This is a genomic window from Micromonospora marina (assembly GCF_900091565.1).
In the GTDB taxonomy this organism is placed as follows: Bacteria; Actinomycetota; Actinomycetes; order Mycobacteriales; family Micromonosporaceae; genus Micromonospora; species Micromonospora marina.
In genome coordinates this window covers 279,254-335,398 of record NZ_FMCV01000002.1, presented here as the reverse complement: position 1 = coordinate 335,398, position 56,145 = coordinate 279,254, and the positions used below count along the sequence as shown (strand labels likewise).

The window sequence follows — 56,145 nt, the reverse complement described above, 5'->3', positions numbered from 1 at the left end:
CTGGTCGGTCAGCTCGGCCCGGGCGTCCGTCACGGCGAGCGTCTCGACCAGCAGGTCGGCCAGATAGAGCACCTCGACTCCGCGGGACCGCAACGCCGCCGCGAACGCGTCGTGCTCCTCCTGCGCGCGTCCCACCCATGGGATGGCGTCGAACAGGAGGCTGTCGTTGTTGCGTGGGGTGAGGCGGGCCAGTTCCGGTCCCGGACGGTGCAGCAGCACCGTCCCGAGCCGGGCGACTTCGCTGTCCACATAGTGGGTCACCCTCGCAGCCTAGGGCAGGCTTGCGCACCATCTGGAAGAGAAGTGAGGATGAATATGGCATTCATCCGCACTCACTCCGGCGGTCCAACTTGCCGAGCCCCCGGGGGCGCAACGTAGGGTAGTGGAGACATAACTTCGAGAGACCTTTTGCCGGAGGTCGCGATGACTGTCTTTCCCGCTCGTCGAGCCGTACCGGGCAGGGCACTGCCGCCCCGCACGGTGCCGCACTCCCGGGTCGAGCCCACCTCGGTGCTCGAGCCGGCCCGATCGACTCCATTGGAGTGGGCCCGGCGTCGCCGGGCGGAGCGGGGGGCCCGCCGGTTGGAAGCGGCAGGGGCCCGCGCCCTGGGTCAGCTCGACCATCTCGGTCCCGCCTGGCACGTCATCGAGTGGCCCCGGACGGACCCGGCGGACATGCTGCTCGACCGCGGCCGCGACGACCGGGCCGGATTCCTGGCCATCGGCCCGAGCGGTCTGTTCGCGGTCACCATCGCCGACCACGGCCGGGCCCGGGTGCTCGTGGCCGGAGACGTGGTCCAGATCAACGGCAAGCGCCCGCCGTACGTGGCGGAGGCGCGCCGGGACGCCAAGCGGGCCAGCAAGGCCCTCTCCGACGCGGTCGGCCTGCCGATCCCGGTCACCCCGGTGCTGACGTTCGTCGGCTCCGGGGTGATCAGCGTCTACGGCCTGCCGAAGGACTGCCTCATGGCCACCCATCGCGAGCTGGACCGCCTGCTCGTGGCCGGTGGAAACCGGATCAGTCCGGCCACCGCCGAGAAGCTCTCCCGCGTCGCGCAGGCGCCCGCGACGTGGTTCAACGGCACGTACCGTCCAACCGCCGACTACCGGTGGTATGACGAGGGCCGAACGGCCGCTGACAAGCGGGCCGCCCGCCGGTAACGTCTCCGGCGACGCCACGCGGCCCACGGCACCGCCCCCGACTGGTTCCGCCGGTCCGCGCCGTCGCCGGCCGCCCGGCAGCCGATGCTTCCGCCGCACCGACCGGCTAGCGTGGACAGACCGTCGGTGTACATAGGAGGCGCGGTGGCCCACGTCGAACTCTCACTCTCGGAAGTGTTCGCGCCCGCGGCATCCACCGAGCAGGAGTCCGACAACTTCGGGCAGTGGTCCGGCATGGTCTCCCGGGCCGCCGAGCCGTGCCTGCTGATCGACGCCGACACCACTGTCGTGGCGATCTCCTCGTCCGGCTGTGACCTGCTCAGCCTGGGCGCCCCGGAGGACGTGATCGGTCTGCCGCTGCTGGAGGGCGGCCTGCGCCTGGTCGACTTCACGGCGAGCCCGAGCGAGCTGACCGAGCAGGAGACCGACAAGATCCCGCCACTGCTCGCGCTGCACTCGGAACGGCTCGCCCGCGGCCTGCTGCGCGTGCAGGGGCCCGGCTCCGACGCCGGCCGGACGGTCGACGCCATCTCCACACCGGTGCTCACCGACGGCGCGGTGGCCGGCTCGCTCACCTTCCTCTCCGCGGTCTGACCCGCGCCGGACCCGCAACCCTTCACCCGGGCCGGTCGTCCGCCTACGATGGCCTCGGCCCCACCCCAGGACGACATCCCTCGATGCCCGAGGACGCCTCCGTGCCCCGCACCCGACACCCCGGACGCCGCCACCGCCCGCTGGCGCTGCTCACGCTGCTCGCGCTCGCCGCCTGCGGCACCCCGCCCGAGCTGAACACGCCGCCCGTCGCCATCACAACCGTCCCGGACCCGTCGGCGTCCACCACGCCCACCCCGGCCGCCGCACCGGTCACGCCGCCCGCGCCGACGCTCTCCCCGTCCGCGCCGGCCTCGGCGGCACCCTGCCGGGGACGGCCGTCCGGCGACCGGATCGTCGCGCTGCTGCGCGGATCCGCAGGCGTACTGCCCCGCGACGTCCGGGTCACCGTGGCTACCGGTCCGCTCTGCGCCGAGGGCTGGCAGTACACAGTGCTGGCGGTCACCGGGCACGAGGAGTTGCAGGTGGTCACGCGCGACGAGAGCGGCACGCCGAGGCTGGTCACCGCCGGCACGGACGTGTGCGGCGTCGAGGTGCGGACCGTGGCGCCGGTCGGCATCCGCACCCTGGCCTGCGACGGCACGCCGGGTGCGTAGGCTGGTCGGCATGCCGGGAACACCGCCGACCCGCTTCGTCTACCTGGGCCCCGAGGGCACCTTCGCCGAACAGGCCCTGCGAACAGTGCCCGCCGCCGAGCGCGGGGACCGTACACCCGCCCGCAGCGTCGGCGAGGCGCTCGACGCGGTACGCGCCGGGGAGGCGGACGCGGCGCTGGTGCCGCTGGAGAACTCCATCGGCGGCGCGGTCGGGGTGACGCTCGACGAACTGGTCGAGGGCGACCCGCTGGTGATCACCCGAGAGGTGGTCCTGCCGGTGGAGTTCGTGCTGGCCGCCCGCACCGGCACCACACTGACCGACGTGGGCTCCGTCGCGGCCCACCCGCAGGCGTCCACCCAGTGCCGGGGCTGGTTGCGGGAGCACCTGCCCGACGCCACAGTGGTCGACGTGCTCTCCAACGGCGCCGCCGCGGCCGGTGCGGCGAGCGGCGAGTACGACGCCGCCATCTGCGCCCCGATCGGCGCGACCCGGCACCGGCTGGCAGTGCTCGCCGACAAGATCGCCGACCACCCGGACGCGGTGACCCGGTTCGCGCTGGTGTCCCGCCCCGGCCCGCCCCCGCCGCCCACCGGCGACGACCTCACCTCGCTCGCGGTGTGCCTCGCCCACGACCGGGTGGGCGCGCTGCTGGCGGTCCTGATGGAGCTGGCGGTGCGCGGCGTCAACATGACCCGGATCGAGTCCCGCCCGACCGGCGAGGCGCTCGGCCGCTACGTGTTCTTCCTGGACTGCGCCGGGCACGTCGCCGACGTACGCCTCGGCGAGGCGTTGCAGGGGCTGCGCCGGGTCTGCGCGGACGTGCGGTTCCTGGGGTCGTACCCCCGGCACCGCTGGAGCACGGCGGCGGGTGACCAGCAGGCACCGGCGCCGCCCGGCCTGACCGACGCCGACTACGCCGACGCGGCGGCCTGGGTGGCGCGGCTGCGATCCGGCGAGCTGAACTGACCGGCCCGGGACGACCTCGGCGTACGCCCCGGGCACCGGAGGTCTACTGCAGCAGGCCGCCGAGCATGCCGCCCTGCTGCTGGGAGCCGCTGCCGGCCACCGGAGGCTCCTCCGACGGCTGGACCACGACGAAGCCCTGACCGGCGAAGCTCATCGTGAACGCCTCACCGGTGCTACGGCCGAGCAGCGTGCCCAGGCCGAGCTGCTCGGCGCGGTGGTAGCCGGTCTGGAGGTTCGCCGACCAGCAGACCGCCGCCTGCGGGTCCACGTACGTCGGCGCGTCCACGTTGAGCACCACAGGGGTGCCCTTGGTGGTGACGGCGATCCGACCGTGGCCGGTGAAGACGCAGTTGAACAGGCCGGACGAGGACGCGAACCCGGCGCCGCCGACCATCTTGATGTCGTACTGGAGCGTCGAGTCGAACGCCAGCACGCTGGAGCCGTTGATGGACAACGCGTCGCCCGGCTCCAGGTCGATGACGTGCACGTCCTTGGCGAAGTCGGCGAGGAAGACGTCGCCGTGCCCGGAGACCTTCATCAGCGGCACGCCCTCACCGGTGAGCCGCTGCTTGATGAACTTGCCGATGCCGCCGGAGCCGAGGGCCTGGAACTGGACCTGCCCCTGGTAGGCGACCATCGACCCGACCCGGGCCATCGCCTCGCCGTTCAGTTCGATCTTCAGCATCTTGGAGTTCTGCAACCGCATGCCCGGCTGCTGGGACTCCTTCTCAAGGTTCTCCGCGGAGAACAGCGCGCTGCGCATGGGTTTTCCTCCTGCATCAGGTTCTGCCTGATCCGCAGGTTAGGGGACCGGCGCAACCACCGGGATCAGCCGGGTGGGGAGGCGCCGGAGGCCGATCAGCCCCAGCCCAGGGCGTGCAGGCGCTCGTCGTCGATGCCGAAGTGGTGAGCGATCTCGTGCACCACTGTCACCGCCACCTCGTCGACGACGTCGTCGTCGGTGTCGCAGATCGCCAGGATCGGGTTGCGGTAGATCAGGATGCGGTCGGGCAGCACGCCGGAGTAGTCCCAGCCGCGAGAGGTGAGCGCGTGCCCCTCGTACAGGCCGAGCAGGTCCTCACCCGGCGGCGGGTCGTCCTCCACCAGGATGACCACGTTGCTCATCAACCCGAGCAGTTCCTCGGGCACCTCGTCGAGCGCCTCGCCGACCAGTTCCTCGAACCGGTCCCGGCTCATCTCCACGGCCACGCGGCCCGGTCACTTCCTCCCGGTCGGGCACACCGCACGGCGGGGGCGTCCCGCAGGACACCCCCGCCGTGCCGTACGCGATGTCAGGCGAGACGGGCGTCCAGCGTGATCTGGGCGCCCGGCGACAGCAGCCGGGAGATCGGGCAGTTCTCCTTGGCCGCCTCGGCGAGCTTGGTGAACTCGGCCTGGTCGATGCCCGGGACCTGGCCCACGGTCTCCAGGTCGATGCGGGTCACGGTCATGCCGGCGTCGGTCTTGTCGAAGTGCACCTTGGCGGTGGTCTCCACCGCCGTCTCCTGCGCGCCGGCGTCGGCGAGCTGCTTGGAGAGAGCCATCGAGAAGCAGCCGGCGTGCGCGGCGCCGATCAGCTCCTCGGGGTTGGTGCCCTCGCCCTCCTCGAAGCGCGACTTGAAGGAGTAGTTGCCGGACAGGCCGCCCTTGCCGGTGCGGACGGTGCCGGACCCCTCGGTGAGGTTGCCCTGCCAGCGAGCGGATGCGGTACGGATAGGCATGGCACCGACGCTAACCGAAAGCGGGCCGCCCCGCACCGGACCTCGGGTCGCGATCCCGGCCGGCGGAGCGGGCTGTGCCATGATTCGACGCAGGCCCGCGCACGGGAAGGGTGGCCATGTCGCAGGATCTCCCCGTTCCCCGACAGGACAAGCGAATCCCCATGCAGGACAACAGGTCCGACGACACCACGATCGTCGAGTGGGGGGACGCCGAGCCGGAGTCGTCCGGCCGGGCCGCGCGCTCGCTCGCCGCGCTGGGCCGGGACCGTCGCCTGCCGCCGGTGCTCGCCGGGCTGGGCGCGGTGGCCGCGATCGCCTCGCTGATCGGCGAGTGGCTGGCGATCACGGTGCCGGCCGAGAACCGGGGCGACGACGGCCCCACGCAGCTGACCAGCGGGATCTCCGAGATCGGCGGGTTCGGCACGGCGTACCTGGTGGGCCTGCTCGGATTGTCGGTCGTGGTGGGGCTGGCGCTGCGCGGCGCCCCGGCGGTACGGCAGCACGCCCGGCTGGCCGGGCTGGGTCTCGCGGCGGGCGTGCTCGGGGTGCTCGTCGCGACCGCCACCTCCCTCGAACAGCTGGCCCGGCGCATCCTGTTCTTCGTCGGCGAGCAGCGCCTGGAGGTCGCGCACGGACGCGGCCTGGTCAGCGCGTTCGGAGCGGTCGCCCTGCTGGCGGCCGCACTGCACCTGGCCGGACGTTCGGCCGGCGAGTCGCCTGCCGACGGGGAGCCGGACGACGACCGGCCCGAGCGCCGCCGGGCGGACACCGACGACGTGCCGCCGGCCCCGGCGGACCTGACGGTGCGGCCCACGGCGCCGTTCGCCGGCCCCGAACGGTCCTACTGAGCCAGGTCCGGCAGCGCGTCCGGCGGCCACCGGAGCTTCGCCCGCGATTCGCCGGAAAGCCGTGGTTGCCGCCCGTTCCGCGAGATACGGTTGCTGCCCGCCGTCCCATGGTCGCGGCACCGAGGACCTGGTCGGCCGGCGTGACGGCGGCGGGCGAAGGAGGAACCATGACCCGCCCGGGACTGCCCAAGCTGATCGCCACCGACCTCGACGGCACGCTCGTCCGCAGCGACGAGACCGTCTCCGCGTACACCCACCGGGTGCTGGACCGGGTGCGGTCCGCCGGGATTCCGGTGGTCGGCGCGACCGGCCGCGGACCGCGCCTGACCGAACTCACCCGCAACGACATCCGGGCGGCCGACTTCCTGGTGATGGCCGGTGGCGGCCGGGTGGTGGACCAGAGCGACCCGGAGGGGCCCCTGGTGCTGCGGGACGAGCGGCTGCCCGGCGAGGTGCTGGCCCGCATCCTCACCGACCTGGAGGCGGCGGTCGGCCCGCTCACCGTGATGGTGGAGGCATCGGACGAGCACGAGGCGCCGCTCTGGGGCGACTACCACCCCAGCTGGCCCTACCCGGACCGGTTCGAGGCGCGCAGCCGGGTCGAATGCTTGTCCTGCGACGTGATCAAGGCGTTCGCGCGTACCGCCGACCACCACGTGGACGAACTGCTGGCCGCCGCGCGGGCGATCGTGCCGCCGGACGTGGCCACGCTCACCCAGGCCGGGCTCAGCTTCGTCGAGATCTGCCCGCCCCGGACCGACAAGGCCAGCGGGCTGAGCGTCGTCGCCGAGCGGCTCGGCGTCGACCCGGCCGACGTCCTGGTCTTCGGTGACCAGCCGAACGACCTGCCGATGTTCGACTGGGCGGGATGGGCCCGGGTGGCGGTGGCGAACGCCCACCCGGAGGTTCGCGCCGCGGCGGACGAGATCACCTTGCGCAACGACGAGGACGGGGTCGCGGTCTACCTGGACCGGCTACTCTCCCGGTGATGGAAGATCCACCTCGGCTCGTCGCCTCCGACATCGACGGCACGCTGCTGCGCGACGACCGGACGCTCAGCCCGCGTACCGCCGCGGTGCTGGCCCGCATCAACGCCGCCGGCACCCCGGTGGTCCTGGTCACCGGCCGTCCGATCCGCTGGCTCCAGATGGTGTACGAGCAGCTCACCGAGCCGCTGCCGGCGATCTGCGCCAACGGTGCGGTGGTGTACGACCCGGTCACCGACCAGGTGCTGCGCGCCGACCCGCTCGCCCCGGAACTGCTGGCGGAGGTGGCCCGGCGGCTACGCGCCGAGGTGCCCGGGGTGAGCCTCGCGGTGGAGATCGTGGACAGCCGGCAGATGCGGCACGAAGTGCAGTACCCGCTGCGCTGGGACGCCGACCGCGATGCGATCCGGGCGGTCGAGTCGCCCGAGGAACTGCTGGCCGCGCCCGCGGTGAAGCTGCTGGCGCGGGCCGGTGAGCAGGATCCGGACGTCTTCGTGCGAGTGGTGGCGGGCGCGCTGAAGGGGCTGGCCGAGGCGACCCACTCGTCGTACAGCGGGCTGATCGAGATCTCGGCGGCCGGCGTGACCAAGGCGGCCGGCCTCGCCTGGTACGCGGAGCGGCTGGGCGTGCACGAGCGGGACGTGCTGGCCTTCGGTGACATGCCCAACGACGTGCCGATGCTGGCCTGGGCCGGACGTGCGGTGGCAGTCGCCAACGCCCACCCGGCCGTACGGGAGATCGCACACGAGGTCACCGGGCCGAACACCGAGGACGGCGTCGCGGCGTACCTGGAGAAGGTCTTCGAGCTGGACTGACTGTGCGGCCGGGGCGCGTGACGCGCCCCGGCCGGCGGGGTTACAGGTACTGGCCGGGGGCGTGGCCCTCGTTGTTGCCGGGCATCCCCGGCATGCCCGGCATCATCCCGGCCGGGCCGCTCGGCAGCGCTTGGCGGCCGGACCGCATCTGCTCCAGCTGGACCCGGGCGGCCATCTGCTGGGCCACCAGCGCGGCCTGGATGCCGTGGAACAGCCCTTCCAGCCAGCCCACCAGCTGGGCGTGGGCGATGCGCAGCTCGCCCTCGCTCGGCGCCTGCTGCTCGGTGAACGGCAGCGAGATCCGCTCCAGTTCCTCGCGCAGCTCGGGCGCGAGTCCCTCCTTCAGCTCGACGATCGAGCGCTCGTGGATCTCCCGCATCCGGTGCCGGCTCGCGTCGTCGAGCGGCGCCGCCTTCACCTCCTCCAGCAGCTGCTTGATCATGCTGCCGATCCGCATCACCTTGGCCGGCTGCTCGACCAGACGGGTCGGGTCCTCGCCCTTGCCCTCGTCGGTCTGCACCGTGCCGACCGGGCGGCCGTCCGGCCCGACCACCACCACGGTGCCGGGGATGCCATCGTTGGCCTGTTCGTCGTCGTGTGCGGCGGAGTGCGCTTCGGTCATGGCACCCATCTTTACCCACGCCGGCCGCGTGCACGCGGCCGGACCGGGTGACGCTACCGTCGCCGCATGCTCTCCGACCCGCGCGAGGTGCTTACCCGCCCGTCCCCGCCCCCGGACGCCACGGTCTCCTACGGCGACCACCCGGACCAGTGCGCCGACCTGCGCCTTCCGGCCGGCGACGGGCCGCCCCGGCCGCTCGTGGTGGTGGTGCACGGCGGGTTCTGGCGGGTGGAGTACGACCGGACCCACACCGGCCCGATGGCGGCGGCGCTCGCCGCGCTCGGCCACCCGGTCGCGCAGATCGAGTACCGCCGGACCGGCGGGCCGGGCGGAGGCCGGCCGCACACGCTCACCGACGTCCGCGCCGGGATCGCCGCGCTGCCGGGACTCGCCGCCGCCGCGCTGCCCGGCCGGGTGGCACAGGTGCCGCCGATCCTGGTCGGTCACTCCGCGGGCGGGCACCTGGCCCTGTACGTGGCCGCGCACGCCCCGGAGACGGTCGGCGGGGTGCTCGCGCTGGCACCGGTGGCCGACCTCGCGCAGGCGTACCGGCTGGACCTGGACGGTGGGGCGGTGGCCGCGCTCCTCGGCGGCGGCCCGGACGACGTGCCGGACCGGTACGCGGCGACGGATCCATCGGCATTGGTACCCATCCGATCACGCACGGTAGTAATCCACGGAAATCGGGATGCCCAGGTTCCGATCGCGATCAGCCGGTCCTGGGTGGCGGCGGATCGGGCCGCCGGAGGCACCGCCACGCTCGTTGAGCTGCCTGAATGCGAGCATTTCGGGCTGATCGCGCCGGGCTCGGCCGCGTGGCCCCGGGTCGTCGAGGCGTTACTGTCGCTTCACGATGATCTTCCGGGCATTGACGCAGCGTCGCCGAGCAGGTAGAACGCCGAAGGGGTGTGCACCATGGCCACCCTGTCGGGGAGGAAATCGGTGGCACAGATGAACCGCAGGCGGGCGCTGCAACTGCTGGCCGCGCTGGGTACCACCGGACTGGCGGCGGGTTGCGGATCCGGGGACGACTCCGAAGAGCAGACCGGATCCGGCAGCCCGATCAAAGTCGGGCTGATCGTGCCCGGCAGCGGAGCGAACAAGGCCGTCGGCGACGAGATCACCAACGGCTTCCAGCTCTTCCTCGGCATGCGAGGTCAGCAGATCGCCGGCCACCCGGTCACGCTCGTGACCGCCGAAGAGGGCGAGACCGCCGCCACCGGCAAGGCCGCCGTCGACCGGCTGCTCAAGGAGGGCGTGCTCGCGCTCACCGGCGTGGTCAGCCCGACCGTGATGACCGGCATCAAGAACGCGGTCGAGGAGGCCCGGGTGCCCCTGCTGGGCTCCAACGCCTCCCCGTCGACGCTCCAGGGCGTCGTCTACATCTGGCGCACGTCGTACGTGCTGACCGAGCCCGGCGAGGCGCTCGGCGAATACCTGCGCCAGAAGCTGGACGCCTCCAGCCGGATCGCCATGTTCGGCACCCGCGGCCCGGGCAGCCAGGACGTCATCGAAGGGCTGCGGCGCGCGTACGAGCGGGGCCGCCGGCTCACCGAGGACCCGATCTTCACCGAAGACGACCCCAACCCGTCCCGGACGCTCTACTCCGGGCCGATCCGCAAGGCGCTCGAGCGCGAGCCGGACGCGGTGTTCTGCCACTACTCCGGGGCGCAGGCCGTGCAGTTCGTCAAGCAGCTCTACGCCCAGGGCTACCGGGGACCGATCTACGCCCCCGGGTTCCTCACCGAGGGCACCGCGCTCGACCAGCTCGACGACGGGGAGAAGGGCCGCGAGCGCAAGCTGATCCAGTCGTACGGGATCGAGACCGCGCTGAACTACTCGGCCGACCTCAACAACACCGCGAACCGGATCTTCGCCTCGGCGTACCGGAAGACGTTCAACTCGGCGCCCACCACGTACGCGATGGCCTCCTACGACGCCGCGCTGGTGCTGGACAAGGCGATCCGGCTGGCCGGGGCGAACCCCTCACCGCAGCAGGTCAACCTGGCGCTGGGCAAGATCGGTCAGGTGGACAGCCCACGCGGCACCTGGCAGTTCAACCAGACCCGTACCCCGCAGCAGAAGTGGTACCTGCGCCGGGTGCAGACCGACGGCCGGCTGCTCTCCAACGTGGTGATCAACGAGCTGGCGACGCTGGGCTGACCGGCACCGACACACGCGCGAAGGGCGGTCCCCCACCGGGGAGGCCGCCCTTCGCGTCGAGGCGTGGCTCAGTGCCGCAGCTCGGCGATGCAGCACTTCACGCTGCCACCGCCCTTCTTCAGCTCGGCCAGCTCCACCGGGACCGGGTGGTAGCCGGCCGCCTTCAACTTGCCGGCGAGCCGGGTCGCCTCGTTGTTCAGCACCACGTTGAGCCCGTCGCTGACCAGGTTGAGGCCGAACGCCAGCGCGTCCTCGTCGTCGGCGACGATCGCGTCCGGGAACAGCTGGGCCAGCACCTTCTGGCTGGCGGCGGAGAAGGCACCCGGGTAGTAGACGACGTTCTCGTCGTCGATCGAGGCCAACGCGACGTCCAGGTGGTAGAAGCGCGGGTCGACCAGGTGCAGCGAGACCACCGGCCGTCCGAGCGCCTCCTGCGCCTCGGCGTGCGCGGCCGGCTCGGTCCGGAAGCCGTACCCGGCGAGGATCAGACCGCCGTGCGCCTCCGGCAGGTACGCGAAGTCGCCCTCGCCCTCGTTGGTCTCGCTCGGCGCGATGAACCGCCAGCCGTGCTCCTCGTAGAACGCCCGATGCGCGGCGGCCTCGGCCGCCCGCTGCTCGTGCTTGAACCGGGCGCCGTAGACGGTGCCGTCGACCACGAAGGCGCCGTTCGCCGCGTAGACCATGTCCGGCAGGCCCGCCTCGGGGGTGAGCAGGTGCACCTCGTGGCCCAGCGCGACGAGCGTCTCCCGCAGCCGGTCCCACTGCTTGACGGCCAGGCCGGCGTCGACCGGCGTGGTCACGTCCATCCACGGGTTGATCGCGTACTCGACCGTGAAGTGCTCGGGCGAGCACATGAGATATGTCCGCTTTCGCGAGACTCGCTGCTGGTTCACGGTCACCAAGAGTAGGTACGGTACAACTTTGGTAACAGCCACAAGCATTGCTTCCCGGGAGCAGAACGTTGCAGATAGACGCGGTCGACCAGCGAATCATTGCGTTGCTCGTCGCGGATGCTCGCGCCTCGTACGCGGACATCGGCAGCCGGGTGTCACTCTCCGCCCCCGCAGTCAAGCGACGGGTCGACCGCCTCCGATCCGCCGGGGTGATCCGGGGATTCACCGCCGTCGTCGACCCGGCCGCGGTCGGCTGGACCACCGAGGCGTTCGTCGAGCTGTTCTGCGCCGGCCGGACCACCCCGGCGCAGATCGGCGCCGCCGCCCGCCGGCACCCCGAGGTCGTCGGCGCGTACACCGTCTCCGGCGAGGCGGACGCACTCGTGCACCTGCGCGCCGCGGACATCGCCCACCTGGAGGAAGCCCTCGAACGGCTGCGCGCCGAATCGTTCGTCACCTCGTCGCGCAGCACCATCGTGCTCTCCCGGCTGGTCGAGTCCCCCGGCGTCGGCCCGTCAACGCCTTGACCTCAACCCCGCTTCATGTCGTGCACTGACACCGTGACCGGCGAGAGGCGAGGGGGCGGCATGCGTGCGGTGTGGCTGCGGGAGTTCGGCGAACCGGAGATGCTCGTGCCCGGGACGGCGCCCGACCCGGCACCCGGACCGGGCCAGGTGCTCGTCGACGCGGCACACGCGAACATCACGTTCGTCGAGACGATGTTCCGGGCCAGCGGCTTCGGGCCGTTCGGCGCCGAACCGCCGGTGATCGGGCAGCGCTTCCCGCTGGAACGCGCCGCCGACGCGCACGCCGCGATCGAGGCCCGGGAGACAGTCGGCAAGACGCTGCTCGACGTGCGCTGATCCGGCTCAGAGGTACATGCCGGTGCGGTGCTCCTGCGCCCGGGCCGGCTTGTCGCCCTCGCCGAAGAAGCGCTTGCCGCCGAACTCGCCGTGCAGTCGGTCGTCCAGTTCGTCGGCGAGCCCGGTCATCACCTGCACCGCGAGCATCAGGTGGGTGGCCTGAAAGTTGCGGCCGAACACCGGGATCGACGCCCACACCGTGTCGTCGGCGCAGTAGAGCCGGCCGATCGGCATCCGGTTGGTCAGCTCGGAGAGCTTCACGTAGAGGCGCTCGGTCGGCTCGACCTCGGTCAGCACCGGCGAGAAGACGTCCACCAGCGGCGGATTGTCGCGTACCCGGACGAAGACCATGGCCGAACCGGCCCGGATGTTGATGTCACCGTCGGAGTCGACCTGGAGCTGGTCGGACGCGGACTTCAGCATGGTCGACACGACCGTGCGGACCCGCTCCTCCAGGGCCAGCACGTCGTTCTCGCCGGACTGCGCGGCCGCCGCCGCGGCCAGCGCCTCGTCCAGGTCGGCCTCGACGTCCCGGTCCGGGCCGAACTCGCCGCGCGCGGTACCGAGCGGCTCCACCGGCAACGCCTCGCCCTCGGCGTCGTGCACCAGGTAGACGAGGAAGGCCGGGTGCGGGGCGCCGTAGACGTCACGCAGCGTCCGGGACAGCACAGCGGCCAGCCGGGTGGCCTCGTCGGTGCCGCAGTCCAGCCCGAACTGCTCACCCGAGCCCGGCACCACACCCGGCGGCGACCAGCCGAGCGCCACCATGTCGGCCACCGCGGCCCGGTCCAGCCGGTAGCCCTGCGGCAGGGTGGCGTTGCCCACCGCGCGGGCCGAGAGGCGCCCCTCCGCGCCCGCGTCCACGCTCACCGAGTAGACGGCGTCGCCGGTGCCCGAGGCGGTCGGGTCGAGCGTGACCTCCAGGTGCCCGCCGGAGGGCAGCCCGCGCAGCCGGTCGGCGAGCGCCCGGGCGAACTCCCGCCAGGCCTCGGTGACCTTGGCCCGCAGATCAGCAGTGGTCGGCTCGTCGAGCAGGATCGACTCGTGGTGCTCCGGCGCGCTGCCGGTGGCGTGGTGCTCCGGCTTGCCGCCGGCAGGCTTGTCGACCGGCGCCGAGGGGTGGTCTGCCGTCATGATCGCCTCCGTCCGTTCCCGCCACCCTACCCACGCGCGAAGGGGACCGAATCCCGTGCGAGGCGCTAATCCCCAGGTGTGGAACCGCCCAGGTCGACGGGCCAGCAACCGGCCAGGGCGCTGAGCCGCTCGGCCGCCGCGGCCGGGTCCGCGCCGCGCCCCACCGCCAGCCCGAGCAGGTACGCCGTGACCGGCGCACCCGGCCGGACCACCTGGTGGGCCACGTCCCGGGCCACGTCGAGCACCATCGGCACGGGCACCCCCGCCGGGTCCAGGTCCAGTTCGGCGCAGACCGCAGTGACCCAGTCGTCCAGCACCGTCATCTCGTCCACTCCTCCGCCCGGCGTACGTCCTCGTCAGTGTCGCAGTCGAACCACGGTGGCGGCCCCGAGCCGGACCAGGACACCTCCCGTACGACGAGGCCGGCCAGCAGCCCGCGTACCGGCGCGCCGTCGAGCGAGCCGCCCCGCGTCACGGCGAGCCGGTCGAGGGCGGCGCGTAGGTCCGCGAACCGCCAGATCGCGCAGAGGTGCTGGCGGCGCCCGTCCCCGTCCACGTAACAGGCGAGCGCTGCGGTCTCACCCGCCAGCGCCTCCTGCCGGGCGGCGGCCGGAGCGTGTTCCGGCCCGGCCGTCGCGGCCTCCTCCTCCGGTTCGGCGGCGGACGCGTCAGTCGAGCCGTCGTCCGGTCCGGCGGCGGAGGCGTTAGTCGAGCCGTCGTCCGGTCCGGCAGTCGGGGCGGCGAGGGCGCGTCGCAGCCCGGCCACCGCTGCGGTGGTGAGCAGCGGCAGGTCGGCGGCGAGCACTGCGACTGTCGTCGTACCGGGGTCGAGCAACGCCAACCCGGCTGCTGTGGCGGCCACCGGACCGCCGCCGGGCGGCTCCTCCCGGGTCGTCCGGACTCCCTCGGGCACCGGGCCGGACGAGCCGACCACGATCCGCTGGTCCGCGTCGGCCACCGCGCCCAGCACCCGGTGCAGCATCGACCGGCCGCCGACCGCGCGGGCCGGCTTGTCCACGCCGCCCATCCGCCGGGCCGCGCCACCGGCGAGCAGGATCGCCGCGTACCCCGTCACCGCCTCACCCTAGCCACAGCCGCGACCGCCGCGTCCCGGCTCGGACCTCCGCCCGGGGTGGATGGCGGCTTTCCGACGTTGATCCACTGCTCTCCGCCGACGTGGTGGCATCCAGGGCCCTCCGATGCCGCACCTCGCCGAACTGGTGTCGATCATCGGACCTGGGCCGGACGGACCGGGCCGGGGCGGCGAGAGCGGGAAGGTGCGGGGCGAGGTGCGGGCGGCGGAGCGCCCGGGAAGGATGGCGGCATGGGACGGGCGACGGATCGGCGTGGTGTGCTGCGGATCGACCTCGACGCGGCCGCTGACGGACGGGAGCGGATCCGCCGGCAGGACACCCTGGCCGTGGAGGAGCCACTGGAGATCCGCGTCGGCACGGCCGGGCCGGGCCGACGCCGTCCGCTGGCGGTGACCATGCGTACGCCCGGCGACGACCTGGACCTGGCGATCGGATTCCTGCTCACCGAAGGGTTGATCCGGTCGGCGGAGGACGTGCACACGGCGCAGCTCTGCGCCGGGGCGGAGACCCCTAACACCTACAACGTGGTCGACGTGGTGCTCTCGCCCGGTGTGCCGGAGCCCGTGACCGACCCGGCGCGCAACTTCTACACCACCAGTTCGTGCGGCGTATGCGGCAAGGCGAGCATCGAGTCGGTGCGGACCCGCTCGCGGTTCGCGGTGCGGGACGACCCGCTGGTGGTCACCGCCGACCTGCTGGCCGGGCTACCGGACCGGCTGCGCACCGCGCAGCGCGCCTTCGACCGCACGGGCGGCCTGCACGCCGCGGGACTCTTCACCCCCGCCGGGGAGCTGGTCGTGCTCCGCGAGGACGTCGGGCGGCACAACGCGGTGGACAAGGTGCTCGGCTGGGCCACCCGGGAAGGGCGGCTGCCGCTGGCCGGACACGTGCTGCTGGTCTCCGGACGGGCCAGCTTCGAACTCACCCAGAAGGCGTGGATGGCGGGCGTGCCACTGCTCGCGGCGGTGTCCGCACCCAGCACGCTCGCTGTCGAACTGGCCGAGGAGGCCGGGATGACGCTGGTCGGCTTCCTGCGCGGACCGACCATGAACGTCTACACCGGTGCGGCGCGCGTCGGCGGCTGACCGCAGTCCTGGACGGGGCGGATCCGGCAGGCGGGTGAGCGGTCACCGGCGGGACCGGTCCGGCGGACGGGTGAGAGCGGTCACCGGCGGGGCCGACGTCGGCGGCGCCGCAGCACACCCCGCCGTCGCCGGAACCGGGCCGCCCGTCCAGCGCGGACGGCGCGACGCCCCGCCGGAGCGCCTCGTCGAGCAGCACCGCGAGCGAGTAGCCGGGGTGAGCGGACAGCACCCGTTCCAGCGCGACAGCGGCCAGTGCCCCGTGCCCCGAGCGCCACGCGGCAAACGCGAGCAGGCAGCCCGGCGCGGCGATCAGGTCCGGCTCGGCACGTCGCAGCACGTCGGTCCAGAGGCTGATGTCGGCGTCCCGGCCGTCGGTGCGGGACCAGGCGTGATCACGTACCGCCACGTGGGTGAGAAGCACTGTCAGCCAGGCCGCCTCGTCGTCGTCCAGCCGCTCGCCGCGCCGCTGGCGGCGGAAGGCGGCACGCACAGCCGCAGTGCCAGCCGTGCGCACGGCCCGCGGCTCCCCACCCGGCACGAGACCGCCGGCCAGTGCCTGCGCGTCACCGCCCGGCCCGGGATCGACGGCCGGAACCGGAAACTGCCCACCCGGCCCGGAATCGACGGCCGGAACCGGCGACTGCCCACCCGGCCCGGGGCCGTCGGCCGGCGCGCCACCGGCCGGGCTCGCGTCCGACGGAGCGGGCGGCCGTCCGGTGAGCGCGGCCAGGCGGATGCGCGCCCGACCGGTGGCGCGGCGCATGGCGAGCCGGACCGGCCCGTCGAGCGGGGACACCTGCGCCGCGAGTGCGGCCCGATCGGGCAGGGCGACCTGACCGGCGAACACGGCCGCCGCGCTGACCTGGCTGGCGGCCGGGTCGTACGGGGTGCCCTCGGGCGGGCAGCAGGACGGCTCGGTGCACAGGTACGAGAACCAGCGGCCCTCGGTGACCCGCAACGCGTCGAGCACGACCAGGCCGGTGGCGGTCAGCGCGTCGCCGATCGCGTCCACCACACCCGTCACCCGGGCGGCCGGACCGTAGCCGACGACGGTGGCGGCGTCGGCGTCCTGCCGGGCCGCCACCTGAGCCAGGTGCCGGGCCGCCGGGCCGGGGTCGGCACCCGGTGCGGGCAGGTCACCACGGGCGGCGAAGACGACGCGCCGGCCGCGTACCGCGACCACCACGACGCTGTCGGCGGGATGGAAGCCGAGCAGATAGGGCACGGCCGCGACCATGTCGGCCGGCGAACGGACGGAGAGACGCGCTGACTCGGTGGAGTTCATGCCGGGAGCGTCCGCGGTCGCGCCCCGCCGCGTCCGCCCCTGTGTACAACACGCGGTCCATCCACAGATACGGAGCGTATCCGCCCAGTTCAGCGGCGATCGGGGGCGCCGCTCGACAACCGGATGTCCGGGGTAACCGCTACCTTGCGCACATGGACCTGGCGTACCTGCGGGCACACCCGGAGCACCTGCCGACCTTCCTGACCCACCAGCGGATCCGGGAGACCCCGGTCTCCGGCGGTGACATCTGCGCCGCCTCCCGGCTCACCCTCGACGACGGGCACTCGGTGTTCGCCAAGACCTGGCCGGAACGGGCGGCGCGTCCGCTGCCGGAGGGCTTCTTCGCCGCCGAGGCGGCCGGGCTGCGCTGGCTGCGGGAGGCCGGCGCGGCGCCCGTACCGGATGTCCTCGTCGCGTTGCCCGACCTGCTGGCGCTCGACTGGGTGGAGCCCGGCGAGCCGACGCCGGAGGCCGCGGAGGCGTTCGGCCGCGACCTGGCCGGGCTGCACCAGGCCGGGGCACCCGCCTTCGGCGCGGACTGGCAGGGGTTCATCGGCGCGCTGCCGCAGGACAACACGCCCGACCCCGGCCCCTGGCCGGACTGGTTCGCCCGCCGCCGCCTGCTGCCCTACCTGCGCTTGTCGGTCGACGGCGGTGGGCTCGACGCCGCCGGGGCGGCGCTCGTCGAACAGGTCGCCGAGCGGATCGGCGAGTTCGGCGGCGACGAGCCGCCGGCCCGGCTGCACGGTGATCTCTGGCCGGGCAACCTGCTCTGGGGCGCCGACGGCCGGGTCTGGCTGGTCGATCCGGCCGCCCACGGTGGCCACCGCGAGACCGACCTGGCGCAGCTCGCGCTGTTCGGCGGTCCGCCGCACCTGGACCGGATCATGACCGCCTACCGGGAGGCGTGGCCGCTGGCGGACGGGTGGCGGGAACGGGTGCCGCTCCATCAGCTGCATCTGCTGCTCGTGCACACCGCGATCTTCGGCGCGGCGTACGCGGACGCGGTCCGCTCCACCGCCCGTGCCGCCCTCCGGTGGCCCGACCGCGCTACGGTCGACAGATGAGCGCCCCCCGGACGGCCGACGGCGGCCTCGCCGACCGGTACGGCCGTGTCGCCCGGGACCTGCGGGTCTCGCTCACCGACAAGTGCAACCTGCGCTGCACCTACTGCATGCCGGCGGAGGGCCTGCCCTGGCTGGCCGGTCCGAAACTGCTCACCGACGACGAGATCATCCGGCTGGTGGGTCTCGCGGTGGCCCGGCTCGGCATCACCGAGGTGCGCTTCACCGGCGGTGAGCCGCTGATCAGGCCGGGCCTACCGGGCATCGTGGCGGCGGTCGCCGCGCTCACGCCCCGGCCGCGCATCTCGCTGACCACGAACGGCATCGGCCTGGCCCGCATGGCGCCGGCGCTGCGTGCCGTCGGGCTGGACCGCGTCAACGTCTCGCTCGACACGCTGGACCGGGACCGGTTCACCGCGCTGACCCGCCGCGACCGGCTCGCCGAGGTGCTCGCCGGGCTGGCCGGGGCCGCGGAAGCCGGGCTGACCCCGGTGAAGATCAACTCGGTGCTCATGCGCGGCACGAACGACGACGAGGCGCCCGCGCTGCTCCGGTTCGCGCTCGTGCACGGCTACGAGCTGCGGTTCATCGAGCAGATGCCGCTCGACGCCCAGCACGGCTGGGACCGTTCGACAATGGTCACCGCCGACGAGATCCTGGCCTCCCTGCACACCGCGTTCGCGTTGACGCCGGACCCGTCCGAGCGCGGCGCGGCGCCGGCCGAAACGTGGCTGGTGGACGGCGGGCCGGCCCGGGTCGGGGTGATCGCCAGCGTGACCCGGCCGTTCTGCGGCGACTGTGACCGCACCCGGCTCACCGCCGACGGCCAGGTGCGCAACTGCCTGTTCGCCACCGAGGAGTCGGACCTGCGCGGCGCGATGCGCGACGGCGCGGACGACGAGGAGCTGGCCCGCCGCTGGCGCGCCGCGATGTGGGCCAAGCGGGCCGGGCACGGCATCGACGACCCGACGTTCCTCCAGCCCGCACGCTCGATGTCGGCGATCGGAGGCTGAGGGTGGAACTGACGGTTCGCTACTTCGCCGGTGCCCGCGCGGCCGCGGGACGCGCCGAGGAGACCGCATCCGCCGGCCGGTCCCTGGACGAACTCCTCGACGACCTGGCCGCCCGGCACGGCGAGCGCCTCGCGGTGGTGCTGAAGGCGGCGAGTTTCCTGGTCGACGGTGTGGCCTGTCATGATCGACGGGCACTGTTGCCGGCCGGGGCGACGGTGGACGTGCTGCCGCCCTTCGCGGGCGGCTGAGGGGGGCACCCGTGCTGGCCATGGCGACATTCCTGGGCTTCGTCGTGCTCGTGATCGGCCTGATCCACCTCTACCTGTGGAAGCGGCTGGTCCGGGACACCACGCGCCCCGGGCGGTGGCGCCGGGCCGGTGGGGTGGCGATCGTGGCGCTGGCGGTGCTCGTACCGGTGACCATGGCGGGCACGCGCAACGGCTGGTACTGGCTGGCCTGGCCCGGTTACCTCTGGATCGCGCTCATGTTCTACCTGCTGGTGCTGCTGCTGGTGCTGGAGGTACCGACCGCAGTGGCCCGGCTCGTGCTGCGCCGCCGGGCCCGCTCGGCGATCGCCGCCGGCCCGGAGCCCGAGCCCGTGCTCGTCGGCGCGGCTTCGGCGGAGGGTGCGGCGCCGCCGCCGGTCGACCCGGCCGACGCGCCCCCGGCCGGCACCAGCGCGCCGGACCACGACCCCTCCCGGCGGCTGCTGCTCGCCCGCGGGGCGGCGATCTTCGCCGGGCTCACCGCCGTCGGCGTCACCGGGTACGGCGTCCGCACCGCGATGGGTCCGCCGCAGCTCGACCGGGTGCAGATCCCGCTGGCGAAGCTGCCCCGCAGCATGGACGGGCTGCGCATCGCCACCGTCTCCGACATCCACCTCGGGCCGCTGCGCGGCCGGGCGCACACCGAGCGGATCGTCGCGATGATCAACCGGATGGACGCCGACCTGGTCGCCGTGGTCGGTGACCTGGTCGACGGCACGGTGGCCGAGCTGGGCGAGGCCGCCGAGCCGCTGCGCGACCTGCAGTCCCGGTACGGCAGCTTCTTCGTCACCGGCAACCACGAGTACTACTCGGGCGTCGAGGAGTGGATCCGCGAGGTGGACCGGCTCGGCCTGCGGGTGCTCCAGAACGAGCGGCAGGAGATCCAGGCCCGGGGCGGCGTACTGGACCTGGCCGGGGTGAACGACGTGAGCGCCGCCGGCACGGGGTTGGCCGCGCCCGCCGACTACGCCGCCGCCCTCGGTGACCGCGACCCGAGCCGGCCGGTGGTGCTGCTGGCGCACCAGCCGGTGGCCGCGCAGGAGGCGGCGAAGTTCGGCGTCGACCTCCAGCTCTCCGGGCACACCCACGGCGGCCAGATGGTGCCGTTCAACCTGGCGGTGAAGCTCGAACAGCCGGTGGTCTCCGGTCTCGGCGAGGTCGACGGCACGAAGGTCTACGTCACGAACGGCGCCGGTTTCTGGGGCCCGCCGGTGCGGGTGGGCGCGCCTCCCCAGGTGACGCTCGTCGAGCTGCGCACGCAATAGCGTGCATGGGCCGCCGAGTCCAGCACCGCATTGCTCAGGTCACCCGTACGCGTGGCGACGGGCGGGCGGGGGACCGGACGTGACAGGATGCGGCGTGCCTCCGTTCAGCGCCGCACCCCCCGGTGGCCTCCCGCCGTACGTCGCGGATCTGCACATCCACTCGAAGTACTCCCGCGCGTGCAGCCGCGACCTGACCCTGCCGAACCTGGCCTGGTGGGCCCGGCGCAAGGGCATCGGCGTGCTCGGCACCGGCGACTTCACCCATCCCGCCTGGTACGACCACCTGCGCGAGACGCTGCACCCGGCCGAGCCGGGCCTGTACCGGCTGTCGCCCGACGCGGAGCGGGACGTGGCCCGGCGGCTGCCGCCCCGGCTGGCCGGTGCGGCGGAGGCGGACCCGGTCCGGTTCATGCTGAGCGTGGAGATCTCCACGATCTACAAGCGCGACGACCGCACGCGTAAGGTGCACCACCTGATCTACCTGCCGGACCTGGACGCGGTGGCCCGGTTCAACACCGCGCTGGGCCGGATCGGCAACCTCGGCTCGGACGGCCGGCCGATCCTCGGGCTGGACTCCCGCGACCTGCTGGAGATCACGCTGGAGGCGAGCCCGGACGGCTATCTGGTGCCCGCGCACATCTGGACGCCCTGGTTCTCCGCGCTCGGCTCGAAGTCCGGCTTCGACGCGATCGCCGACTGCTACGCGGACCTGGCCGAGCACATCTTCGCCGTGGAGACCGGTCTGTCGTCCGACCCGGAGATGAACTGGCGGGTCGGCAGCCTGGACCGCTACCAGCTGGTGTCGAACTCGGACGCCCACTCGCCGCCCGCGCTGGCCCGGGAGGCCACGGTTCTCACCGCCGCCCGCGACTACTTCGCCATCCGTGAGGCGTTGCGTACCGGCGACGGGCTGGCGGGCACCGTCGAGTTCTTCCCGGAGGAGGGCAAGTACCACGCCGACGGGCACCGGCTGTGCGGCGTGAACTGGTCGCCGGAGCGGACCCGCGAGGCGGGCGGACGCTGCCCGGAGTGCGGCAAGCCGCTGACGGTGGGTGTGCTCAGCCGGGTCGAGGAGCTGGCGGACCGCCCGGCGGGGCACCGGCCGGCGCACGCGCGCGAGGTGACCCACCTGGTGCCGCTGGCCGAGATCCTGGGCGAGCTGAACCGGGTCGGCGCGCGGTCGAAGAAGGTCGAGGGCAAGCTCAACGAGCTGATCGCCGCGCTCGGCCCGGAGTTGGAGATCCTCACGCGTACCCCGATCTCCGAGATCAGCCGGGTCGGCGGTGAACTGCTCGCGGAGGGCATCGGCCGGCTGCGCCGCGGCGACGTGCGTCGGGTGCCGGGCTTCGACGGGGAGTACGGCGTGATCACGCTGTTCGATCCGGCGGAACTGGGCGCCGCGGGTGCCCGGGCCGGGCAGGAGACCCTGTTCGACGTACCGGTGCCCGCGCCGCGGCGACCGGCGGAGTCGGCGCCGAAGCCGAAGGCCAAGCGCCCGGCGGCGGCCCGGCCGGAGCCGAAGCGCACGCCGCCGTCCGCGCCCCCGATCGCGCCGCCGCCGTCTCCGCACGAGCCGTTCGAGCCGATGCTCGCCGGGATGGAGGAGGTCGGTACCGGTCTGCTCGACCGGCTGGACGCGATGCAGCGGGTGGCCGCGTCGGCGCCCGGTGGTCCGCTGCTGATCGTGGCCGGTCCGGGTACCGGCAAGACGCGGACGCTCACGCACCGGATCGCGTACCTCTGCGCGGAGCTGAACGTCTTCCCCGATCAGTGCCTGGCGATCACGTTCACCCGGCGGGCGGCCGAGGAGCTGCGGCACCGGCTGGACGGGCTGCTCGGCCCGGTCGCCGAGGACGTCACTGTGGGCACGTTCCACGCGCTCGGCCTGACCGTGCTGCGGGAGAACGCGGCGGCGGTCGGGCTGCCGGCGGACTTCCGGATCGCCGACGACGCCGACCGTGCGGCCGCGCGCGCCGAGGCGGGCGAGGACGACGAGCGGTACGCGGCGTTGCTGCGCAAGCGGGACCTGGTCGACCTGGACGAGCTGCTGACGCTTCCGGTGGCGCTGCTCAGGGGTGACCGGAAGCTGGTGCGCGAGTACCGCGAGCGATGGAAGTGGATCTTCGTCGACGAGTACCAGGACGTCGACGCGGTGCAGTACGAGCTGCTGCGGCTGCTCAGCCCGCCGGACGGGAACCTGTGCGCGATCGGCGACCCGGACCAGGCGATCTACTCGTTCCGGGGCGCCGACGTGGGCTACTTCCTGCGGTTCTCGCAGGACTTCGCCGACGCGCGGCTGGTCCGGCTGAACCGCAACTACCGCTCCTCGGCGCCGATCCTGGCCGCCGCCGTGCAGGCAATCGCGCCGTCGTCGCTGGTGCGCGGTCGGCGCCTCGACCCGGCCCGGCTCGACCCGGAGGCGCCGCTGGTCGGCCGGTACGCGGCGAGTTCGGTGGCCGACGAGGCCGACTTCGTGGTCCGTACCGTGGACGAGCTGGTCGGCGGGCTGTCCCACCGCTCGCTCGACTCGGGCCGGATCGACGGGCGGGCCACCTCGCTGTCCTTCTCCGACATCGCGGTGCTGTACCGCACCGACGCGCAGGCCGCGCCGATCGTGGACGCGCTGGCGCGGGCGAACATCCCGGTGCAGAAGCGCTCGCACGACCGGCTGCGCGACCGGCCCGGCGTGCCGGCCATTGCACGCGAGCTGCGCCACGCCGGTCTCGACGATTCGCTCACCGCCCGGGTACGCCAGGCCGGCCAGATCCTGGCCGAGCGCTTCGCCGTGCCCACGCTCGACGGCACCGGCGCGGTACGCCCCGAGGACGTCCGCACGGCGGTGGACCTGCTCACGCCGCTGGCCCGGCGCTGCGGCGACGACCTCGCCCTGTTCCTCAACCAGCTCGCCACCGGCGCGGAGGTGGACGCGCTCGACCCGCGCGCCGAGGCGGTCACGCTGCTCACGCTGCACGCCGCGAAGGGGCTGGAGTTCCCGGTGGTGTTCCTGGTGGGCGCCGAGGACGGCCTGTTGCCGCTGCGGTGGCCCGGCTCCGAGCCGGACGACGACGCGGTGGCCGAGGAGCGGCGGCTGTTCTTCGTCGGGCTGACCCGGGCGCAGGACCGGCTGTACGTCAGCCACGCGGGCCGCCGCGCCCGGCACGGGGCGGAACGCGACACCCGCCCGACACCGTTCCTCGACGTGATCGACCCGGCGCTGTTCGAGCGCCTGGACGCGACCGAACCCCGCCGTCCGAAGGACCACCAGCTCCGGTTGATCTGACGGCACTTCTCAGGTGAGGACGGCGGCGAGCCACGCGCCGCCGAGCAGCGCCGGGCCGAACGGCACCGGTGTGTCCCGGCGTACCCGGCCGGCGGCGAGCAGGACGAGCACCGCCACCCCGGCGAGCACGTGCGGCAGGAGCAGCCCGAGCCGCAACGCCGGCCAGCCGAGCCAGCCCAGCGGCAGCCCGAGCGCGGCGGCGAGCTTCACGTCGCCGAAGCCGAGCCGGGCGCGGGGCAGCAGCGCCAGCAGCGCGTACCCGGTGAAGGAGAGCGCGGCACCGGCCGCCGCGACGGCCAGGCGGCGCGGCTCGCCGGTCGCCGCCGTGGCAGCGGCCGGGCCGAGGCCGCCGCCGAGCGCGACCAGGCCGACGAGCGGGTCGGGCAGCCGCAGCGCTGTCACGTCGGTGACCACGAGGACCAGCCCGGCGGCGGCGACCAGCAGCAGTGCGGGCAGCGCCGGATCGGCGGGCCGGGCGGCGGCGAGCCCGCCGAACACCACGACGCCGACCAGGGCGAACGTGTATCGGCAGGGGGCGCCGCCGGCGGGACCGGTGACAACGGACCGGCCGACCGGGACCGCGGCCCACCCGACCGCCGCACCGAGCAGCGCGATTCCCGTCACCAGCAGCGCCGACACGGGCGGGACGCTACCGCCGGGCCGGTTCCCCCGCCGTCCCGCCGACGGCTGGTGGCGGGGACCGCCGGGGTCGCTCGGTGCTCACCACCAACGCCACGCCGACCACGATGACCGCGCCGCCCATCAGCACCTGCGCGGTGATCGGTTCCGCGACGAACAACGCGCCGAGCGCCACCCCGAGGAACGTCGACGGTCGGGGCCGGTCCCCGCCCGCCGTCCGCAGCAGGACCACGAGCAGCGGCACTGTGGCGACGAGCAGCGCCGCCACGCCGGAGGGTACGGCGGTCCCGGCCGGGCCGGACTCGGCGAGCACCACCAGACCGTTGCCGCCGGCCGGCAGCAGCACGCCGACGAGCGCGACGGAGCCGACACGGCGCGCGGGCACCCGCAACGCGCCGGGTCCGCGCCGCAGGCGCAGCACCACGGCGAGCACGACCGCGGCGGCGGCGAATCGCATCGCCGCGGAGACGAGTGGCGGCAGCGACTCGACAGCGACCCGGATGCCGAGGTAGGTCGAGCCCCACAGCAGGTAGACCAGCACGAGGGCGGTCCAGATCAGCGCGGTGCGGGTCGGCGGCGTCGCGGAATCGACAACGTTCGTCGCACTCTCGGGGCGTGAGCTCATCGTGGGACCGCGCTACGGTGACCACGGCGTCGGCGTCCTTAGGTGGTGGCCGGCCTCTCAGCACTGGCGTACGCAGGAGGCGTTCATGTCGAACTTCGGTCCACCGGGCGGCGGCTCTCCCGAGCCCTGGGGACGGCCCGACGACGGCTACGCCCCGCAGCCCGATCCTCGCTTCACCTCGCAGGGCGACCCGCGTTACGCCCCGCACTCCGACCCGCAGTACGGCCCGCCGACCCAGCAGTACGGCCCCGACGACCGGTACGGCCCGCCCGGCCAGCAGTACGGGCCCGCCGACCGCTACGGCCCGCCGGCCGATCAGTACGGGCCGCCGACGCAGCGCTTCGAGCCGGGACCGGCCTGGTCCCCCGGGCCGCCGCAGCAGGGCCACCCGGGTGCCCCCTACGCCGGACCGCCGCAGCAGGGCCACTTCGACGGCCCGTACGCCGGGTCGCCGTACGGCGCTGGTCAGCAGCCGTACGCCGAACCGGCGCCGCCGAAGCGCGGGAAGGGCCCGCTGCTGGTGGTCGTGATCGTGCTGGCGGTGCTGCTGCTGGGCGGCGCCGGGGCGTACTGGATGCTGGGCCGGGACGAGCAGACGCCGACCGGCGGGACGACCGCTGTCACCCCGCCGGCCGCGGATCCGAGCGAGGCGCCGCCGAGCGAGCCGGCCGACACGACGCCCACGACGGCGGCTCCGGCGTCCTCCACCGATCCGCGCTTCGTCAAGGCGGGTCAGTGCGTCGCCAACGAGGGTGGCGGCGGCCAGCCGAAGCTGGTGATCGCCGACTGCGCCCCGAAGACGTACGAGGTGCTGAGCCGCATCGACGGCGCGACGAGCGGCAAGAAGGACGCGGAGGCGAAGTGCGGGAAGGTGGCCGGTTACACCGACTGGTACTTCTTCGACAGCGAGCTGGACACGCTCGACTTCGTGCTGTGCCTGAAGCGCCGCTGACGCTCCGGAGACGCCGGTAGCCAAGACTAGGGCTGTCTAGCATTCACGCTAGACAGCCCTAGTCTTTGGTCGAGGCCGACACGCAGTAGCCGCCTCTACGCGCATCTAGCCTGGCCGCTAGAGAACCCGATACTGTGCGATTCGTGGATCCGGTCCGCAACCCGTACGCACCGGGCGCCGGCCAGCGCCCGCCCGAACTCGCCGGGCGGGGGCGGGAACTGGACGTCTTCGACGTGGTGCTGGAACGGATCGCCCGCGGCCGCCCCGAACGCAGCCTGATGCTCACCGGCCTGCGCGGAGTGGGCAAGACGGTCCTGCTCAACACGCTGCGCTCCGAGGCGATCAACCACCTCTGGGGCACCGGCAAGATCGAGGCCCGGCCGGACCAGTCACTGCGCCGGCCGATCGCGGCCGCGCTGCACATGGCGGTCCGCGAACTGGCGCCCCGGCACCGCGCCCCGGACCGGATCGACGCGTTCCTCGGCGTCCTCAAGGCGTTCGCGCAACGGTCCGTACCGACCGGGCGCGGCGGCGCGGCACCCAAGCTGCGCGACCGCTGGCAACCCGGCATCGACGTACCGGCGAGCAGCGGCCGCGCCGACTCCGGTGACATCGAGATCGACCTGGTCGAGCTGCTCAGCGACGCGGCGGGGGTCGCCACCGACGTCGGCACCGGCATCGCGATCTTCATCGACGAGATGCAGGACGTCGGCGCCGAGGACGTCTCCGCACTCTGCGCCGCCTGCCACGAGCTGTCCCAGCTCGGCGCGCCGCTCATCGTCGTGGGCGCGGGCCTGCCGCACCTGCCGGCCGTGCTCAGCGCGGCCAAGTCCTACTCCGAGCGGCTCTACCGCTACCAGCGCATCGACCGGCTCGACCGGATCGCCGCCGACCAGGCGCTCTGCGCGCCGGCCGAGCGGGAGGAGGTCGAGTACGAGCAGAAGGCCCTCGACCTGCTCTACGAGTCCTCCGGCGGCTATCCCTACTTCGTCCAGGCGTACGGGAAGGCCACCTGGGACCACGCACCCCGCTCGCCGATCACCGCGGCGGACGTCCGGGTCGCCGCGCCCGAGGCGGAGGCCGAACTGGCTGTGGGTTTCTTCGGCTCCCGGTTCGAGCGGGCCACACCCGCCGAACGCGAATACATGCGCGCGATGGCCACGCTGGCGCTGGTGGACGGCGAGGAGGGCGGCCGGGACGACATGGACGCGGCGGTGCCGACCGCCGAGATCGCCCGCGCGCTCGGCCGCAAGCCGGCCAGCCTCTCCCCGGCCCGGGACACGCTGATCAAGAAAGGGCTGATCTACTCCGGCGAGCGGGGCACCGTGGCGTTCACAGTGCCGCACTTCGGCCGCTACCTGCGCACCCAGCCCGCCTGACGGCTCCGGCAGCGTCGGCCGTGGTCGCAGGCTCAGACCCGCGACCACGGCGGCGGGAAGACCACCTCGCCGGCCGGCGGTGGCGGCTCTCCGCTCGCCGACGCCGGCAGCACCAGCGCCTGCCACGGCTCCCCCAGCCCCGACCATGGACTGGTCAGGCCCAGCCGGTCCGCCGGGCCGAACCCGAACCGGCGGTAGTAGGCCGGATCGCCCAGCACCACCACCAGGCGTTCGCCCAGCTCGGTCGCGGCCTCCAGCGCCGCCTGCACCGCCGCCGTACCGTGCCCCAGCCGCTGCCGGTGCCGCGCCACCGCAACCGGACCCAGCGCCAACGCCGGCCAGGTGCCGCGTTCGGAGCGGACGCCGACGCGCGTGAGCAGCGCGTACGCCACCACCTCGCCGCCGTACTCGGCGACCATGGCCAGCTCCGGGATCCACGCCGGGCTGTGCCGCAGCTCCTCGACCAGGCCGACCTCGGGCGGGGTCGCCACGTCGGGCCGGGCGAAGGCGGCGGCCAGCACCCGGGCCACCGGCGCCTCGTCGGCCGGGCCCTCCGGGCGCAGTCGCAGCGTCGTCACCCGCGCGACCTTACCGAACGCGACCGGTCCATCCGCGACGGTCGCTGAAATCGATACCGTTCGGACGTCCACGTCGGCCGATACCTTTCGTGTGTTGCGGGGATGACGAGGCCCCCGACGGGGTAAGACTGAGCCATGAAGCCCGTGCGCTCCCTCGCCCGAGTCATGTTGAGCGGCATCTTCGTGGTCAGCGGCGCCCGCAACCTGCGCAACCCGGAACGCCTGGTGCAGGCCGCGGAACCGGTCACCGGGAAGCTCGCCCCGATGATCCAGAACGTGCACCCCCGGATCCCCACCGACACGGTCTCACTCATCCGGGCCAACGCCGCCACCCAGCTGGTCGGCGGCCTGATGCTCGCCACCGGCCGGTTCACCCGTCCGGCCGCGCTGGTGCTCGCGGGGACGCTGGTCCCGACCACCGCCGCCGGCCACGCCTTCTGGACCAACGACGACCCGGCCGCCCGCAACAACAACCAGATCCACTTCCTGAAGAACCTCGGCCTGCTCGGTGGCCTCCTCCTCGCCGCCGCCGACACCGAGGGCAAGCCGGGCCTGCGCTGGCGCGCCGGCCACCGGATCGACCACTCGCGCCGGTCGGTCAAGCGCGCGGTCCGCACCGCCCGCCGCGAGGCGAAGATCGCCGTACGCTCGGCGGCGACAGCCCGACGCATGCCCGGCTGACCAGGCATTTCGTACGGCCACCACCCCCCGCAAGGCCACCAATCACCTGAACCGTCCGAGACCCGTTGACGCGGCGGAAATGTCGCAAACACGTGTGGGATCGGACACGGTCGCGTAACGCGGGAGGCAACAACGTGAGGCACCGTTCTAGGCTCCGTTCTGGACCTGGACGGGTACGACGATCTTGGTACGGGGGTGGCCACGCCATGCCGACGACAGTCGGTAGACGGACCAACCGCCTCGCCCCGACCTCCCGCGTCGACCGCCGGATCGTGGTACGTCTCGGCGTCGTCGCCGCCGTGTCGTACGCCGCGTGGCTCGCCATCGGCGCCTTCGGACGGCCGTACAACTTCTTCGACATGAAGATCTACCACGGCGCGGTGCTGTGGTGGGCGGGCGGCAACGAGCTGTACGACTTCGTCGCGCCGTCGACCACGCTGGGCTTCACCTACCCGCCGTTCGCCGCCCTGGTCATGCTGCCGATGTCCTGGCTACCGCTGGGCGGCGCCGGTTCCGTGAACGCGCTCGCCAGCATCGGCGCGCTCGCTGTCGTCCTCGCCGCGCTGCTACGCCCCATCGTGGACCGGCTCGGCTGGCCGCTCTGGTTCACCGTCGGCATCGCCACCCCGCTCGCCGTGGCCGTCGAGCCGTCCCGGGAGACGGTCGGCTACGGGCAGGTCAACCTGCTGCTCTTCGCGCTGGTCATGGCGGACATGGTGGGGCTGCGCTGGCGAGCCAGGCGGGGCACCCACTACGAGACGGCGGATTCGCCGCTGGCCCGGTTCCTCTACAGCGGCGCCTGGGCCGGCGTGGGCATCGGGCTCGCCACAGCGGTCAAGCTCACCCCGGCGCTGTTCGTCGCCTACCTGATGCTCACCCGGCAGTGGCGGGCCGCGCTCACCGCTGTGGGCACCACGATCGGCGTGACCATCGCGACGTTCGGCGTGCTCGGTGAGGAGTCCCGCGCGTACTTCGCCGGTGTGCTCTGGCAGACCGAGCGGGTCGGCGCGGCGGACATGACCGCCAACCAGTCCCTCGCCGGTCTGCTGGCGCGGCTGTACGACTCGATCGAGACGCCCGGCCTGCTCTGGCTGGCGTTCTCGGTGCTGATCCTGGCGCTGGGCCTGTCCCGGGCGATGAGCGCCCGCGCCGACGGCGACGAGCTGACCGCGTTCACGCTGGTCGGGCTCACCGCCAACGTGATCAGCCCGATCTCCTGGTCGCACCACCTGATCTGGGTCATCCCGGCGATCATCGTGCTGGCCGACGCCGCGGTACGCCGACGCGAAGCCAGCCGCGGCCTGCCGCCGCGCGCCACCGGCGGCCCCTCGGCCAACGGGGTGCCGGCACTGCGCCCGCCGATCTGGTATCCGACGCTGACCGGCCTCCGCCACGGCGTCGGTGCGCTCGGGCTCTACCTGCTGTTCGTGATCTCACCGATCTGGCCGTACGAGCACCAGCTTCCCGAGGTGTCCCACTACCAGGACGGCCTGTTCGGCGCCCTGATGGAGAACTCCCTGGCCATCGCGCTGATCGTGCTCGTCGCGGCGCTTCCGTGGCGTCCCGGTGCCGAACCGGCGTTCTACCACGACCGGCTGATCCGCACCGCCGCGCCCACCGCCCGGCGCTGAGCGCTCAGGGGCAGTTCACCCACTCCTCGGTGCCGTCGTCGAAGACCTGGCGCTTCCAGATCGGCAGCCGCGCCTTCACCTCGTCGACCAGCCGTGCGCAGGCGGCGAACGCGGCCGCCCGGTGCGCCGTGCTGACGGCCGCCACCAGGGCCACGTCCCCGATCTCCAGCGGGCCGATCCGGTGCGACACCGCCACCGCGTACACCTGCGGGTCGGCCGCGACCTCGGCCGCCACCTCGCGCAGCACCGCCTCGGCGGTGGGGTGGCCCTCGTACTCCAGCCGGGTGACCCCCCGCCCGTGGTCGTGGTCGCGGACCACGCCCTGGAAGGACACCACCGCGCCGGCCCGGCGATCGGCGACCGCCGCCTCGTGCGCGGCCAGGTCGAGCGCCCGGTCGGACACCGCGCCGAGCATCACACCTGATCCCAGTTTCACGACGTCTCCCGTCGGCTCGTTCGTCGCGCTCACCCCGAGCGCTCCCCGGCGGTCAGTGGCAACGGCACGAGCGGCACCCGGTCACCGGCCGCGCCGCTCGTGCCGGGCCGGATCACCGCGAACCCGTCCGCGCCGGCCAGCCCGCGCAGCATCGCCGAGCCGACGTGCCGCACCGGGTACGCGGTGCCGGCCACCCGGTCCCAGCGGGCCAGCGCCAGATGGGTGTAGTCGCCGCGCCCGGGAATCGGCTCGGCCAGTGTCACGTGCGGCAGCACCGGCATCTGCCGGCCGGTGAGACCGGCGAGCAGGGGCGCGACGAGCGACACGAGCGCCACCACCGCTGACTGCGGATTGCCGGGCAGACCGGCCACGAACCGCACCCGCCCGTCGCCGTCCACCAGCCGGGCGAGCAGCATCGGGAAACCCGGGCGCACCGCCACGGTGTTCACCACGTAGTCGGCGCCGAGCGCCTCCAGCGTCGGGTGCAGGTGGTCGACCGGGCCGTGCATGGTGCCGCCGGTCGTGCAGACCAGATCGGCGTTGGCGAGCGCACCCCGCAACGCCGCCACGTGCGCGGGCAGCGTGTCGGCGACCGGGCCGACCACGTCGGCGGCGCGCACCTGGCAGCCGTAGCGGCGCAGCCAGGCCGGCACCGACGGACCGAGCGCGTCACGGACCCGCCCGGCGCCGGGCGGACCGGAGGTGAGTAGTTCGTCGCCGAAGACCAGCAGCGCGGCCCGGGGTGGACGGCGGACCCGCAGCGTGTCGTGCCCGCAGGAGGCCGCCAGGCCGATCACCGCCGGGTCCACCGGCGTGCCCGCGGGCAGCAGTTCCTCCCCGAGGGACGCCTCCTCACCCGGCTCCCGCCACTCCGGCGCCGGGCGGGGCGAGCCGGACACCCGGCCGTCCGCCGTACGCGCCGACTCCTCGATCCGCAGGATCGCCGTCGTCCCCTCGGGAACCATCGCGCCGGTAGCGATCTCCACGGTGCTGCCGTCGGCTTCCAGCGCAGGCGCGGTCTGCCCGGCGAGCACCCGCCCGGCCACCCGCCACGGCCCCGGGCCCCGCACCGCCCAGCCGTCCACGCTGGAGGTGGGGAACGCCGGCAGGTCGGTACGCGTGGTCAGCGGCTCGGCGAGGGTGTGCCCGTCGGCCTCGGCCAGCGGACGGGCGACCGCGGGGAGCGCGGCGGACAGACCCACCGCGTACACCCGGGAGCGGGCCTCCTCCCACCCGGCCGGGGGTGGCGTGGCCGCCTCGGCAGCGGCGGTTCCGGTTTCCGTGCTCATCCGGCGAGCCTAACGCCGGGGAGCGTGCCTCGCGGGTTCAGTGGTCGCCACCGCGAAGCTGGTCGACGGCGTGCCGCAGGATCGGCCCGAGCACCGCCAGACCGTCCCGGGCACCGCCGCGCGAGCCGGGCAGGTTGACCACGAGCGTCCGGCCGGTCACCCCGGCCAGCCCACGGGACAACGCCGCCGTCGGCACGGCGTCGCGGCTGTGCGCGCGGATCGCCTCGGCGATGCCGGGGATCTCGTAGTCGAGCAGCGCGCGCGTCACGTCGGGCGTGCGATCGGTCGGTGTGATGCCGGTGCCACCGCTGGTCAGCACCACGTCGACGCCGTCGGCACGGGCCGCACGCAGGGCGTCGCCGACCGGCTCGCCGTCGGGCACCACCACCGGAGCGTCGACCTCACACCCCAGCTCGCGCAGCCCGGTCACGAGCAGCGGGCCGCTGGTGTCCTCGTACACCCCGGCGGCCGCCCGGTTGGACGCCACGATCACCCGGGCCCGGATCACGGCCGACCCTCCGGCCGGACCCACTCGCCGGTCTTGCCGCCCTCCTTGCGGAGCACCCGTACGGCGTCCACCGACGCGGCCGGGTCGACCGCCTTCACCATGTCGACCAGGGCGAGGCCGGCCACCGCCACCGCGGTCAGAGCCTCCATCTCCACGCCCGTGCGGTCGGCGGTCCTCGCGGTGGCGGTGATCTCCACCGTGTCGGCGGTGAGGTCGAGATCGACTGTGACGCCGTGCAGTGCGATCGGGTGGCAGAGCGGGATCAGGTCGGGCGTGCGCTTCGCGCCCATGATGCCGGCGATCCGGGCGACGGCGAGCGCGTCGCCCTTGGGCAGGCCGTCGCGGCGTAGCAACTCCACCACCTCGGCGGTGGTGCGGAGACGGCCGGCGGCGACCGCGAGCCGGCCCGAGACCGGCTTGGCGGAGACGTCGACCATCCGGGCCGCACCGGCCGGGTCGACGTGGGTGAGCTGCGCGGGTTCGGTCACGGCCCGACCCTATCCGCCGGGTACGACGCCGCGGGTGCCCCGGCCGGCGGCGGGGAGGAGCGTCGTGTCGGGTGCGTGTACACGACGCCCCTCCCTCACCTACCCACCGCCGATTCGCTGGGGGGAACTGACGGTGGGGGCCTCGTTCGGCCGGGTCCGCTCCGGCGGTGAACCCTCCCCGTGGCCGATGTCTGGGACGCTAACGAACGCCGCGATAAGAAATCGATAAGCCGGTTCAGGCAGGCGTCTCGGCGAGCTGTCGGCGCAGGTCGTGGCGCTCGGGCGCACCCATCCGCTCGAAGATCGCCAAAGCGCGCTGCCGGTAGCGGTCCGCTTCGGCGGCGTCCGTTCCGGCCAGATGGTCGGCCAGGGCACTCAGGGCGCGTCCCTGCTCATAGGGATGCGCAATGCGGCTGGCGAGGGCGAGGGCTTCACGGTGTGCCCGCACCGCCGCTTCGACGTCACCGGCTGCCGTAAGAGTCAGACCGAGGTCGTTCAACGCCGCCGCCTGGACATGCCGCTCGCTTGAGTCTCTCGCCAGATCGAGAGCCAGCTCGTGCTGAACCCGTGCCTCGTCGTACCGGCGCAGGTGCCGGTACGCGATACCGAGATCGTTGCGTGCTTCCGCCTCACCGAACCGATGCCCGGTCTGGCCACGCAACCGAATCGATGCAAGTAAAAGACGGATCGCCTTGCGATGGTCGCCAAGGAGGTTCTCCACCGAAGCGATATGGCCGAGCGCGTTGGCGATGTGGTACCAACTGCCCTGGCACCGGGCCAGGAAGAGGTGTTGCCGGTGCGCTTGGAGCGCTTCGGCGTAACGTCCGACGGCGGTCAGCGCGTAACCGAGGTTGGGCAGGGACAGGATCGGGTCGACGGCACCGCGCGAGTCCTCGCGAAGCAGTTGACGCCCGAGCCTCACCGATCGCTCCGGACTGCCGCTGAGCCAGTGAACGACCACGAGGTTTGCGCGGTAGCGGTGTTCGTTACGCCGATCGCCCAAGTCCCGGGAAATCGACACCGCCATTTCGAGGTGTCGCAGCGAGTCCAGATAGCTACCGGTCCGGGTGTACGCGGAGGCAAGATAGTTGTGCATGAGCGCCTGCGCCACGCGGTCACCGCTTCGCTCGGCCGCGGTCAGGCCGGCCAGATGAGTGGTGACGATGTCGGTGAAGTACCCACGCATGTAGCAGAACCGCCACATGGCCCGAGCCAGCCGCCACGCGTACCTGAAGTGCTCCTCCTGTTGAGCGAATCTGATCAGCGCGATGAGGCTGGACCGCTCCTGCTCCAGCCACTCGATGTCTGAGCGGTCCGCGTCGTTGATCAAGTCGATCCGATTGGGCGCCGCCAGGCGCAGGTGGGCATTCAGCACCTGTTGGTCTGGGGAAGTGGCTCGGACCGCTACCCGGTGAAGAGCATGATCGAGAAGACGGGCACCCGCCTCGCGACGCAGTGCGAAATCCACCGACTCACGAAGAAGCTCCACAGAATACTGACGCATCAGATCGTGCATCCGGTAGCGCCCTGGGCCGACCTCCTCGATCAGGTGCTGATCAAGAAGGTCGTCCAACACCCGTTCCGTCCGGTCTAGTGGCAGATCGGCGAGAGCGGCGGCCATACGCGCGTCGAAAGAATCGCCGGGATGGAGGCCAACCAGGCGAAACAGCCACCTTGCAGGCTCGGTCAGGTGCTCGTACGAGGCCGAGAAGGCGCCGGCAACGGTCTGCTGCTCCACCGCCAGCTGCCGCAGCACGTTGCCTCCGGACTCCAGCCGTCGAGCCAGGTCGGCGACTCGCCAGGCCGGCCGGTGGGCCAACCATCCGCCGGCCAGCCGGACGGCCAGCGGCAGATGGCCGCAACGGCGAGCCACTTCAGTCGCGGCATCCGGTTCCCTGCTGATCCGCTCCGTACCGGCGGTCTGTGCCAGGAGTTGCACTGCCTCGTCAGAGGTCATCACGGGAAGCGAGACGGGCGGACCGATGTCGCTCACCGAGAGCCGCCGGCGACTGGTCACCAGGACCGCCGATCCGGAGCCGACTGGCAGGAGCGGGCGTACCTGCTGCCCGTCGGCCGCGTTGTCGAGCACGAGGACGACGCGGCGACCTCGCAGCTCGCGTTGCCACAACTCGGCCCGTTCCTCATGATCACTGGGAATCCGGCCGGCCGGTACCTCCAGCTGGCGAAGCAACACCGTAAGGGCATCGCCCGGCTCGACCGGAGCACCCTCGGTGTGCCCCCGCAGATCGATGAAGAGTTGCCCGTCCGGGTACCGGCCGCTGAGCAGGTGCGCCAGGTGGAGCGCGAAGAGGGTCTTGCCGCTGCCCGCCATACCGTCGATCACACGTACGGTCGGCGCGTCGCCAGCCGACGCAGCGATCTCCGCCAGCATCCGCTCGACAAGCTCTCGCCGTCCGATGAACCCAGCGGTACCCCGCGGAAGGTGGTTAGGATGTGCCCGTGCGCTCGGGGTGACCGCGCCTCCCCGATCGGGACTGTCCTTCCGGACGGCGGACGGCGAGTGCCCCGCGGTCCGCCCCAGTAGCGACCTCCGCAGGCTGAGCAGTTCGGTTCCCGGCTCCACGCCGAGTTGCCGGATGAGAATCGACTCGGCCCGTTGGATGACAGCGAGCGCGCCGCCCGCGTCCCCGTCCGCCTTCAGCGCACTGGCCAGTAGCAAATGCGCCTGTTCCCGGTAGGGATGGCTGTTCACGTGGTCGGTGAGGAGCGCGATGGCTGCTCTGGTACGGCCGAGCGCGACATCGAGCCGGGCACGAAGCTCGGTCGCCGCCAGCCGCTGCTCCTCCAGTGCCGCCCGGCGCGCCGTCAGGACCGGCCCCACCCGCAGACCGGCGACCAGGGGACCGCGCCACAGACGTTCGCCATGGCTGAGCAACTCGTCAACGCGTTTGTGTTGCCCGTCCGACCAGGCCGACGCCGCCTCACCGGTCAGGTGCTCGAAACGACGAACGTCCACCCGCTCGTCGGCCACATCCAGGCGATAGCCGCCGGAGAGCCGAACCAGGATCGGGCCCTGATGTCGATCGAACGTCCGCCGAAGGTTGCCCACGTACGTCCGCACGTTCGCCAGGGCGGAGCGTGGCGGGTCGTCCGGCCACAGCTCGTCGACGAGGGTGTCGACGGTGACGAGCTGGCCGCCATGCAGCACCAGCACCGCCAGCGCTGTCTGCTGCTTGGGCGTGCCGAGTGGTAGTGAGGCAAGCCCAAGCCACACCTCCGGCGCACCCAGCAGCCGGATATCCACCACCTGTTCCCCCCGCGCCCGTGCGCCAATCGAATTCCCCGCGCCCGTGTGGACTATGCGAAATGCAGACTTACGGAAGATAGCACTCTATTCGCCACAGGAGTTCTGACGCCGGAGAGCAACGACGCTTTTTCTGTGAGTTGTCGTGGCGGATGTTACGGACGGACGAAACCGAACGACTAGAGACACCCGGTGGTGAGGGCTCGATAATCCCACTTGAAAGCGCGCGCTGAATATGCGTTCAGTCTCCAGCCAAAGACCGAGCGTAACAAGAAGCAGGCGCATTGGCGCAATATGCGCATATGGACATCTAATAGCTGTATCCCGGCCTAAAAGCCATAACATGTTCACCGTCGGATGGGCCGGTGATCGCCGGCTCTGGGGGTCGAACGAAGGGCGAAGGCCATGCGCGGCAACGACTGGCTGTGAAGCGAACTTCCCGGGGCGTCTGAGCGGGCCGTACAGTACGAGCACACGCACCGCTACGAACGAGCGCGGTGGAGGCAGACCACGTGACTCGCACCCACGAACGCGACAATGGGACCGATCGGCGGCTCTTGCTGCTTGTCGGTCTCGTCGTGGTTGCGGCCGCGCTCGTAACACTGGTGAGCATCCGCCTGATCGCCGTAGGCGACCTGGCCACCCAGAAGAACATCACACGTGCGGCCACGATCACCTTTCTCGTAGCCGTGGCCGCGACGGTGAATGTACGAATTCGCATTCGCGCCACCACCCACGGCGTTTCGTGGACCGATGCGGCAACCGTGATCGGGCTGGCAGTCGCACCGGTGCCGTGGGTCGTCATCGCCACCGGCCTGGGTGTCGCGGTCACCCGCCTGATCGGTCGCCTCACCCCGATCAAGCTGGCCTTCGGCGTCGCCAAGGAGATGACGCTGGCCGCGGCCGGAGGACTGGTACTGATCGCCGCAGGCTGGTCCTGGCCCTGGTCAGGACCCATCAGCCGGTCACTGCCTGCCCTGGTGCTGGCCTACGTGACCGTCGTCGTCCTCGATGAGCTGCTCACTTTTCCGGTCCTCGCCTTCGCGACCGGGACACCGATCCGCAAGCGCTTCCGGGAGCAGTGGGATCTCCGGCTGGCGAGCGTGCTCGCCCGCTTCTCGGTGATCCTGTGCACGCTGCTCATCCTCCGGATCGACCCGACCTTCCTGATCGTCGTACCGCCGCTCGTGCTGAGCCTGCATCTCGCGTACTCCAGCCGACTTCGTAACCGCGCCGAGCGGGAGGCCTGGCAACGGTTGGCCCGAACGACAGACGCATTGAACGTAGTCGATCTAAATCACGTACTCACCACAGCTGTCACACAGGCTACCGAGCTGTTCTCCGCCGACGAGGTGGAAATCGAACTACGTGAGGAAGCACTGATGGTGCGCGGCGTCGGAGGAGCCATCACCTACCGCGGCCCTGCCGGCGAACCGAGCTCGATCGACGGTTCGGTACTCACCAACCGCCTTGAGGGCCACGACAAGACGGTCAACGTCGGCGTGCTGCGGCTGCGGTTCGCCGGCCCGGTCGAACTCTCCGAGCGCGAGCAGTACACCCTCCGTACCTTCGCCTCGGCCCTCTGCACCGCGGTCCGCAACGCCCAGGCGTACGCCGAACTCGCCCGCATCGCCGAGGACCACGCCTACGCCGCCACCCACGACGCCCTCACCGGCCTGTCCAACCGGCGGCACCTGCTCGACGAGGGCAGCGCCCAGCTCACCACCCGGCACGCCGACGGCGTCACCGCCCTGGTGCTGATCGACCTCAACCACTTCAAGGAAGTGAACGACACCCTCGGGCACGGCGCCGGCGACCAGGTGCTGATCCAGGTCGCCGAACGGCTGCGCGGCGCGGCCCGCCCCGACGACCTGGTCGCCCGCCTCGGCGGCGACGAGTTCGCCGTACTCCTGCGCGGCCTGCCCGCACCGGCCGTCGCCGCCCACCGCGCCGAGGCCCTGCTCGCGGCGCTGCACGACCCGCTCGACCTCGACGGCATGCGGATCAGCGTGGAGGCCAGCGGCGGCATCGCCGTCGCCCCCGCCACCGGCGGCATGGCGGAACTGCTGCGCCGTGCCGACGTGGCCATGTACCAGGCCAAACGCGCCGGCCAGCGGGTCGCCACCTACGCGCCGGCCCGCGACACCGCCGACCTGAGCCGGCTCACCCTCGGCGGCGAACTGCCCCGCGCCGTCGCCGACCACGAGTTCACAGTCAACTTCCAGCCCATCGTCGACCTGGCCAGCGGCGGGGTGATCGGCGCCGAGGCCCTGGCCCGCTGGCACCACCCCACCCACGGGCTCATCGACCCGCTGCGCTTCCTCGAAGCGGTGGAACGCTCCGGGCTGCTCCCCGCGTTCGCCGAGGCGATCCTCGACCAGGCGCTCATCGCCGCCGGCGCCTGGCGTGACGCCGGCTTCGACCTGCCGGTCTCGGTGAACGTGTCCCCGCGCAGCCTGCTCGACGCCCGCTTCCCCGGCGCGGTGCTGGCCCGGCTGCGCGCCCACGACCTCCCGCCGGACCGGCTCGTGCTGGAACTGACCGAGACACTCACGCTCAGTCAACTCGACGTGGTCGACCGCGTCCTCAGCCGCCTGCGGGACTCCGGCGTCCGGCTGGCACTCGACGACTTCGGCACCGGATACTCGTCGCTCTCCCTGCTCTCCCGAATCCCCGTACACGAGTTGAAGATCGACCGCAGCTTCGTCGGCGCGATGGAGACCGCGCCCGAAGCCGCCGCCGTGATCCGCTCCACCCTCGACCTCGGCCGCAGCCTCGACCTCACAGTGGTCGCCGAAGGCGTGGAGAGCGAACCGCAACGCCGCGCGCTCTGGGAACTCGGCTGCGCCGCCGGGCAGGGTCACCTGTTCGCCCGGCCGCTGCCCGCCGCCGCGCTCCTCGCCGCCCTCCAGCGCGGCCACGGCGGCCGGACCGGCGCGCTCGCACCCGCGCTGCACGACGCCGGCGCCGTCATCCGCCTCCCCGGCCGCCGCGCCGGCCGCACCCGCCCGTCGCCGCCCGCCGCCACCGACGCCCGGCAACCCTGACCCGGCCGGGGCACACCGCCGGTCTGCCACACTGGCCCGCGTGACCGCCCACGCCGACCCGGCAACCCCCGTATCCCGCCGCTGGTCGGCACTCGACGCCGCCGCCGGCGGACTCGCCCTCGACCTGGGCCTCTACGCCGCCGCCTCCGTCTTCGCCGCGGTCACCGCCGCCACCTCCACGCTCCCGCCGCACCGCGCCTGGGGCGCCGTCGCCACCATCGGGTACGCGCTCGCCACACTCGCCGCGACCACTCAACTGCTCGCCCGCCGCCGCGCCCCCGGCACACCACTGGCCGGCCTGCCCGCACGCTGGACCGTCGCCGGTCTCACCTGGGCCGCCACCGCGCTGCTGCCGATCATCACGCAGAGCATCGAACGCGCCGGCGGACGCACCGACCGCGCCCAGGAGGAGGTGCTCGTGGTCGAACACGCCGGCGCCCGCCTCGCCGAACACGGCACCCCCTACCTCGGACCCGACGCCATCGCCGCCCTGCCCCCCGGCGAGCAACTCCTCGGCTACACCCCCTACCAGCCCGGCATGGCGCTGTTCGGGCTGCCCCGAGCCGCCGTCGACACCTGGTGGACCGACTCCCGCGTCTGGTTCGCCGTGGTCACCGCCCTCACCCTCGTCGCCCTCGTCGCTACGCTGCGTGCAAGCGGCGGCCCCGCCGCACCCCGCCGCGACGCCGCCGTCCTGCGCGCCGTCCAGGCCGCTACCGTCCTGCCCGTCTGCGCGCTCACCCTGGCCACCGGCGGCGACGACCTCCCCGTACTCGCGCTCTGCCTCCTCGCCCTCGCGCTCGCCGCCGCCGGACGACCCGGCCGGGCCGGCCTCGCGGTCGGCGCCGCCGGCGCCCTGAAACTCTTCGCCTGGCCGGTCGCCATCGTGCTGATCTGCTGGGCCGCCACCCGCCGGTCCGCGGCCCGCACCGCCCTCGGCGCCGTCGGCCTCCCCGTCCTCGCGCTGGTCCCGGTACTCCTCGTCGACTGCGACGCCCTCGTCGAGAACGTGCTGCGCTTCCCGCTCGGCCACGGCCTCGTCAGCAGCCCCGCCCAGTCACCGTTCCCCGGGCACCTCGTCGCCGAAACACTGCCGGCCGGCCGCACCGTCGCCGCCGCGCTGCTCGTCGCCGCCGGAGGAGCCATCGCCGTCCGGCTGCTGCGCCGCCCGCCCCGCACCGCCGCCGCCACGGCCCTCATCTGCGGGTACGGGCTGCTCGCCGCGATCCTGCTGATGCCCTCCACCCGCTTCGGGTACCTGCTCTACCCGGCCGCCCTGCTCGTGCTCGCCCCCGCGCTGACGCTCACCCGATCGGACGACCCGGCGGCATTCCCGGCAACCACCCCGCGCGATCCGGCCGGAAGGCGTACACCTGAGGGATGACCACCTACCGCGACCGGGCCGAGGCGGGACGCGAACTCGCCGAACGACTGACCGACCTCGCCGGCCGGCCCGACGTCATCGTGCTCGGCCTGGTCCGCGGCGGCGTACCCGTCGCCCGGGTGGTCGCCGACCGGCTCGGCGCGGCACTGGACGTCCTCGTCGTCCGCAAGCTCGGCGTGCCCTGGGCACCCGAGGTCGCGTACGGCGCACTCGGCCCCGGCGGCGTCCAGGTCCTCAACGAGATGGTCGCCGGCCGGATCAGCGAGAACGACCGCGCCCAGGTCCGCCGCCGCGAACAGGCCGAACTGGAACGCCGCGAACAGCGCTACCGCGGCGGCCGGCCACCACTGGACCTCACCGGCCGCACCGCCGTCATCGTCGACGACGGACTCGCCACCGGCGCCACCGCCCGCGCCGCCGTCCAGGTCGCCCGCCACCTCGGCGCCGCCCGCGTCCTGGTCGCCGTCCCGATCGGCTCCGAGCAGGCGTACGACATGCTCGCCGCCGACGCCGACACGGTCGTGAGCTGCCAACTCCCGCACGACTTCGCCGCCGTCGGCGCGTACTACGAGGACTTCCACGAGGTTTCCGACGACGAGGTCACGCAGGCGCTGACCGCCACCGCGTGAGAACACCCGGTACCTTCGTTGTCATGCAGATGACCTGTCCCAAGTGCCGCGGAGAGATGCGCCAGTACGAGCGCAGCGGAGTAGTCATCGACCAGTGTGGCGAGTGCCGGGGCATCTTCCTCGACCGCGGTGAGCTCGAGAAGCTGTTCGATGCCGAAGCCAACTGGAACCGGCAGCACGGCGGCGCACCGCAGCAGGCCGCGCCGGCCGGTGCCGGCTACCCGCCACCCCCGCCGCCGCCCGCCGCCGCGCCGCACCAGCCCGGCTACGGCGCCGTCCCCCCGCCCCCTCCGCCGCCGCCCGGCCACGGCTACGCGCAGCCCGCGTACGGCCACAGCCAGCAGCAGCACTACGGCTACCACGGCCACTACCGGCGCAAGAAGAAGCACGGCTTCCTCGGCGAACTGTTCGACTGACCGCCGACGACGCGCCCGCCGGGCCGGTGCACCGCATCGACCCGGCGCGCTCGTCCCCCCGGCCAGCCCCGCACCCGGACCGGCCGACGTGGACGACGTCAGCTACTGGCGCGCGTCCGCCCCCGGCGACGGGTGCCGCTCACCGACCGGGACCGGCTGGAACTGGGCGAGGCAGCCGGATGGTTCCCGCTGCTCGGTTGAGGCCGCTCAGACGATCGCCATGTCCACGAAGCGCGACAGGTGCAGCTGGGCCGCGACCGTCACCGTGTCGGTCGGCCCGTTCCTGTGCTTGGCGATGATGAAATCCGCCTCGCCCGCCCGCGGCGACTCCTTGTCGTAGTAGTCGTCGCGGTGCAGAAGGATGACTACGTCCGCATCTTGCTCGATCGAGTTGTGCGCGGCAATGCCGTTGGCGATGAAGTTGTGTGTACCGAGCACCGTGGCGTCGTAGACGTCCTTTTCACCCATTGACTCGATCGAAATTATCTCGTCCCAGAAGACGTCGTTCGTCGCGTGCAGGTCAAGATCTGCGGAGTCCAGCACCGCGGCCACCTTTGCGAGACGGGACCGGCTGGGTGCACGCTTCCACATCGCGCTGCCGGAGAACTGGGTGCCGACCGCAGCCGCGAACTCTCGGTGGCTCGTCTTGCGCTCCGCCAGCACCTCCCGAACCCGTGACCACACCTCCTTGGGCACCGTGTCCACGTTCGGGTTGCTGACGACGGATTCGAGGGTCACAAGCAGCGTCGCGCAGCCGTTGGCCCGTGCGCCGTGCACACCGATCTCCCGGAGGAAGCGGAGCTGGTCGTCGCGACCGGAAATGTCCAGGGTGTACTGCGGCCGGTGTCTGGCGACCGGCACCTGTCGCAACCGAGCGGAGATTCCGTAGCGAAGCAGCAGGCGAGAAATGTCCTCCAGCATCCGCCGTGATGTCGAGGAGAAGTGAATCCGTCCGCCCCGACCGGACTTGTCGACGGTTACGGACCCGTCCGTCGCCCAGATGTGTCGCAGGAAGAGCGTGATCTGCTCCTTGGGCAGGCCGAACACCGCCGGTGGTACGAACTTCTCGTGGGACCGCAGCCCGAACAGCCCCAACCCGTCCAACCACTCGGCGATCGGGTTCCGCTGTCCGCGAGCGAGCCGGAAGGGTGCGGGCAGGCGGAGCGTCGTCACTCGGGCGGCCGGGTAGTCGTCTCGCACAGCGTTGATCCCGAAGTGCGTGGCCGCGTCCGTCACGGCCGCCAGGTTCGCCTCGTCGCAGCTGGCGTAGCGGATCGGCTGTCGGCGGACGAACGAACCGCCTCCAAGGAGGTGAGCCAGCATCACCACCTTCGGCTCGGCCCACGGCTGGATGTTCAGCGGCGGCGGAATGTGACGCGGCGCGGCGAGCCGGTTTCCCACCGCGAGTTCCCCCAGCGGCACCCAGCCACGGAACGTAAGGAACGGGTGGTTGGCAGTCGCCTCCACCTGCTTCCCGGAGGCGAGAGTCATCCGGAAGACCTCGCGCGTCCCACTGGGAAAGGCATGCGTGAGCGTTCGAGGGGTGTAGCGGAGGCCCTCGTCAAGCGCCCAGACCGGGATGTCGGTGACCTTCCCGGCCAGGAGTGCTCCGAGAGTGATCTCCGAGTTGTCATCGGCCCGAACGAGTCTGGTGTCAGCCGTCAAGCAGCCCGATTCCCGCAAGTCGGACAGTTGCGGCCGCTTGTCGGTGCGCTGCTCGGGACCACGGTTCAGCTGACTCACCGCGATCACCGGGCATTCGACCTCCTTGGCCAGCAGCTTCAGGCCACGGGACAGGTCCGCGACCTCCTGCTGCCGGCTCTCGGTGCGCTTCGGCGAGGTCATCAGCTGGAGATAGTCGACGACGATCAGCTTCAGGTCGTGCTTCTGCTTGAGCCGCCGCGCCTTCGCCCGGATCTCCATGAGGTTCATGCTCGGCGTGTCGTCGACGAAGAGCGGCGCCTCGCTGATCTCGCCCATGCAGCGGGCCAGCTTGGTCCAGTCGTCGTCGGAGAGCTGCCCGCTGCGGAGGACGTGCAGCGGTACGCGCGCCTCGGCCGAGAGGAGTCGCATGACGATCTCGACCTTGCTCATTTCCAGCGAGAAGATCGCCGACGCCTGGTTGGCGCGGATCGCCGCATTACGGGCGAAGTCCATACTCGCCGTGCTGTTGTGCGTCGGGATCATCGAGCGGCCCGCCAGATACAGGTGGTCGGGATTGTCGACAGTCACGCAACGCACCGCAACGCTCGGCACCCGGCGGACGTCCACGACGAACCGCGAGTGGGAGCGGACGTCCGGGGACGACCGGCGCCGGGCCGCATGGGCGGTCCGCTTCCGCTCCAGCCGGAAGACCGTGTCCGGGGTGGAGAAGTTCAGCGTGTACGCGATCGACGTTTCCTCGGTACTGCCGCGCACCCTGCGCTCGGTCATGGTGCACCGGTAGCCCAGGCTGACGACGAGTTCCCGCACGCCGTCGATCAAGCGCCGCGAGGTGGACGTGTACTGAAGGTTCCCGGTCGGCGCCACCGTGCCGTCGGTGTCCATGAGACCGGCAAGCAACGCCCGGCGCTGGACTTCGGAAGCGCGTAGATAGTCCTGCGGGATGTGCTTGTCGTAGGCCACCCCGACCCGGCGGAGCAGGGCCAGGAAGGAGCCGTTCCGCTCGTGTGTGGGCAGATGCACGCTGTAGACCATGGGCCCGCTCGGGCGTACCAGGAAGCCGTCCCGGGCCACCAGGTCGAGCATCTCCGCGTCCGCGGTGGTGAAGCGGCCGGCCCCGGTGTGCCCGTCGCCGAGCCACACCCCGAGGGTGTACGGCGGGACGGTCAGGTCACGTTCCGGAAGCCGGAGCGGTGCGCAGTTCCGCACGGCGTGGTTGAGACGGCGGTCGGCAGTATCGGTGCGCAGTGTGGCCGCGATCTGCGCCGTCGTGACGATGCCGTCGTGCTCGGCGCGGCTGCCGGCGTTTACCTGCCGTTCCGCTCGGGCGCGGAGGCCGGAGATCGACGCGCTCACCGGGTAGCCCGGCACCGTCCAGTTGTGCGTCTTGCCTTTCCGGGTCACCGGGCGGGCCACCCGGTCGTTCACACCAACCGTCTGCGCCACCGTGTGGGGCACGTTCCGGAATTCCGGGCCGACCTGTTCCAGGGTTTCGGTGAGAGTGACCGGGCGGTGCGGTCCGGCGGATGCGGTCGCCTCGGCCGCCCGTACCTTCGCCGGTGCCGGCTCGGTCCAGTGGTACCGCCGGCGTGCCTCCGCTTGACGGCGGCTGGCCCGGGTCGTGGTCTTCCACAGGTGCTCGCCGTCCGCCACGATGACCGAGCCGTCGGAGAACTCGACCTCGTAGCAGGGGCGGTCGTACATCACGTCGAAGACGTCGGTGATCGTCGTCGGGGTGCCGTCCGCGGCGAGGAGTTGCTCGCCGACGCGCACCTCACCCATTGTGGTCCAGCCCTGCGGGGTGGGCAGCGGGGTGTCGAGTGCGAGCGCCTTACCGAGACCGGGCCGGCCGGCGACGATGATGAGCTGGCCGGCGTGCAGGCCGTTGAGCAGGCGGTCGAGGTCGGTGAAGCCGGTCGGCACACCGGTCATCACCCCGCCCTGGGCGCCGACCGCCTCGATCTCGTCGAGCGTCGGCTGGAGCATGTCGGCCAGGACGGCGAAGTCCTCGCTGACGCGCTTCTCGGTGATCTCGTAGACGGCCTGCTGGGCGAGGTCGACGATGTCGTCGACGTCGCGGCTGCCGCTCGGGCCGGTCCCGTAGCCGAGCTGCACGATCCGGGTGCCGGCCTCGACCAGCCGGCGGAGCACTGCTCGTTCGCCGACGATACGGGCGTAGTAGGCGGCGTTCGCGGCGGTGGGCACGCTGGCGATCAGCGTGTGCAGGTAGGGGGCACCGCCGATCCGGGCGAGGTCGCCGGAGTCGGCTAGCGCGGCCGCCACGGTGATCGGGTCGGCGGGCTCGCCGCGCCCGTAGATGTCCAGGATCGCGTCGAAGATGGTGGCGTGGACCGGGCGGTAGAAGTCGTTGGTCTTCAGGATCTCCACGACGTCCGCGATGGCGTCCTTGGAGAGCAGCATGCCGCCGAGCACGCACTGCTCGGCGGCGACGTCCTGGGGTGGTGTCTTTTCGAACGGCGCATCGCGCGGCGGCGGCTCGGGCGATCCCCCGGTCCGTTCCGCGCGCGTCTCGTCGGTGACCGACACGGGTTCCCCCCTCGCTGCGTCGGATCGAGTCCAGCTGTATCGCCGGGGTACGACAACTCTCCGCCGACCCTCCGGTCGATCGGGGGTCATCGCCCGGCGGTCGGGGGCCAACGATACGGAACCCGAGGTCAGCCGCTCAACAAGGCCGGTGGACGAGCCTCGGGACAACCTGTGGACGCCGGGCGCAGGCATGTGCGCAGGGTGTGCACAGGGGTGTGGAAAAGTGATGGGTAATTGTGGGCTTATCGCCTCCGACCTGGGCTTTTACTATCCCCACCCTGTGGACGGAAGATTCCCGGCCGAGCTTTGTCGTCGGTCGTCCCGTACTATCGCTGCGAAACGGCGACACCTGGGACAGCGGGTTTACTTTCGGGTTGAGAGAGGTCACGCTCCGGCCGTGAGACACCGGGACTGGGGAAGCGGGGAGGACAGCCCGCGCGAGCGACGGCCGAGCGGTTCCTGGGACGAGCCCGTCGGGCCGCGCCGGGTCGACTCGTACGCGCCGGAGGGCTACCGCACGGCGAGCCGACGGCGGGCGATCGAGCGTGGCCAGGACGAACCGGTGGAGACGTACCTTCCCCGCTGGGCCCTGGAGTCCGGGGTGAGTCGCGCGGACGGCGGCGGGCGGCATGCCGCGCCCGACGACGACGAGGTGTACCCGCCGTCCTCAGGCGGTGGCCGACGGGATCTGCGCGCGATCGGTGCGGGTCCGTTGTCGGACCGCACCGCCGAGTGGACGATGGACGCCCCGCAGGAGCGGGGGTACGTGGGCAACCGGCGGGCGGACGAGGACGACGAACCGGTGTCGGGGGCGGCGCCCCGGAGCCGTCCGCGCCGGGCGGCGACGCGCCGCCCGCAGGTGACCTGGTCCGGGCTGCCGGAGTCGGCGGGTACCAGCGAAGGGCCGACTGGTTCGGCCGGTGATCGCCCGGCGGGCCGGCGGCGCCGGTCGGCGTCGGGTTCGTCCTGGCCGCCGCCCGCGGAGTCGGACTCGACCTGGTCCCGGTCGGCGGTGCCGGACAGCGCGTGGACCCGTTCGGGGACGGATGCCGAGTGGCCGGCGTCGTCTTCGGACGCGGGCCGGTCGGCGTCGACGGCCGGGTCGGAGCCGGCCTGGGGACGGGCGACGCCGACCAGGGCGGAGCCGACCTGGGGACGGACGACGCCAACCGAGGCGGAGCCGACCTGGGGACGGACGACGCCAACCGAGGCAGAGCCGACCTGGGGACGGACGACGCCAACCGAGGCAGAGCCGACCTGGGGACGGACGACGCCAACCGAGGCAGAGCCGACCTGGGGACGGACGACGCCAACCGAGGCAGAGCCGACCTGGGGACGGACGACGCCGTCGGACTCGGCGCGGTCGCGGGCGGCGGCGGATCCGTGGCAGCGCCGCCGGGGCGCCGAGCGTGAGCCGGTGGAGCCACCCGCTGTCGATCCGTGGGAGGCGTCGGGCGTGCACGCCTGGGAGCGGCCGGTGCCCGCGAGCCGCTGGGACCGTACGGAGCACACGGGTGAGTGGGACCGGTTCACCGACACCGGTTTCCTGGAGCCGGTGCGGCACGCCGACGGCCGGTACGCGGAGCCAGATCCGTGGGGCCGTTCGGCGCCGCCGGTGCGGGAGGGCTGGGCGTCACCGGCGCGGGCCGAGGCGTTCTGGTCGGGTACCCGGCTGTCCGGTGACGACCCCCGGTGGATGGAGTCGCCGTCGACGGCTCCGCGTTCGCCTGCGGTGGCTTACTCGGCGCCGCGTGCGCGTACGGTGCCGCACCGTCGCCCGGTGGAGCCGGCGGCGTCGACGTTACGGCGGCGGGTGGAGACGATCGGCGGCGGCTCGTGGGGCCGGCGGCTGGAGGACGACCTGCTCGACCCGGATCCGGGTGGTCCATTGCGGCCGCTGTTCTACACGGCGGCCTGCTATCTGGTTCCGGCGGTGCTGCTCGTGGTCGGTCTGCTGTTCCTGAGCGGTCAGCCTCCGGCGGGGTGTGTCACCGACATCACCGGTGGTGGGTGTGACCCGCCGCGTGCGCATGCGCTGGATTCGTTGGTGTCGGCGGCGCCGCGGTTCGGGTTGGCGATGGTGAGCAGTCTGGTGGTGGCGGTGTTGCTGCGGCAGGTCGGGACGACGTGGCGGTCGGCGACCGTGGCGCTGGCGGCGGCGGTGGTGGGTGGTGGCCTGTCCACCGTGGTGATCAGCGCGGTGACGGGTAATCCGCTCGGTTGAGCGGCGAGGATGCGGAAAGGCCCGCACCGGCGACCGGTGCGGGCCTTTCGCGTCGTGCTTCGGGTGTCAGCCCTTGACCACGTTCAGGTCGAACTTGGCGGTCACCTCGGGGTGCAGCCGGATGCTCACCGGGTAGGAGCCGAGCGCCTTGATGTGGCCGGGCAGCTCCAGCCGGCGGCGGTCCAGGGTCGGGCCGCCGGCGGCCTTGACGGCGTCGACGATCTCGGCCGGGGTGACCGAGCCGAAGAGCCGCCCGCCGTCGCCGGCGCGGGCCTTCAGGTTGACCTTCAGACCCTCGACCTGGGTCTTGACCTCGGTGGCGTGGCCGAGGTCGCGGATCTCGCGGGCCGAGCGGGCCCGCTTGATGACCGTGACCTGCTTCTCCGCGCCCTTGGTCCAGGCGATCGCGAAGCCCTGCGGCAGCAGGTAGTTACGGCCGAAGCCGTCCTTGACCTCGACGATGTCGCCCGGAGAGCCGAGGCCGGACACCTCCTGAGTCAGGATGATCTTCATGTCCGTGCCTCCTCTCAGCGGGTCGTGGCCGTGTACGGCAGGAGCGCCATCTCGCGGGCGTTCTTGACCGCACGGGCGATCTGCCGCTGCTGCTGCGACGTGACGCCGGTCACCCGCCGAGCGCGGATCTTGCCGCGGTCGGAGATGAACTTGCGCAGCAGCGCGGTGTCCTTGTAATCGATGTAGGTGATCCCGTCCTTGTCGAGCGGGTTCACCTTCTTCTTCGGCTTGCGCAGTGCCGCAGCCTTAGCCATTGCTCGTGCTCCTGGTTTGCGATCGCGGGCGCTCGGCGCCATCAGAACGGAGGCTCCTCGTCGAAGTTTCCGCCCGAACCACCGCGGGAGGGGGCCGGGGCAGCAGAGGCCCAGGGGTCGTCGAAGTTGCCTCCGCCGCCGCCCTGGCCGCCACCACCACCGAAGCCGCCGCCACCGCCACCGGAGCGGGACATCTTCTGCACCTTCGCCGTGGCGTAGCGCAGCGACGGGCCGATCTCGTCGACCTCCAGCTCGATGACGGTGCGCTTCTCACCCTCGCGGGTCTCGTACGACCGCTGGCGCAGTCGGCCGGACACGATCACGCGAGCGCCGCGCTGCAGCGACTCGGCGACGTTCTCGGCGGCCTGGCGCCAGACCGTGCACGAGAGGAACAGCGGCTCGCCGTCCTTCCACTCGCCGGAGGCCTTGTCCATGAAGCGGGGCGTCGAAGCGACCCGGAACTTGGCGACCGCCGCACCGGAGGGGGTGAATCGCAACTCGGGGTCATCGGTCAGGTTGCCGATGACCGTGATGGTGGTGTCTCCTGCCATGACCATCTCCTCGCGCACTCATCTTTGTGCCGTTGAGGCTCTCAGAGCCGTACGACAGCGTGGATGAGGCTTGTGATCCGGACGTGCCGGGTCTAGATGCTCAGCGCATCTCCGGGCGGATGACCTTGGTGCGCAGCACCGACTCGTTGAGTCGGAGCTGACGGTCCAGCTCGCCAACGGCCTCCGGCGTCGCCTGGAGGTCGATGACGGCGTAGATGCCCTCGGCCTTCTTGTTGATCTCGTACGCGAGGCGCCGGCGGCCCCACACGTCGGTCTTCTCCACCGAGCCACCCGCGGTCCGGATCACGTTCAGGTACGTGTCGAGCGACGGGGCGACGGTGCGCTCCTCGAGGCTGGGGTCGAGGATCACCATGACTTCGTAATGACGCAAGACGTGCTCACCTCCTGTGGGCTAAGCGGCCACGGTCCTTCCGTGGCAGGAGGTCGTGCGTCGTTGCCCGCGCCGCTGCCGGGGGAACCCGGCCGGACACGCGGACAACCGGACCAGGATAGCCGGTCCGGACGATCATGGCCGGGCGGGCGGCCCCGGTGTGCCGGGTGCGGCGACAGGGGCCCACCTCCGGCGAGCCGGCAGGTGGACCCCTGTCCACGGGACCGCGGGGCGTCCCGTCCGCATTCCTTGGGTGGGACCTGGGGAGGAACGACCACACCGATGAGGTTGGATCGAAGACGCCCCGCGGAGCTTTATCGTGTTGTCACCTGGTCTGACCATACAATGGCTCTCGTCACCACTTGGGGTAAATGGAGGAATTGGTCCTACTGCCGGTCTCCCGTACCGGGTGACGAGTGGATCCCGCCCCGCAGTGCCGGGCCGCACGGCGGGGCGTCCCGTTTCCGGGGGTCCACCCTCGCCCGTCCGTGCTGTGGACCACGTGCGGGCGGAGCGTCGACCATCGATCCCACCTCGGACAACGACCGCCGGGCCGGGTGGTGACGCGTCCGACCCGCCGGGCGCCTCCCGCGAGCGCGCCGACCGTCGCAGGCGCGACGTAGGCTGCCCTGCATGCGAATCGGAGCCCACGTCGATCCGACCGACCCGCTGGCCGAGGCGACCGCCCGGCAGGCCGAGGCGGTCCAGTTCTTCCTGGCCGACCCGCAGGGCTGGAAGGCCCCGAAGCCGCGCGAGGACGCCGAGCGCCTTCGTTCCGCCGACGTCGACCTCTACGTGCACGCGCCGTACGTGATCAACGTGGCCACGCTGAACAACCGGATCCGCATCCCCAGCCGCAAGCTGCTGCTCGCCCACGCCACCGCCGCGGCCGACGTCGGGGCCAGGGGGCTGATCGTGCACGGCGGCCACGTCAACGCCGGCCACGACGTCGCCGTCGGCTTCGACAACTGGCGCAAGACCTTCGCGTACGCGGCTGACTCCGGCGGCTTCCCGCTGCCGGTGCTGATCGAGAACACCGCCGGTGGCGACAACGCCTGCGCCCGGCACCTCGACTCCCTGGCCCGGCTCTGGGACGCGCTCGGCGACCACGAGGTCGGCTTCTGCCTGGACACCTGCCACGCGTACGCGGGCGGCGAGGAACTGCTGGGCCTGGTCGACCGGGTGAAGGCGATCACCGGCCGGATCGACCTGGTCCACGCGAACAACTCCAAGGGCGCGTTCAACTCCGGTCAGGACCGGCACGACAACCTGACCGGCGGCACCATCGACCCGGAGCTGCTGGTGGCGGTGATCCGCGCGGCCGGCGCGCCGGTGATCGTGGAGACCCCCGGCGGCGTCGAGGGCCAGGCGGCCGACATCGCGTTCCTGCGCGGGCAGTTGGGCGCGACGGCGTGACGACCGACCAGTCCGGCAAGGCAGGCGACGGCAAGGCAGGCCACGGCAAGGCCGAGTCGACCGGCACGGCGGACACCGGCAAGGCGGACGCCGGTCCCGAGGCCGGCACCGCGGACGAGTCCGCCGACAAGGGTGACGCCCCGACGAAGGGCGGCGACGGCGCAGACGCCGCCGCCGAGAAGGCCGCGAGCGCAGACGAGAACACCACGGGTACGGCCGGCGACGAGCCCGCCGATCCCTGGTCCGCGTTCGGGCCCGCGCCGGAGCCGGTGCTCGGCCGGGCCCGCCGCTGCGTCCGCGCGGTCGGCCGGTTCCTGGTGCACGAGTGGACGCTCGCCGCCCTCGCCGCGCTGGCGCTGGCTGCGGCGATGACCTGGCCCACGCTGCGCTATCCGCGGCACACGCTGCCGCAGGACTACTGGGATCCGAGCCTGCAGGCGTGGCAGATGGCGTGGTCCGGGCACATCCTGCGGACCGACCCGGCGATGCTGTGGCACGCGAACTCGTTCTATCCGGAGAACTGGAGCTTCGCCTTCTCCGACACGCTCCTCGGGTACGCCCCGGCCGGCCTGATCGGGGTCGGCCCGGAGCACGCCGTGCTGCGCTACAACATCATGTTCGTGTTGGCGCACGCGCTGGCCGCGTTCGGCGCGTACGTGCTGGCCCGGCAGCTCGGCGCGGGCCGCATCGGCGGCGCGGTGGCGGGGGCGAGCTTCGCCTACGCGCCGTGGCTGCTGGCCCAGGCCGGGCACCTGCACATCCTCTCAAACGGCGGCATCCCGCTGGCGCTGGCCATGCTGGCCCGAGGTCACGGCTGGTCGTTGCGGTACGGCTACCGGCCGCGCCGCCGGCACGCGGGCTGGGCGTTCGCCGGGTGGCTGGTGGCCGCGTGGCAGCTCAGCCTGGGGTTCGGCATCGGGCTGCCGTTCGCGTACATGCTGGCCGGGACCGGCCTGGTCGCGGTGGTGCTGTGGTTCGTGCGGCGGCGCCGGGTGAAGCGACCGTTCGGCCGGCGGCTGTTCCTGGCCGACCTGTTCGGTGGGCTCGTCTTCGCCGCGGTGGGCGCGGCGCTGGCCGTGCCGTACTTCACGGTTGCCGAGCTGCACCCGAACGCGGAGCGGACGCTCGGGGACATCGGTCTCTACTCGCCGCCGGCGAGCGGGTTCTTCACCGCGCCCGCCGAGTCGCGGGTCTGGGGCGGGCTGCACGAGGGCGCCCGCGCCGTGTTGCCCTGGCACCCGGAGATGACGCTGCTGCCGGGTTTCGTGCTCTACGCGCTCGCCGCCGGTGGCCTGTTCTTCTCGGTCTGGCGGATCCGGCACCGGATCTTCCTGCTCGCCGGCGTGCTCGTGACGATGGCGCTGGCGATGGGGACGCGGTTCTTCGGCGGCCGGTTCACCTACGCGCCGCTCTTCGACTACCTGCCGGGGTGGAGCGGGCTGCGCACGCCGGGCCGGATGATGCTGTGGACCACGCTGCTGCTGGGTCTGCTCGCGGCCGGCGCGGTCACCGCGTTCTGCATGCGGGTACGCGAGCTGGCCGCCGAGCGGGTGCCGCCGTGGCCGGGCCCGTGGCTGCGCCTGGCCACCCTGCTGCCGCTGGCGCTGGTCCTCGTGGAAGGGCTGAATGCCACACCGCAGCCGGTGGTGCCGCGGCAGCCGGCGGCGATGCGGACCGTGGACGGCCCGATGCTGGTGCTGCCGAGCAGCCAGAACCTCGACCAGCCGGTGATGCTCTGGTCCACCGACCGGTTCCAGCCGATGGTAAACGGCGGCAGCGGTTTCACGCCGCGTTCGCAGGCCCAAATCCGCGAGGCGACAGTCAGCTTTCCGGACTACGCGAGCGTCGACTACCTGCGGCAGATCGGCGTGAAGAACGTGGTGGTGTTGCGCGACGAGCTGGCGGGCACCCCGTGGGAGGGGATGCTCGACCGGCCGGTCGACACGCCGGGCGTGACCCGGGAGCAGGTCGGCGAGGCGGTCGTGTTCCGGCTGTAGACCGGGGAGACGACCGCCCCGGTCACACCGAGACGGGTTCGGCGGGCCGTTCGGCGGCGCGCGCCCGCCAGCGCTGGTGCCAGGGCGCGTCGGGCGCGCCGTCGAGCACGCCGCCGTCCGGGTCGTCGGCGTAGGTGTGCCGGACCGCGTCCAGTTCGGGCCGCATGATGTCCCGGATCACGAACCCGCAGAGCACCGCCACGGTGATCAGGCGCAGGCTCGACGCCAGCACGAAGACGCCCTCGGGGAAGACCGGCCGGGACATGGCCGTGCCGAGCAGTTCGCCGTAGAACGCGGCGAAGTAGCCGGCTTCGGCGACCTGCCAGGCCAGGAACGCGCCCCAGCGCGGCCGGGCGAGCACCGCGAGCGGCAGCAGCCAGAGCACGAACTGCTGGGACCACACCTTGCTGAAGATGAGGAACGCGGCGACCACCAGGAAGGCGAGCTGGGCCAGCCGGGGGCGGCGCGGCGCGAGCAGCGCCAGCCCGGCCACGCCGAGGCAGGCCAGGCCGAACAGCAGGTACGACAGCCAGTTGAGGGTGGGAATGTTCGCGTTGAGCCACTCGAAGGGCCCGAGTTCACCGGGTGCGGACGGGCTGATCCGGCCGTCCAGGTAGCGGCCGATGTACCAGAGCGTGCCCCAGTCGATCGGGCGTGTGGTGTTCAGGTCGAAGAAGCGTTCCCAGTTCTCCCGGTACGGGATCGCCACCGGCAGGTTCACCGCCACGAGCGTCACCAGCGCGGTCGCCGTGGCGACGAGCCCGGCCGCGATCTTGCCGGTGCGCAACGCGAGGACCAGGATCGGGCCGAGGAGGAACAGCGGCCACATCTTGGCCGCGCCGCCCAGGCCGATGAGGACGCCTGCCACGCCGGGCAGTAGCAGCGCGTACCGGTCGGGCCGGGCGCGCGCCCAGGCCAGCAGGCCGAACGCGGCCAGGCCGATGGCGAGCAGGTCCCAGTTGACGGTGGCGGTGAGCACGAGCGCCGGGGACAACGCGAACAACGCGGCGTCCCAGGGTCGTCGTCGGCGCAGGCTGAGGATCACCGCGACGGTGGCGACCGCGAGCGCGCCGAGCACCAGCGCGTTGAGGTTGTAGAACCACTGGCCCTGGTTGATGCCGGGGTTGTCGGCGCCGAGGGCGTGCACGGGCAGGCCGAGCGCGCCCATGAAGTAGCCGGTCAGCACCGGGTACTCCACCGGGTGGTCGGCGTAGGGGACCTTGCCCTCGTTGAGCCCTTCGGCGTAGTAGAGCGCCAGCACGTCGGTGTAGCACATCCGGGTGTACTGGATGTTGTTCTGCCAGGCGCCGTCCTGGCAGGGCGACTTCTGCACCCAGTGCAGGGCCAGCGTCAGGCACACCAGGGCCAGCACGATCCGGCTCGCGGTCCAGAACCGGCTCTCCCGGCCGGCGGGCCGATCCAGGGCGACGGCGTGGTCGCCGAGCGGCCCGCCGATCAGACCGGAGGTGCCCCGGACGAACCAGTCCGAGCGGGACGGGTGGTCCGCCGTCTCCCCGGATCGTGGCGCCGCCTCGGACGCGCCGGGCTCATCGATGCCTGCGGGCGACTGGGTGCTCATGGAGAGGCATCCTGCCGTACAGCGGGGGTCGCCGTCCCGTCGCGCGCGGAGAAATTCCGGTACGCGAAACGCGGCGGCGGCCGGACCGCTCGGGTCCGGCCGCCGCCGTCGGGTGGTGTGCGTCAGTTCTGTCGTGTCGGTGGTGTGCTCGGTAGCAGCCCGCCGCCACCGCCTCCACCGGGACGTCCGCCGCCGCCGGGGTTGTCGCCCCTCTGGTCGCCGCCGCCGGGCGTGCCACCGGGGCAGAACAGGCCCAGCGGGTCGCAGTTCGGGCCGCCCGGCTGACCGGGCTCGGTCGGCGGCGGCGCGGGCGCCTCGCCGTTGCCGGTGTCGTCCTCGCCGACGTTCGCGGCCGGCGGGAACTCCTCCTTGTCCTCGCCCTTGAGCGCGTCGTTCATGAAGCGCTGGAAGATGTCACCCGGCATCCGGGCGCCGCTGATGTCCCGGCCGTCCTTGTACTTGATCGCCTTGCGGTCCTTGACGTTGCCGACCCAGACCGCGGTGGCGAGCTGAGGTGTGTAGCCGATCATCCAGGCGTCACCGTTGGCTGTCGTCTTGTCGCCGAGTTCCCAGGTGCCGGTCTTCTCGGCGACCTGCCGGCCGTCCTCGAGCTTCTTGTTGATCTGGCCCGGATACTGCTTCAGCACGGAGGTGACGTCGGCGACGATGTCCGGGTCAATCCGTTCCTGCCCATTGAGCTGCTCCCCGCCGAGCGTGTCCCACTTGCCGGTGTCCGGGTTCTGCTTCTCCACCTTCCGGACGAAGTGCGCCTTGTGGTAGACGCCCTGGTTGGCGAAGGTGGCAACGCCGTTGGCGTGGTCGAGCACGGTGATCGGGTACTGCCCGTAGCCGAGGACGTGGAAGAACGGCGACGGCGCGAGGTCCTTCGGGTCGGCCTTGGTCAGGTCGTGCGCCTTGGCCGGGTTGGTGTCGGTCTGCCACATGGTGGTGACGCCGGCCTGCTTGGCCATGTCGAGCACCTTGTCCGGGCCGATCTGCTCGGTGATGTAGTAGAACGGCACGTTCAGCGACTTCAGCGTCGAGAGCTCCAGTGTGCAGGAGTTTCGGCAGGAGACCTTGTCCGCGCCGGCGTTGCTGACCTTGAACTCGGTGCCCTTCGGCGTGAACCCCTCGCCCTTCCACCGGGACTTGAGCGAGATGCCTTCCTTGAGCGCCGCGGCGAGGGTGTAGATCTTGAAGCTCGAACCCGGCGAGTGCCCGCCGCTGACCACGCCGTTGTCGACGTTCTTCCCGGCGTAGTCGGTGCCGGTGCCGTTGTCACCGCCGTAGTAGGCGAGCACCCGGCCGTTCTGCGGATCGATGGCCACCAC

At 72.5% G+C, this 56,145-nt stretch carries 52 protein-coding genes and 1 pseudogene (2 of these 53 only partly in view); 28 read left to right on the top strand and 25 right to left on the bottom strand.

Annotation, left to right across the window (positions count from 1 at the left end):
• A protein-coding gene (locus GA0070215_RS04150) for an arginine deiminase (RefSeq protein ID WP_026268380.1) crosses the window boundary here: on the bottom strand, positions 1-261 show its beginning. Its footprint begins 954 nt before the window's first position; 261 of the gene's 1,215 nt are visible here — the first part of the coding sequence; its start codon is at positions 259-261; its stop codon lies off the left edge, out of view.
• A gap of 162 nt (positions 262-423) precedes the next feature.
• Here GA0070215_RS04150 and GA0070215_RS04145 point away from each other — a divergent pair, with 162 nt between their 5' ends.
• The 4 genes from GA0070215_RS04145 (at position 424) to pheA (ending at position 3,336) form a co-directional block, all read left to right on the top strand.
• Entirely contained in the window at positions 424-1,161 is a 738-nt protein-coding gene (locus tag GA0070215_RS04145; protein WP_091042160.1) for a hypothetical protein, read from the top strand.
• Positions 1,162-1,305: 144 nt separating this feature from the next.
• Positions 1,306-1,755 carry a hypothetical protein gene (locus GA0070215_RS04140; protein ID WP_018787462.1) on the top strand — a complete coding sequence of 150 codons (450 nt, stop codon included), beginning with the start codon at positions 1,306-1,308 and terminating at the stop codon, positions 1,753-1,755.
• Positions 1,756-1,838: 83 nt separating this feature from the next.
• Positions 1,839-2,369 carry a hypothetical protein gene (locus tag GA0070215_RS04135; RefSeq protein ID WP_091041896.1) on the top strand — a complete coding sequence of 177 codons (531 nt, stop codon included), beginning with the start codon at positions 1,839-1,841 and terminating at the stop codon, positions 2,367-2,369.
• 10 nt (positions 2,370-2,379) lie between these two features.
• The gene (pheA, locus tag GA0070215_RS04130; RefSeq protein WP_091042156.1) at positions 2,380-3,336 is read left to right on the top strand and encodes a prephenate dehydratase; all 957 of its coding nucleotides are present in this window, start codon (positions 2,380-2,382) and stop codon (positions 3,334-3,336) included.
• Positions 3,337-3,379: 43 nt separating this feature from the next.
• Here the strand turns inward: pheA and GA0070215_RS04125 are convergent, their stop codons facing one another.
• From GA0070215_RS04125 to GA0070215_RS04115, 3 genes are all read right to left on the bottom strand, one after another.
• The gene (locus tag GA0070215_RS04125) at positions 3,380-4,099 is read right to left on the bottom strand and encodes an AIM24 family protein (protein ID WP_018787465.1); all 720 of its coding nucleotides are present in this window, start codon (positions 4,097-4,099) and stop codon (positions 3,380-3,382) included.
• A 95-nt stretch (positions 4,100-4,194) separates the two neighbouring features.
• Positions 4,195-4,539 (bottom strand): metallopeptidase family protein, encoded by a 345-nt coding sequence (locus tag GA0070215_RS04120; RefSeq protein ID WP_026268384.1) that lies wholly within the window; start codon positions 4,537-4,539, stop codon positions 4,195-4,197.
• Positions 4,540-4,628: 89 nt separating this feature from the next.
• Complete coding sequence (locus tag GA0070215_RS04115) at positions 4,629-5,057, bottom strand: OsmC family protein (RefSeq protein WP_018787467.1); 429 nt, start codon at positions 5,055-5,057, stop codon at positions 4,629-4,631.
• Between the two features lie 161 nt (positions 5,058-5,218).
• Between GA0070215_RS04115 and GA0070215_RS04110 the strand changes: the two genes are divergently transcribed.
• From GA0070215_RS04110 to GA0070215_RS04100, 3 genes are all read left to right on the top strand, one after another.
• A complete protein-coding gene (locus tag GA0070215_RS04110) occupies positions 5,219-5,905 on the top strand; it encodes a hypothetical protein (protein ID WP_244166847.1) in 687 nt (228 codons plus the stop codon).
• 167 nt (positions 5,906-6,072) lie between these two features.
• On the top strand, positions 6,073-6,894 hold the full coding sequence (locus GA0070215_RS04105) for an HAD family hydrolase (RefSeq protein WP_091041887.1): 822 nt from the start codon (positions 6,073-6,075) through the stop codon (positions 6,892-6,894).
• Positions 6,894-7,706: an HAD family hydrolase gene (locus tag GA0070215_RS04100; RefSeq protein ID WP_026268386.1), complete on the top strand. Its 813-nt coding sequence runs from the start codon at positions 6,894-6,896 to the stop codon at positions 7,704-7,706. Before GA0070215_RS04105 ends, GA0070215_RS04100 begins: the two co-directional genes overlap by 1 nt.
• Before the next feature lie 40 nt (positions 7,707-7,746).
• Here GA0070215_RS04100 and GA0070215_RS04095 read toward each other — a convergent pair whose 3' ends face one another.
• Positions 7,747-8,337 carry a bacterial proteasome activator family protein gene (locus GA0070215_RS04095; protein ID WP_026268387.1) on the bottom strand — a complete coding sequence of 197 codons (591 nt, stop codon included), beginning with the start codon at positions 8,335-8,337 and terminating at the stop codon, positions 7,747-7,749.
• A 57-nt stretch (positions 8,338-8,394) separates the two neighbouring features.
• Here GA0070215_RS04095 and GA0070215_RS04090 point away from each other — a divergent pair, with 57 nt between their 5' ends.
• Both GA0070215_RS04090 and GA0070215_RS04085 read left to right on the top strand, forming a co-directional pair.
• Positions 8,395-9,222 (top strand): alpha/beta hydrolase family protein, encoded by an 828-nt coding sequence (locus GA0070215_RS04090; protein ID WP_018787472.1) that lies wholly within the window; start codon positions 8,395-8,397, stop codon positions 9,220-9,222.
• Positions 9,223-9,270: 48 nt separating this feature from the next.
• A complete protein-coding gene (locus GA0070215_RS04085) occupies positions 9,271-10,491 on the top strand; it encodes an ABC transporter substrate-binding protein (RefSeq protein ID WP_091041884.1) in 1,221 nt (406 codons plus the stop codon).
• 68 nt (positions 10,492-10,559) lie between these two features.
• On the opposite strand, the gene ddaH is transcribed toward GA0070215_RS04085, so the two are convergent.
• Positions 10,560-11,393, bottom strand: coding sequence for a dimethylargininase (gene ddaH / locus GA0070215_RS04080; protein ID WP_341844948.1), 834 nt, complete (start codon positions 11,391-11,393; stop codon positions 10,560-10,562).
• 59 nt (positions 11,394-11,452) lie between these two features.
• Between ddaH and GA0070215_RS04075 the strand changes: the two genes are divergently transcribed.
• Positions 11,453-11,911 (top strand): Lrp/AsnC family transcriptional regulator, encoded by a 459-nt coding sequence (locus GA0070215_RS04075; RefSeq protein ID WP_026268389.1) that lies wholly within the window; start codon positions 11,453-11,455, stop codon positions 11,909-11,911.
• Between the two features lie 60 nt (positions 11,912-11,971).
• Entirely contained in the window at positions 11,972-12,247 is a 276-nt protein-coding gene (locus tag GA0070215_RS04070; RefSeq protein ID WP_018787476.1) for a zinc-binding dehydrogenase, read from the top strand.
• Between the two features lie 6 nt (positions 12,248-12,253).
• On the opposite strand, the gene GA0070215_RS04065 is transcribed toward GA0070215_RS04070, so the two are convergent.
• The 3 genes from GA0070215_RS04065 to mobA all read right to left on the bottom strand — a co-directional run bounded on the left by GA0070215_RS04065 (position 12,254) and on the right by mobA (position 14,456).
• Positions 12,254-13,381 carry a T3SS (YopN, CesT) and YbjN peptide-binding chaperone 1 gene (locus GA0070215_RS04065; protein ID WP_091041881.1) on the bottom strand — a complete coding sequence of 376 codons (1,128 nt, stop codon included), beginning with the start codon at positions 13,379-13,381 and terminating at the stop codon, positions 12,254-12,256.
• Positions 13,382-13,446: 65 nt separating this feature from the next.
• Positions 13,447-13,704: a DUF6457 domain-containing protein gene (locus GA0070215_RS04060; RefSeq protein WP_091042153.1), complete on the bottom strand. Its 258-nt coding sequence runs from the start codon at positions 13,702-13,704 to the stop codon at positions 13,447-13,449.
• A complete protein-coding gene (gene mobA / locus GA0070215_RS04055) occupies positions 13,701-14,456 on the bottom strand; it encodes a molybdenum cofactor guanylyltransferase (RefSeq protein ID WP_091041876.1) in 756 nt (251 codons plus the stop codon). Before mobA ends, GA0070215_RS04060 begins: the two co-directional genes overlap by 4 nt.
• A gap of 249 nt (positions 14,457-14,705) precedes the next feature.
• On the opposite strand from mobA, the gene fdhD reads away from it, so the two are divergent.
• A complete protein-coding gene (gene fdhD, locus GA0070215_RS04050) occupies positions 14,706-15,560 on the top strand; it encodes a formate dehydrogenase accessory sulfurtransferase FdhD (RefSeq protein WP_091041872.1) in 855 nt (284 codons plus the stop codon).
• Between the two features lie 80 nt (positions 15,561-15,640).
• On the opposite strand, the pseudogene GA0070215_RS04045 reads toward fdhD, so the two are convergent.
• Positions 15,641-16,845, bottom strand: a pseudogene (locus GA0070215_RS04045) (DUF4192 domain-containing protein).
• 152 nt (positions 16,846-16,997) lie between these two features.
• Between GA0070215_RS04045 and GA0070215_RS04040 the strand changes: the two are divergent.
• The 5 genes from GA0070215_RS04040 to GA0070215_RS04020 all read left to right on the top strand — a co-directional run bounded on the left by GA0070215_RS04040 (position 16,998) and on the right by GA0070215_RS04020 (position 23,733).
• Complete coding sequence (locus GA0070215_RS04040; RefSeq protein ID WP_018787482.1) at positions 16,998-17,912, top strand: fructosamine kinase family protein; 915 nt, start codon at positions 16,998-17,000, stop codon at positions 17,910-17,912.
• Positions 17,909-18,922: a GTP 3',8-cyclase MoaA gene (gene moaA, locus GA0070215_RS04035; protein WP_091041866.1), complete on the top strand. Its 1,014-nt coding sequence runs from the start codon at positions 17,909-17,911 to the stop codon at positions 18,920-18,922. Before GA0070215_RS04040 ends, moaA begins: the two co-directional genes overlap by 4 nt.
• A 2-nt stretch (positions 18,923-18,924) precedes the next feature.
• Positions 18,925-19,170 (top strand): MoaD/ThiS family protein, encoded by a 246-nt coding sequence (locus GA0070215_RS04030; protein ID WP_018787484.1) that lies wholly within the window; start codon positions 18,925-18,927, stop codon positions 19,168-19,170.
• 20 nt (positions 19,171-19,190) lie between these two features.
• Positions 19,191-20,453, top strand: coding sequence for a metallophosphoesterase (locus GA0070215_RS04025; RefSeq protein WP_036346331.1), 1,263 nt, complete (start codon positions 19,191-19,193; stop codon positions 20,451-20,453).
• Positions 20,454-20,547: 94 nt separating this feature from the next.
• Entirely contained in the window at positions 20,548-23,733 is a 3,186-nt protein-coding gene (locus tag GA0070215_RS04020; protein ID WP_091041861.1) for a UvrD-helicase domain-containing protein, read from the top strand.
• A gap of 9 nt (positions 23,734-23,742) precedes the next feature.
• On the opposite strand, the gene GA0070215_RS04015 is transcribed toward GA0070215_RS04020, so the two are convergent.
• Together GA0070215_RS04015 and GA0070215_RS04010 are read right to left on the bottom strand one after the other, a co-directional pair.
• Positions 23,743-24,372, bottom strand: coding sequence for a prepilin peptidase (locus tag GA0070215_RS04015; protein WP_091041855.1), 630 nt, complete (start codon positions 24,370-24,372; stop codon positions 23,743-23,745).
• Between the two features lie 10 nt (positions 24,373-24,382).
• The gene (locus tag GA0070215_RS04010) at positions 24,383-24,997 is read right to left on the bottom strand and encodes an EamA family transporter (RefSeq protein WP_244166846.1); all 615 of its coding nucleotides are present in this window, start codon (positions 24,995-24,997) and stop codon (positions 24,383-24,385) included.
• Between the two features lie 85 nt (positions 24,998-25,082).
• On the opposite strand from GA0070215_RS04010, the gene GA0070215_RS04005 reads away from it, so the two are divergent.
• Positions 25,083-25,949, top strand: coding sequence for an LppU/SCO3897 family protein (locus GA0070215_RS04005; RefSeq protein WP_091041851.1), 867 nt, complete (start codon positions 25,083-25,085; stop codon positions 25,947-25,949).
• A 143-nt stretch (positions 25,950-26,092) separates the two neighbouring features.
• Positions 26,093-27,328, top strand: coding sequence for an ATP-binding protein (locus GA0070215_RS04000; RefSeq protein WP_018787490.1), 1,236 nt, complete (start codon positions 26,093-26,095; stop codon positions 27,326-27,328).
• Between the two features lie 32 nt (positions 27,329-27,360).
• On the opposite strand, the gene GA0070215_RS03995 is transcribed toward GA0070215_RS04000, so the two are convergent.
• Positions 27,361-27,906, bottom strand: coding sequence for a GNAT family N-acetyltransferase (locus GA0070215_RS03995; protein WP_018787491.1), 546 nt, complete (start codon positions 27,904-27,906; stop codon positions 27,361-27,363).
• A 135-nt stretch (positions 27,907-28,041) separates the two neighbouring features.
• On the opposite strand from GA0070215_RS03995, the gene GA0070215_RS03990 reads away from it, so the two are divergent.
• Together GA0070215_RS03990 and GA0070215_RS03985 are read left to right on the top strand one after the other, a co-directional pair.
• On the top strand, positions 28,042-28,587 hold the full coding sequence (locus GA0070215_RS03990; RefSeq protein ID WP_018787492.1) for a DoxX family protein: 546 nt from the start codon (positions 28,042-28,044) through the stop codon (positions 28,585-28,587).
• 206 nt (positions 28,588-28,793) lie between these two features.
• Positions 28,794-30,218, top strand: a complete 1,425-nt coding sequence (locus tag GA0070215_RS03985) for a glycosyltransferase 87 family protein (RefSeq protein ID WP_018787493.1) — start codon at positions 28,794-28,796, stop codon at positions 30,216-30,218.
• A gap of 4 nt (positions 30,219-30,222) precedes the next feature.
• Here the strand turns inward: GA0070215_RS03985 and GA0070215_RS03980 are convergent, their stop codons facing one another.
• The 5 genes from GA0070215_RS03980 to GA0070215_RS03960 all read right to left on the bottom strand — a co-directional run bounded on the left by GA0070215_RS03980 (position 30,223) and on the right by GA0070215_RS03960 (position 36,204).
• On the bottom strand, positions 30,223-30,633 hold the full coding sequence (locus tag GA0070215_RS03980) for a molybdenum cofactor biosynthesis protein MoaE (protein ID WP_018787494.1): 411 nt from the start codon (positions 30,631-30,633) through the stop codon (positions 30,223-30,225).
• Positions 30,634-30,683: 50 nt separating this feature from the next.
• Entirely contained in the window at positions 30,684-31,943 is a 1,260-nt protein-coding gene (locus GA0070215_RS03975) for a molybdopterin molybdotransferase MoeA (RefSeq protein ID WP_091041847.1), read from the bottom strand.
• Between the two features lie 37 nt (positions 31,944-31,980).
• Positions 31,981-32,451 (bottom strand): MogA/MoaB family molybdenum cofactor biosynthesis protein, encoded by a 471-nt coding sequence (locus GA0070215_RS03970; RefSeq protein WP_026268395.1) that lies wholly within the window; start codon positions 32,449-32,451, stop codon positions 31,981-31,983.
• A complete protein-coding gene (moaC, locus tag GA0070215_RS03965) occupies positions 32,448-32,939 on the bottom strand; it encodes a cyclic pyranopterin monophosphate synthase MoaC (protein ID WP_018787497.1) in 492 nt (163 codons plus the stop codon). Before moaC ends, GA0070215_RS03970 begins: the two co-directional genes overlap by 4 nt.
• A 235-nt stretch (positions 32,940-33,174) precedes the next feature.
• Positions 33,175-36,204 carry an AfsR/SARP family transcriptional regulator gene (locus GA0070215_RS03960; protein WP_091042149.1) on the bottom strand — a complete coding sequence of 1,010 codons (3,030 nt, stop codon included), beginning with the start codon at positions 36,202-36,204 and terminating at the stop codon, positions 33,175-33,177.
• Between the two features lie 512 nt (positions 36,205-36,716).
• Here GA0070215_RS03960 and GA0070215_RS03955 point away from each other — a divergent pair.
• The 4 genes from GA0070215_RS03955 to GA0070215_RS03940 are packed head-to-tail and all read left to right on the top strand — an operon-like array spanning position 36,717 to position 41,680.
• Complete coding sequence (locus tag GA0070215_RS03955; RefSeq protein ID WP_091042146.1) at positions 36,717-39,251, top strand: putative bifunctional diguanylate cyclase/phosphodiesterase; 2,535 nt, start codon at positions 36,717-36,719, stop codon at positions 39,249-39,251.
• Between the two features lie 40 nt (positions 39,252-39,291).
• Complete coding sequence (locus GA0070215_RS03950) at positions 39,292-40,635, top strand: glycosyltransferase 87 family protein (protein WP_091041841.1); 1,344 nt, start codon at positions 39,292-39,294, stop codon at positions 40,633-40,635.
• Positions 40,632-41,264, top strand: coding sequence for a phosphoribosyltransferase (locus GA0070215_RS03945; RefSeq protein WP_091041837.1), 633 nt, complete (start codon positions 40,632-40,634; stop codon positions 41,262-41,264). Before GA0070215_RS03950 ends, GA0070215_RS03945 begins: the two co-directional genes overlap by 4 nt.
• Before the next feature lie 23 nt (positions 41,265-41,287).
• Positions 41,288-41,680, top strand: a complete 393-nt coding sequence (locus GA0070215_RS03940) for a TFIIB-type zinc ribbon-containing protein (RefSeq protein WP_026268397.1) — start codon at positions 41,288-41,290, stop codon at positions 41,678-41,680.
• A 207-nt stretch (positions 41,681-41,887) separates the two neighbouring features.
• Here GA0070215_RS03940 and GA0070215_RS03935 read toward each other — a convergent pair whose 3' ends face one another.
• Positions 41,888-45,979, bottom strand: coding sequence for a replicative DNA helicase (locus GA0070215_RS03935; RefSeq protein ID WP_341844947.1), 4,092 nt, complete (start codon positions 45,977-45,979; stop codon positions 41,888-41,890).
• A 1,327-nt stretch (positions 45,980-47,306) separates the two neighbouring features.
• Between GA0070215_RS03935 and GA0070215_RS28855 the strand changes: the two genes are divergently transcribed.
• Positions 47,307-48,113, top strand: coding sequence for a hypothetical protein (locus GA0070215_RS28855; RefSeq protein ID WP_244166845.1), 807 nt, complete (start codon positions 47,307-47,309; stop codon positions 48,111-48,113).
• A 66-nt stretch (positions 48,114-48,179) separates the two neighbouring features.
• On the opposite strand, the gene rplI is transcribed toward GA0070215_RS28855, so the two are convergent.
• The 4 genes from rplI to rpsF form a co-directional block, all read right to left on the bottom strand.
• Positions 48,180-48,626, bottom strand: coding sequence for a 50S ribosomal protein L9 (gene rplI / locus GA0070215_RS03925; protein ID WP_018788496.1), 447 nt, complete (start codon positions 48,624-48,626; stop codon positions 48,180-48,182).
• 14 nt (positions 48,627-48,640) lie between these two features.
• Positions 48,641-48,880 carry a 30S ribosomal protein S18 gene (rpsR, locus tag GA0070215_RS03920; protein WP_013289355.1) on the bottom strand — a complete coding sequence of 80 codons (240 nt, stop codon included), beginning with the start codon at positions 48,878-48,880 and terminating at the stop codon, positions 48,641-48,643.
• Between the two features lie 41 nt (positions 48,881-48,921).
• Positions 48,922-49,449, bottom strand: a complete 528-nt coding sequence (locus GA0070215_RS03915) for a single-stranded DNA-binding protein (protein ID WP_018788497.1) — start codon at positions 49,447-49,449, stop codon at positions 48,922-48,924.
• Between the two features lie 82 nt (positions 49,450-49,531).
• Positions 49,532-49,822 (bottom strand): 30S ribosomal protein S6, encoded by a 291-nt coding sequence (gene rpsF, locus GA0070215_RS03910; RefSeq protein ID WP_013289357.1) that lies wholly within the window; start codon positions 49,820-49,822, stop codon positions 49,532-49,534.
• A 633-nt stretch (positions 49,823-50,455) separates the two neighbouring features.
• Between rpsF and GA0070215_RS03905 the strand changes: the two genes are divergently transcribed.
• A complete protein-coding gene (locus tag GA0070215_RS03905; protein WP_018788499.1) occupies positions 50,456-51,238 on the top strand; it encodes a deoxyribonuclease IV in 783 nt (260 codons plus the stop codon).
• Entirely contained in the window at positions 51,235-53,235 is a 2,001-nt protein-coding gene (locus GA0070215_RS03900) for an ABC transporter permease (protein ID WP_091041826.1), read from the top strand. Before GA0070215_RS03905 ends, GA0070215_RS03900 begins: the two co-directional genes overlap by 4 nt.
• Positions 53,236-53,257: 22 nt before the next feature.
• Here the strand turns inward: GA0070215_RS03900 and GA0070215_RS03895 are convergent, their stop codons facing one another.
• Complete coding sequence (locus tag GA0070215_RS03895) at positions 53,258-54,814, bottom strand: glycosyltransferase family 87 protein (protein ID WP_091041823.1); 1,557 nt, start codon at positions 54,812-54,814, stop codon at positions 53,258-53,260.
• A gap of 122 nt (positions 54,815-54,936) precedes the next feature.
• Positions 54,937-56,145 carry the final stretch of a transglycosylase domain-containing protein gene (locus tag GA0070215_RS03890; protein WP_091041819.1) on the bottom strand. The gene runs 1,644 nt beyond the window's last position, so the window shows 1,209 of its 2,853 coding nt (coding positions 1,645-2,853); its start codon lies off the right edge, out of view — the gene reads right to left on this strand; its stop codon occupies positions 54,937-54,939.

Excerpts from the sequence above, each read along its gene's own strand:
- rplI (WP_018788496.1), bottom strand. The coding sequence starts at position 48,626 with ATGAAGATCATCCTGACTCAGGAGGTGTCCGGCCTCGGCTCTCCGGGC.
- GA0070215_RS04125 (WP_018787465.1), bottom strand. The coding sequence starts at position 4,099 with ATGCGCAGCGCGCTGTTCTCCGCGGAGAACCTTGAGAAGGAGTCCCAG.
- GA0070215_RS03940 (WP_026268397.1), top strand. The coding sequence starts at position 41,288 with ATGCAGATGACCTGTCCCAAGTGCCGCGGAGAGATGCGCCAGTACGAG.
- GA0070215_RS04070 (WP_018787476.1), top strand. The coding sequence starts at position 11,972 with ATGCGTGCGGTGTGGCTGCGGGAGTTCGGCGAACCGGAGATGCTCGTG.
- GA0070215_RS04040 (WP_018787482.1), top strand. The coding sequence starts at position 16,998 with ATGGACCTGGCGTACCTGCGGGCACACCCGGAGCACCTGCCGACCTTC.
- GA0070215_RS04110 (WP_244166847.1), top strand. The coding sequence starts at position 5,219 with ATGCAGGACAACAGGTCCGACGACACCACGATCGTCGAGTGGGGGGAC.
- GA0070215_RS03905 (WP_018788499.1), top strand. The coding sequence starts at position 50,456 with ATGCGAATCGGAGCCCACGTCGATCCGACCGACCCGCTGGCCGAGGCG.
- GA0070215_RS04025 (WP_036346331.1), top strand. The coding sequence starts at position 19,191 with ATGGCGACATTCCTGGGCTTCGTCGTGCTCGTGATCGGCCTGATCCAC.
- GA0070215_RS04095 (WP_026268387.1), bottom strand. The coding sequence starts at position 8,337 with ATGGGTGCCATGACCGAAGCGCACTCCGCCGCACACGACGACGAACAG.
- GA0070215_RS04105 (WP_091041887.1), top strand. The coding sequence starts at position 6,073 with ATGACCCGCCCGGGACTGCCCAAGCTGATCGCCACCGACCTCGACGGC.
- GA0070215_RS03975 (WP_091041847.1), bottom strand. The coding sequence starts at position 31,943 with ATGAGCACGGAAACCGGAACCGCCGCTGCCGAGGCGGCCACGCCACCC.
- GA0070215_RS04090 (WP_018787472.1), top strand. The coding sequence starts at position 8,395 with ATGCTCTCCGACCCGCGCGAGGTGCTTACCCGCCCGTCCCCGCCCCCG.
- GA0070215_RS03980 (WP_018787494.1), bottom strand. The coding sequence starts at position 30,633 with ATGCTCGGCGCGGTGTCCGACCGGGCGCTCGACCTGGCCGCGCACGAG.
- GA0070215_RS04065 (WP_091041881.1), bottom strand. The coding sequence starts at position 13,381 with ATGACGGCAGACCACCCCTCGGCGCCGGTCGACAAGCCTGCCGGCGGC.
- GA0070215_RS04135 (WP_091041896.1), top strand. The coding sequence starts at position 1,839 with ATGCCCGAGGACGCCTCCGTGCCCCGCACCCGACACCCCGGACGCCGC.
- rpsR (WP_013289355.1), bottom strand. The coding sequence starts at position 48,880 with ATGGCTAAGGCTGCGGCACTGCGCAAGCCGAAGAAGAAGGTGAACCCG.
- fdhD (WP_091041872.1), top strand. The coding sequence starts at position 14,706 with ATGGGACGGGCGACGGATCGGCGTGGTGTGCTGCGGATCGACCTCGAC.
- GA0070215_RS04115 (WP_018787467.1), bottom strand. The coding sequence starts at position 5,057 with ATGCCTATCCGTACCGCATCCGCTCGCTGGCAGGGCAACCTCACCGAG.
- pheA (WP_091042156.1), top strand. The coding sequence starts at position 2,380 with ATGCCGGGAACACCGCCGACCCGCTTCGTCTACCTGGGCCCCGAGGGC.
- moaA (WP_091041866.1), top strand. The coding sequence starts at position 17,909 with ATGAGCGCCCCCCGGACGGCCGACGGCGGCCTCGCCGACCGGTACGGC.
- GA0070215_RS03990 (WP_018787492.1), top strand. The coding sequence starts at position 28,042 with ATGAAGCCCGTGCGCTCCCTCGCCCGAGTCATGTTGAGCGGCATCTTC.
- GA0070215_RS04060 (WP_091042153.1), bottom strand. The coding sequence starts at position 13,704 with ATGACGGTGCTGGACGACTGGGTCACTGCGGTCTGCGCCGAACTGGAC.
- GA0070215_RS03895 (WP_091041823.1), bottom strand. The coding sequence starts at position 54,814 with ATGAGCACCCAGTCGCCCGCAGGCATCGATGAGCCCGGCGCGTCCGAG.
- GA0070215_RS04005 (WP_091041851.1), top strand. The coding sequence starts at position 25,083 with ATGTCGAACTTCGGTCCACCGGGCGGCGGCTCTCCCGAGCCCTGGGGA.
- GA0070215_RS03985 (WP_018787493.1), top strand. The coding sequence starts at position 28,794 with ATGCCGACGACAGTCGGTAGACGGACCAACCGCCTCGCCCCGACCTCC.
- GA0070215_RS04145 (WP_091042160.1), top strand. The coding sequence starts at position 424 with ATGACTGTCTTTCCCGCTCGTCGAGCCGTACCGGGCAGGGCACTGCCG.
- GA0070215_RS04100 (WP_026268386.1), top strand. The coding sequence starts at position 6,894 with ATGGAAGATCCACCTCGGCTCGTCGCCTCCGACATCGACGGCACGCTG.
- GA0070215_RS03935 (WP_341844947.1), bottom strand. The coding sequence starts at position 45,979 with ATGACCCCCGATCGACCGGAGGGTCGGCGGAGAGTTGTCGTACCCCGG.
- GA0070215_RS03945 (WP_091041837.1), top strand. The coding sequence starts at position 40,632 with ATGACCACCTACCGCGACCGGGCCGAGGCGGGACGCGAACTCGCCGAA.
- GA0070215_RS04010 (WP_244166846.1), bottom strand. The coding sequence starts at position 24,997 with ATGAGCTCACGCCCCGAGAGTGCGACGAACGTTGTCGATTCCGCGACG.